We start from the raw sequence: 56,599 nt of genomic DNA, 5'->3' as shown, positions 1-56,599 counted from the left end.
TATTGAACTCCTGATAATCATCCGATAAGTCTACTTGAACATATTTTTGAACGAAACACGCCTTTATAAAAAAATATTCTCTCAGGTTTTAAACAAGACGTGAAAAAGAAAAAACAAATTTTTCGCTCCCCTATGAAAAAATTGTTTTTTTTAAAAAATATAAAATGTTATTATTTCTAAAGTAAGAAATGTCCTTATAGGATTATTCTTGCATGTTTATTCTCGAAAACCTTCGTTTTTGATAATGACAATATGTTATTTATCTTCTTTAATAGGAAACCTAATTTAATCACTTTTTCAAGACATCTGATGCGATCGGATGTCTTTTTTTTTGTCTCCTTAAAAACGAAGATTTTTGAGAAAACTTTGTGGGAATAAGCAACATGTTGCCTATTTTAAAATTTCTTGACGCACCAAAGACTGAAGAGAGGAGGATCTGATGAAATTACTTACATTGATTTCTGCAGTATTACTACTAAGCAGCACGGGTATCAACACGACGTTGATGTTCCATCAAGTTGCTTATGCAGAAACAGAGTCACTTTCTGAAGAGACGCAACAATCCTCAACTGAGGAAACCACCAATTCTGTTGCTGATCAATCGGAAAGCCAAGAAGCAACTGAGGGAAGCAAGGAAGAACAAACAACCGCATCGGAAGCCACGGATGATTCCACAACGGCTAGCCAAGAAGAGACAGAAGAGAGTGAAGCACTACCAGAAGCAGAAACGCCAGACACCTCAGAAGACGAAGAGGAACCAGAATCTGAGAACAAGCAAGTCGAAAGGTTTGATGCTGAAGCTTCAGTGGTCGCATTGACTGTAGCGAGTGAAGTACAATTGCGAGCAATTTTACTTGGAGAGTTGTTCACCGATGATGAAGGTATTGAATATCATTACGAAGAAATCGCAAATGATCAATCCTTGGTACTTACTTTTGACAGCAACTTGGCATTTACCGCCCCCATCAGTGGTATCCAACGGACAGACGTTACCTTGCGGAGTCAGGAGACACCTGTGATATTTTCACAGACGGCGGCAGAGAACCTGATGCAGTTTGTTGCTCCGGTTCAATTAACTTGGGAGAGGGTGCAGCAACAAGGAATCCAGTCAGCACAAGGACTTGCTCAAACAACTGGGGCATCAACGATTACTTTCGAAAATACTCAGATGGAGCTGACAAGTACCGCAGGACGTGTGGTGAATAGCAACCAAGCAAATCTTTACTTTAAAGGAACCAACATGGTGACGACGGCGACGTCCTCTATTCCAACGTTATTCACGGCTGAAGGACTCTTAATTGAAGGACAATTGACAATCAATCATCAATCATCAAATGCCACACCAATCTTTGAAATGAATCAAGTAGAAGTCGCTAGCCAAGCTGAAATTTCTGTTACACGAAGTACCAACAGTAACACAGGTACAGTCTTTCATATGACAGGGGCCGCAGCAAGCCTTGATTTTGGTCAAGGAAGTGTGACCACAATTCGTCAATCTGGCGCAATGGTTTCCCTGCCAAATGCCAATCAAGATAGTCAGTTGACTTTAGCAACCGGTGCAACACTAGACGTTGGAACAGGACAGGGGCTTTCCGGGAATTCCACTAGTACTCTAGGCGAAGTACGGTTACAAGCAGGTAGTCAGTTAAAACTATCTGAGTACGGAACGGTCAGTGCGACACCTGCTATCAATGTCGGACACCGCTTCATCATTGAAAATAGTACAGCAGATCAGCCTACAATTATTGAAGGGACCCGGACGGGAACAACGACGGGGGCCTTTATCCAACTCCGAAGTGCAAACTCTTCCATAGATTTTGGAGAAAATACACAAACGAGAATTTCGCAACAAGGACCGATGTTTACTGGGGTTGCTAGTTCAACAATAATGATTCAAGATCATGTGAAAATGAACAATAATCATAGTAATGGGTTTACTGGGAATGTAGCAGTAGACAGTATTGTGATTGGTGATCAGGTGGAAATATCCATAAGTGAACCTAGCAATGCCACGGTTGGTCAAGCGTATCGAACCTTTTTTGCAACATCTTCTGTCCAAATCGGAAGTCATACAGCCATTGATGTACCGAGAACACGAACGACCTCTTCAGCGAGTACATCAAATGTTGTCATCGGATTAGCATCTAGCAACGGAAAAATCTCAATCGGGGATTATTCCGAAATAGGGGTAAACCAGCGAGGGGCGTTTGTCAACGCAAGTTTGGCTCATGTGACTTTAGGAAAATACTCAAAACTAACAGGTGTGTTAGGGAATGGCTTCACCGCTGGGACGATGGTCGATCAATTTGAGTTGCTTGAAGGAGCTGAAATCTCTATTGCTGAGCATTCAACGAGCGCAGCAGCCAATGCTTTCTCCGTACAAAAACTCTTCTTTCTTGGAGAAAAAGCGTCAATCAATTATTCTCGTACGTCATCAGTAGCTAATCCTCTTATTGCATTAGGCTCATCGTCGACTGCTTCCCAATTTTTGTCAGAAGCAAATGCTAAAATCACGCTTAATCAAGTAGGACCTTTAGTTACTGGTCGAAGTACAACAGATATTTATATTGGTGAAGCCAATACAATCAACCTGCAAACCGCACAAGGATTTACCGGTGGAACCTCATCTGCTGCATCTTCAACCATTCGTCGGCTGAATGTGGGTGATTACTCTGAAATTAACGTTTTCGGACGTGATAATGCAAATGTCGATTTTTTCCGGTTTAGGGAAGAAATCAAATTAGGACGTGAAGCAGAGGTAATTGTCAATCATACTACTCGACAAGCTGCGCGAGCTGTTTTTCGTTTAACATTGGCGAACTCAAAATTTACGATGGAAGAAGCAAGTAAAGTTGAAGTGGATACTGGCGGACGATTTCTACAAGGAGTTGGAACGACGGATCTGCTATTTGGCGAAAATTCCTATACGAGAATAAATGCTGCTAGAGGAATGACAGGAAATACTACTATTCGCTCAGTAACGCTTTCGCAAAATGCGGAAGTACATTTGACAGAGCCGACTACTACAGCTATTCAAAATTCAGCAATAAGTCAAAATTATTCTAGAATACAAGTGTCGCAAAAAGTAGAGTTGCAAGATAATGCCACTATGACTTCTAGAAGAGATCGTACAACTTCAGATTCACGCTTTATTTGGCTTACTGCAAGTAATTCCGTTGTGCGGATTGGGAAAGGGGCTACGCTCGATGTGGATCAATCTGGAGGAGTATTTAGAGTAACTACATCCTCAAATTTCATTCTCAATGATGACGCAACATTTAAAGCTGTTGCTAGAGGGTTGAATACACAAGGGGGAGGGAATGCCTCAAGTAATCATTCGAATTCTTTTGCGAACATTGCAGTCGGTAAACGAGCGGAATTTACACTTACTGATAATCGTACGGGAATGGGAACGACGGCAGAATTTATAAACCGACCACTTGTAAATGTACGTCAATCATTTTCTGCTGAAGAAGATTCTAGTGTCAATTTAGAAACTACAAGAAATAAATCAGAAGTTCTTTATTTTAGATTGGCAAATGCACAATTGAATCTAAATAATGTGAATTTGTTTGAAATTAGTCACCCTACGACAAGAACTGGTCAAGCAAATGCACAATTGCAACGATTGATTCGCTCGGCGCAAAATACTGTTTCGAATGGTTTAAAAATTAATGTTACTAGTCAAAAAATGGCTTTTTGGGAAGATGCATCTATAGACGTTCCAACCGAAGAGTTTATCAATATTTCTGGAATGCTACGAATCAATCGAAATGGTGGTAATACCTTCCCTTACGGAGGTACAGGAAATGCAGAAGCACGTTCCAGATTACTGAGTGGTGAAGAATTAGATGGTTCCTTAGAAAGTCTGGAAAATCAAACGGACATTTATCAAGTGATTTCTAAGAATAACTACAATAAAATTCGTTTTTCAGAACCAGAAGGTCTGGTTGCACGAATCGATTCATTGAGTGATCAATCTACAGAAATCACTGGTTCTATGTATGAAGATACAGATGTCACAAGAATCACTTATACAAATATCAATGGGGAAATCGTTGAATTGGATAAAAACTCTGAACGGATTGAATGGGGCGATTATAGGGATGAAAATCAGCTGTATCGCAACTTCCGAATTCCATTAAGAGAAAATGAACGATTGGAAACAGAATCAGAAGTGTCGATTTTCTTATCAAAACCTTCTATTGAGACATATGTCGATGTGACAGCTCGTCAAACTGTGATCAAAGGGGTGAACTTTGAAGCGTACAATATTACCTTAGATCGTTATAAAATCAACGAGTTAAGTACGAAAGATGCGTTAGATGCTTTGATTCTGCAAGAAAGTCGAGCGCAAGCCGCAAATGTCTTAACGGAAGCTGATATGACGGATGACTTTCGCATCGTGGAAACGGATCTTACAAGAGAAGTGGATGAAGACGGTAGCTACTTTGCTGTTCTTGAGGTAGGAAATAAAGCCTATCAACTGACAGTCGGTATTGATGTTACGTCAAAATTGGAACATATGCGGGTAACGATTCCAACCAAAATGGTGTTTGAATCTTTGTACAACACGGCTGAATCGAATCGTAATTTTGAAAGCCAAGCTTATGAGATCCACAACCAATCCCCACTTGCTGTGGATACCTATATCAATCAAATGGCGATCGATAATAGCGACGGTATTGTTTTGTTAGAAGCTGGAGAAGATCCCCTTGATTACGCTGAAAGTGATGAGGAAGAACCAATTCTTACCAATGATGATATCTCGACACCTTTGTTGGAATTAAACTTAAAAACGGAAGAAACACAGATACAACTTTATGAAGCTATGGATGAACAACACTTGGTTCGTTTAAAAGAAAGAAGCCGTGTGCCGATTTCCTTAACAGGAAACTTCTACGGTGATTACCCGCAATGGGTCGTCGATACAGAAGCTGATCAGGGTGGTTATTATGAATCCTTATTAGTACCAAATTATCGTATCGTCTTACGATTTGTTCCACGAGACTGAGTAAAAAAATCGTACCAAACGTGAAGGAGGTGAATCCCTTGGAGCAAACGAATCAAACAGAGAAAAAAAAGCGATATAAATGGGTCTTTTGGTTGTTGTTATTGGCAGTACTTGCCGGTGGGATTGGGTACTATTTCTATCAATCAAAAGAAGCAGTTCCTTTGATCAGTGCAGATCTTTTACCTGAACCTGGAGATGCTACTGATCAGCGTGTATCTGAACGTGCGCAGGAAATTGCGGATGCGAATTATTTCACATTGCAGATCAATCCAGAAGCCATTTTTGAAGATGGTCAAAGCCCAGGATCCATCGAAATTGTCAATCCGGGCACAAATGTGTACCCGATTGCCGTGGATATCTCTTTGCTGTCCAGTGGGGAAGTGATCTATTCTTCCGGTGCGATCAATCCAAACCAATTTGTTGAAAATGTCGAATTGACGACACCGTTGGCAAAGGGCGAGTATCCTGCCAAAGCCACCATCAATATTTACGATCCTGAAAGTAAAGAAAAACAAGGGGTCACAGAAGCCGAATTAACGATTATCGTTAAGAATTAAAAAAAATCAAAAGTGAGGAAATAAAAATGAAAAAATTTGTAGCAACAATTCTAAGTACAGCAACGATCGCAGGAGTATTAGCAAGCGGCACAATCGCATTTGCGACACAAACCATTGATGGACGTGAAGGTGATACGTCAGGAGATGTCCAAGTAAATGGGATCATCGGAGAATTCGATAATACAACGCCTGGACCAAATCCTGAAGATTTGAACCAATGGATCAACGTGACGATTCCAACGACCGCTTTGTTCTATACGACGGAAGAGTCAAGTCACAAAGAAATCGTTTCACCTACGTACGCTGTGACTAATAACTCAGCTGTTGGTGTGATTGCTTCTGTTGCAGGTGTTGATACACCATTGGATATGTCTGAAGTAGACTTGTTAAACGTAAACGGTATTGAGTTGTTTGAAAATGGCACACCAACTGTGACAGAAACAGAATTGTTTACCCTTGAAGGCAATCAAGGAACGAATGAAGGAACATTTACTTTCACTGGTGAAGCAACCCCTGTCAATGCATCAGAAGAATCAAATCCAAGTTTCAAATTGGTCTTAAGCTTTGCGCCGGATGTAGAAGAAGACTAAAAAACTGGAATCCCAGTAAAGAAGGGATCTATCGTATGAAAAAACGAAAAAGAATCATTTTTTTCGGAGCTGTATTACTAGCTCTAACTGTCTGGGATCTATCGGAAACCATTGTCGGAGAGGCGACAACAGGGGAAGTCACTGTGACTGGTCGAATCGGTGAAACGGCGACACAAGAGGAAGAAACGGATGATGACCAAAAGAAAACGATCGTAGCAGATACATCTCAAATCGGACAAGGAAAACTACCGCAAACAGGTACTTCAAACACCAATAGTTTGATCATCCTTGGGTATGCACTCTTAGTACTATTTATTATCGTAGTGACAAGAAAAAAGAAACAGGATAAAAGAGTCTCTCGGTAACGATAGTAAACGCTAAAAGCGATGACAACGTTATTAACTATGTGTAGCAGCGTTACCTCCATTTAAGTTTATAAGACTAGTCAAATTGTCTACTGATGAGATTATTAAAAAAACGATGGGTAATTTTCTTGATTATGTACCTGATCAAAATTGGTTAGAAAAAATTCGTCCTAGCTTGATTGCTAAACAGATGAAAGAAGATGTTATATATGAAGTGGTAATAATTGATCGATATAAAGATGATGAATATTTCTAAAAAAATTGAGCTTACAAAGGAAAACGATAGGTGAGGTCACCATTAAAAAAACAACAAATCATGATATGATTGTTTTGCAGAAGAAGAACAAGTGAACACTGAAGCCCTAGAGTAGTAGGATACTCTAAGGCTTTTCTTTTTGGCTAATCTCGCCGTGTTTGTTTTACTTCTTGTAAGAATGTGGAATTAAGCATACACGAATACTTTTTCTTGCTTGTAAGACTATAGGATAGACAACTATTCATTTGTTTAAAATATTTTTTTAGATTTAGGCAAATGAATCAAAGTAAGTATATTTACGATTATGACATTAAAAATAACTTTTATGACATCAAAAGCTACGTTTATGAAATCCATATTTATAATGAAATAAAATATGTTTTTAGATGACAAAATTGTAAGTTAAAATAACGTTATTTTAATTAAAAAAATATAAATAATATGCTATCTTTTAAATAAGTACAATTATTTATTGTTCAAAAAATGAGAGAAGGTTTAAGTTTTGAAGAAATTAACATCAAAAGAAATGGCACAAGTAGTAGGTGGAAAATACTACGGTAATGGAGTCTCATGTAATAAAAAAGGGTGCAGTGTTGATTGGGGAAAAGCTATTGGCATTATTGGAAATAATTCTGCTGCGAATTTAGCTACTGGTGGAGCAGCTGGTTGGAAAAGTTAATTTGAGCCTTTTATTTTAGTATATTATATTTTTAGAATACTCATTCAAAAATTCTATGGATGAGTATTCTTATTTATAGGTGATTCTTTGAGACAAAAATTAATAAAACAGTATAATGAAGTTGATTGTGGTTTAGCCTGTATGCAGATGATTTTAAATAATTTTCATTCATGGATTTCAGTGGAAGTTTTAAGAGACTTAACTGAAACCGATTCTGAAGGTACCTGTGCATTAGGTATAGTTAACGGATTTGCTAAATTAGGAATAAATTGTGAAGCCTATAAAGCTAATAGTGATGTATGGAAAGAAAATGAGTTCAATTATCCCGTAATTGCTAATATAGTAACGAATAATCAATTTCTTCATTATTGTATTGTATATGGTGTGAAAAAAGAGAAATTGTTAATAGCTGACCCTGCGATTGGAAAATACAAAGAATCAATAGAAAAGTTCAACAACAAATGGACTGGTGTTATTTTAGTTGCTGAAAAGACTCCTGATTTCCAACCCATAAATAATACAAAAAAAAGTTTTTTTTCTTCAATAAGTTTATTAAAAGATCAATATAAAAAAATTTTATTGGTGATATTATCTTCATTAATAATAACAATTATAGGAATACTATCAAGTTACTATTTTAGAATTTTAATAGATTGGTTACTTCCTGAAAAAGACTTTTTAAATCTATTTATGATATCAATTAGCTATATCATAGGCATTTTTATAACAAGTATATTTGAAATTACAAGAAGATATAATTTAGAAAAGCTAGGACAAGATGTAGGTAGAAGCATTTTATTTAAATATTTAGAACATATTTTCATTTTACCAGCTTCCTTTTTTTCTAAAAGAAAAACTGGAGATATTGTCTCTAGATTTTCTGATGCTAATAAAATTATAGAAGCTTTAGCTAGCTTTACTATATCTATTTTTTTAGATTTAAGTTCAGTCATTGTTGTGGGGATTATATTGATCAATATTAATAAACAATTATTTTTAATAACGTTAAGTTCTATTCCATTTTATATACTAATTATATTAGGATCAAATAAAAAAATGAGTCGATTAAACGGAGAAGAGATGCAAACAAATTCAATAGTTGATTCTAATTTTATTGAAGGATTAAACGGAATATATACTATAAAAGCACTTTGTAGTGAGAATAAGATTGTAAATCAAATATATAGAAGTTTAAATAAATTTTTTGATGTATCACTAAAGAGAAATATGTATGATTCTATAATTCAAAATTTAAAAATTTTGGTTTCTCTTTTAACCTCGGCTTTTGTATTATGGTTTGGTTCGTATTATGTTATCAATGGAGAAATTACAATAGGAGAACTAATAACTTTCAATTCATTATCTATATTTTTTTCTACACCTCTACAAAATATAATAAATCTACAAGAAAAATTCCAAAAAGCACAAGTTGCAAATAATCGGCTTAACGATGTATTTTCTATAAATAATGAAAATAAAGACAAGTTTATTCATTTGGCTAAATTAACTGAAAAAGCAACGATTACATTTGAAAATGTATATTTTAGTTATTCTACTAAATATCCTAATGTGTTAGATAATATGAGTTTTTCTCTACCTGTGAGTAAAAATATAGGAATAAAAGGTGATAGTGGTGCTGGGAAATCAACTTTAGCACAACTTCTAGCTGGATTTTACTCTCCAGATAATGGAAGAATTTGTATAAATGAGCAAAATATTGAAAATATTAATAGAAAAGATTTACGTAAGTTGATTACCTATGTGCCTCAAGAATCTTTTATTATGAGTGGAACTATTAAAGACAATTTATTTTTAGGTTTAGAAAGTATTCCTGATGAACAAGAACTCGAAAAAGTACTGAAAGATACTTGTTTATGGAGTTATATTACTGCGCTTCCTCTAGGACTTGATACGTATCTAGAAGAAAATGGTGCGAATTTATCAGGTGGTCAAAAGCAAAGAATTGCTTTAGCAAGAGTTTTATTATTAGGAAGTAAAATTTTATTATTAGATGAAGCTACGAGTGCTTTAGATTCTAAAACTGAAATGCTGATTTTAGAAAAATTATTAAAGTACCCTAATAAGTCAATCATTATGATATCTCATAATGATAAATTAATAGACAAGTGTGACTTAATCATTGATTTAGACGAAAGGGATTCATAAAAAGGAATCAAGGAGGATGAATATATGAGTAATTTAAAGTGGTTTTCTGGTGGAGACGATCGACGTAAAAAAGCAGAAGTGATTATTACTGAATTATTAGATGATTTAGAGATAGATCTTGGAAATGAATCTCTTCGAAAAGTATTAGGCTCCTATCTTGAAAAGTTGAAAAATGAAGGAACTTCAGTTCCATTAGTTTTAAGTCGTATGAATATAGAGATATCTAATGCAATAAAAAAAGACGGTGTATCGTTAAATGAAAATCAATCTAAAAAATTAAAAGAACTCATATCTATATCTAATATTAGATATGGATATTAGCGATTTCTTTATTAAAGATATTAGAAAAAAGTAGATTTAAGGAAATTCAATTAGATAGAGTTCATTTTTACTATTGAGTCATAAAGTTAATAATTTTTATCGGTGTCTTTAAAAATACTTATAAATAGTTATTGGTTGTGGGACAATGTATAACGATTTTAATTGAATCCCTATTGTTAATTCTAAAATCCTGGATAAGTTACTAAAAGTTACAAACAAGTAAGACAATTAATAAAAGGGGTCAGAAGCTTTTAAGTTTTTGATCCTTTTTAACTTGCTTATATCATAATTCTTTCAGCTGTTCACTTAATTAGGTTCAGTAAGATATTTACCTAGAGTCCAACAGAGTATGCTCTTTTGTCCAACATATGTATAGTTATTAAAACTATAATTAAGAAAAGGTCATTAGAACTGAGCAGGTACAAAATAAAGCTAAAAATTTTTGTGTTTTTTGCTATATTTTGCTTTTGTTGTGATTATAATTCTTTATTTTTCTTATTATAAAATCACTTTAATTACAATTATGATTTCAAAAAGATATTTTATGAGTATTTCATCAAAAAAAACTTTTTTATGTTATATTTTTATATGGATTAAAATAGGAAATTACATACTAAAAAATTATTAAGTGAGTGATGTGAATATTGAATAAAATAGATTATGAAAAAAGAAATGAAGAGTTATACCAAAGAATGGATAGAATAAATGAATGGATAAAGTCTTGTGACAACAAAACGTCTATTTTACTTGCTACATTTGGGATATTTTCAAGTATTTTTATTTCTGATTTTTTCAGAAATAAATGTATAAGTATAGCAAGATATATGTTAGATAAAGTAGAGTTTGGTTCTATTCTTTACTTATTTACTTTTTCAATTTTTATAGTAAGTTTAGGTGTAGGATTATTTTATCTAGTTAAAGAGTTGAGTCCCAAGCTATCTTTTAAAAATATAAATTCGGGAAATTCATTAATATTCTTTGGGAGTATTGGTGATAAAACTTATGACCAATTTAAGCAACTTATAGATGAGGAAGAAGAAGAGAATACTTATAGAGATATAATTTACCAAATCTATATAAATTCAAAAATATGTGCTGATAAACATATGTATGCTAAAAAGGGATTATCTTTTCTTCAATAGGCGTTATTGGTATTTTTTTTATGTTTGTGGCTGGTTGGATAATTATATATGTAAATAAATAGAAGGGAATTTATATAGGCTATTAAAAGAGTTAGAGACTAAAAACTTATGATTTGTCCTCTTCTCTTCACTGCATTATTAATTTAAAGGAGACTGATACTTTTGACGTTCACTTATGATTATAAAGATAGAAAAATTAAATTAGAAGAAATTTTAGACAACATGGATAAAATCAATGAAGTAGAAATTTTGCCTAGAGATGAGAATTTTACTTATAAAAACGGATATAAGTCTTGGGTTAGTTCTATTTTTATTGATATTCGTAATTCAACAGAGTTAATAGAAAAAAATAGCGAGCTTAACGTAGCAAAAGTAATTCGTGGATTCACTTCAGAAATTATTGAAATATTAAGAAGGGATACGGATAAGCTGAAAGAAATTGGCATACGGGGTGATTGTGTTTATGCAATATATTCTTCACCAAAGCAAAAAGATATTTACGATCTTGCAGATAGAGCCTATTATATAAATACGTATTTAAAAATGCTTAATTCTTTACTTTCCAAAAGACACTTGCCCGAGATAACAGCAGGAATCGGATTAGCTACTTCTCAAACATTAGTAGTTAAGGCAGGTAGACATTCTTCAGGAATTAATAATTTAGTATGGATTGGAGAATCAGTTTCAATGGCTTGTAATTTAGCTAATATTGCTAATAAAGAAATAGATAATCCCATACTGCTTTCTAGCATGTTTTATCATAATTATTCTAAATATATAGAAGAACATGACCAAGAAAGAAAAGAGACATTGGGTTTTTATAAATCAGATAAACATGAACGCTATGGAACGTTTTATCATGCTAATATTGTTAAGACAGATTTTAATAAATGGATAGCAGACGACATGCCTATATAAATTAAATACTGAAGAATTTGTGATGTTCTTAAAACGAAAATATATTTATTCAGACAAGTACATGTCACATCAGCTCATTTTTTATTCTATAAACTGTTTGTCTGGTAACATTATAGTCCTTTGCAATCTTTGAAATAGCAATTCCCTTATTAAGATCTTCAACGATGCTTTTATAAACAAGGCGACGTTGGGGATCTTTTGTGTCTGCGCTGTATAACTTAGGACGTCCTTTATAAACGCCATTCGCTTTAGCAATCTTAATCCCTTGTGCCTGGCGTCGTTTAGATTCTGTACGTTCTTGTTCGGCAATCATTGCCAAGATCTGAATGATCAAATCTTTAATGAATTTATCCAGGAGAGGATTTCCGATTGCTTCAGCCATGATTGGTAAACTAGTGATGATTAGTTGCACATTTTTCTTTTTGAGATAATTGACTGAGTCAATGATTTCGTCATAATTTCTGCCTAATCGATCGATGGCTTCGACAATAAAAATATCTTGTTCTCGGACAAACTCTAAAGCTTCCTGGAAAATCGGTCGATGAGTAATCGTTGCGCCAGATTGTTTCTCAATGAAAATTTTTTCTACACCAAACTTTTTCATTTCTGCAATTTGTCGTTGTTCATTTTGATCAATCGATGACACTCGAATATAAGCAATTTTCAAAATTTTTACCTACTTTCTAGAACTATTTAAAATACACCCTAATCATACATTAGAAATTGAGATTTTTCAATGATCCGCTAGTGTCTATTTAGGGTACACTCTAAACGGACATGTTGATAGCAAATTCTACTTATTTCAATCGATGGTTTCTGTTTTAAGGCATACTCCATGAATTGAAACTTTCCCCACGCGCTGTTTTATTTCTAAATCCTGGATTTTAATGTTATCGGTAACATGTTTCTGCCTGTTTACTCTTGTTTTTGTAAGCGTTACAATTCTTTAAGAATAGGACAAAACAAATGGAGGAACATATGGAGAAAAAATGGTGGCACCAATCAGTGGTATATCAAGTCTATCCACGTAGCTTTCAAGATACGAATGGGGATGGAATCGGTGATTTAAGAGGGATTATTTCAAGATTAGATTATTTAACCTATCTAGGGATCGATACGATTTGGCTTTCTCCTGTCTATGAATCCCCAAATGATGATAATGGCTATGACATCAGCGATTATGAAGCAATCATGGCTGAATTTGGGACGATGGCTGAAATGGACGAACTGATTGAGGAAGCGAAGAAATCAGGCATCAAAATCATTTTGGATTTAGTCGTCAATCACACTTCTGATGAACATCCATGGTTTATCGAATCACGAAAAAGCAAAGACAATCCATATCGAGATTATTATATCTGGCGTGAGCCAGTCAATGGTGATGTGCCTAATACATTACGTTCGATTTTTAGTGGACCTGCTTGGGAATTTGATGATGCGACTGGTCAATATTATTTGCATCTATACAGCAAGAAACAACCCGATTTGAATTGGGAGAATGAGCTAGTCAGACAAGAAGTCTATGACATGATGAATTTTTGGATCGATAAAGGAATTGGCGGGTTCCGCATGGATGTCATCGATACGATCGGCAAACTACCCGATCAAGAAATCACCAATAATGGGCCACGGCTTCACGAATACCTACAAGAAATGAATCAAGCAACCTTTGGCGACAAAGATTTGATGACGGTAGGTGAAACTTGGGGCGCAACGACAGAAATCGCGAAGCTTTATTCAGACCCTAAAAGAAATGAACTATCCATGATCTTCCAATTTGAACATATGAGTTTGGACCAACAAGAAGGTAAGGATAAATGGGATCTAAAAGCTTTAGATGTTTCTGAACTGAAAAAAGTTTTGTCAAAATGGCAGACAGCGTTAGGTGATGAAGGTTGGAACAGTTTGTTTTGGAATAATCATGATTTACCGAGAATTGTTTCACGTTGGGGGAATGATCAGGAATATCGTGTAGAAAGTGCAAAAATGTTTGCTATTTTACTACACATGATGAAAGGGACTCCTTATATTTATCAAGGGGAAGAACTAGGCATGACAAATGCGCCAATCCGGGACATCTCAGAAGCAAAAGATATCGAAACGATCAATATGTATCACGAACGACTTGCAGCTGGCTATCATAAAGAAGATATCGTGCAGTCTATCAATGCCAAAGGACGTGACAATGCACGTACACCAATGCAGTGGGATGAAACAGCACATGGTGGATTTACGACAGGAATGCCCTGGCTATCCGTCAATCCAAACTACAAAACCATCAACGCGAAACAAGCAGTCGCAGATTCCTCTTCGATTTTCTATACGTACAAACGCTTGATCGAGTTACGCAAACACAATGAGATCATCGTTTGGGGAGAATATGAATTGTTGACAGAAACGCCAGTTGAGGTCTTTGCTTATTATCGTACACTAAATGAAGAACGTTGGTTGATCGTCTGTAACTTATCCGAGCAAACACATGAATGGACTATTCCGCAAGAAGCAACGGAACTAATCATTGCCAACTATGATCGAGAAGTACCTGTAGGAGAAATCGAATTACGTCCTTATGAAGCATTTGTAGTGAAAATTGGGTGATGGCAACAGTTAAACTTGATGGTTATCTAGAAAAAATTGAAAGAATCAGTATTCAAAAATAATTTTGAAACAGAGAATGCTAAGTTATCAAGCGCAATCGCTTTGATGAATGCCAGAGAAGTTGCCGGATTAACACAACGTGAATTAGCAGATTTGGCTTCTTTACCTCAATCGACAGTAGCGCGTATTGAGTGAGGAAACAATACAAGTTTCGATACGTTATCAAAACTTGCTCATGCTCTAGGAAAAGAGTTGAAAGTCGAGTTTGCATAGTGGATAGGTGATCTAAGCAGATCATCTATCCATTTTTTTAGGTGAAGGACTTCATTGGAAATAGTATCAAAGGTATGGTACAAAACGATCAATGTTCTCCTCTTTGACAAATCCACTAAATCATACTATGATATGTACGCTAACAGGAGGTGTAAAAATGGGGAAATCAATTGAACGTTCGTTAGAAGAATGTCTTTTTTTTAGTGTGAAGAAGCTCGATCGAGTATTGAACAAATTAGCGGATGAAGCCTTCAAGAAAACGGGACTTGCACCTACTTATGGGTTTATCTTACTGATTTTGAAAGAAAAAAACGGTATTCCTCAAAAAGATATCGCGCAGATGTTGTATTCAGCGCCTTCAACGATTGCACGTTTCGTAGAAAAGTTAGAATATAAAGGCTATGTCAAAACGGTCACAGAAGGACGGTTATCTTTGGTATTTTTAACTGATGAAGGTCGTGAATTTGTCAAAGAGATCGACAGTAGTTGGGATGAGCTGAACCACGCATATAAAGTTGTTTTAGGTGTTGCCGAGAGCGAGCGACTTTCTCAGGAGCTGAATGAGGCGACCAATAAATTACAAAAAAAATAAAATTTTTTAAACATAACAGTTGCATGTGCAACTAATCGTGTGGTTAAATAAATACGAGAAAAAATAAGTGACATTCGTCATATTGGAGGAAGAAGAATGGCAAAATTCAATGAATCAATCACATTTCCATCAGGTAGTGTGCTGAAAAATCGGTTGATGCTATCACCAATGACTACAGAACTTAGCTTTTTTAATGGGGTAATCACAAAAGACGAGATCGAATATTATGCACAACGATCAAAAGGATTAGGAGCAGTGATCACTGGTGCGGCAAATGTGCAAGACATCGGTAAAGGTTGGCCAGGGGAATTAAGTATTGCCCATGATGAAATGCTTCCTCGTCTAAGCGAGTTAGCACAAGCCATTCAAGGTGAAGGTGCTAAGGCAATCGTGCAGATCTTCCATGGCGGTCGTATGACAAGCCGTGCGACATTATCAGGAGAACAAACAGTATCTGCTAGTGCGATTCCGGCAGAACGTCCAGATGCTGAGACACCACGGGCATTAAGTGATGAAGAAGTCAGTGAAACGATCCAAGCATTTGGAGAAGCAACACGCAGAGCCATTGAAGCAGGATTTGACGGAGTAGAACTACATGGTGCGAATACTTACTTGATCCAACAATTCTTTTCTCCTCATTCTAACCGTAGAGGAGATCAATGGGGTGGCTCTTTAGAGAAACGTTATCATTTTATTGAAGAATTATTGAAATCTGTCTTCCAAGCAGTTGAAACACACGCAACTAAACCATTTATTGTTGGTTATCGTTTTTCACCAGAAGAATTTGAAACACCAGGTATCCGTTTTGAAGAAACGATTTGGTTGATGGAGCAATTACGTGAAACGAAATTAGACTATCTGCATGTTTCATTGAACACATATGATCGTGTGGCTCGTTCTGAAACCTACAACGAAAAATCAATTCTTGAATATGTCCACGAAACGATTCAAGGGAAAATCCCTTTAGTAGGTGTAGGAAATGTCCGTAACCGCAAAGATGTCGAGTCTGTGTTAGCTCATGCGGAACTTGTAGCAGTAGGTCAACAAATGTTGGTAGATCCAGAATGGGCGGTCAAGTTGTTAGAAGGTCGCGATGCTGAATTTGTGACGAAACCTTTTTCTGAAGCATACAAAGACTTGTATTTACCAAGTCCGTTGTATAATTTTCTTGATCAACGCTATGGATCAACCATCAATATCTAAGAAAGAAGCTGAAAAAATGAAAGTTTTGATTGTTTTGACAAATGTAGAAAAATACGACAATATCGAGCGTCCAACAGGTTTATGGTTAAGTGAATTGACTCATTTTTATGATGTATTAGTCAAAAACAAGATCGAAGCTGATTTTGTTAGCCCGAATGGCGGATACGTACCATTGGAACCAAAAAGTATAGTAGATATGGATCAAGTGGATTGGACCTATTACCAAGATGAAGACTTTCGTAATCGTGCGTTAGGCCAAACGTTACGTCCGGATGAAGTGGATCCAACAGAGTATACGGCGATTTATTATGCCGGTGGTCATGGAACGATGTGGGATTTCCCCGGATCAGAAAAATTAGCAGAGATTGGTTCTGCGATCTACAAAAATAATGGGATCGTATCAGCGGTTTGTCATGGTGTCGTAGGCTTATTACCTGTCGTTGATGAAAACGGACAGTCCATCTTAGCTGGACGTAAAGTGACTGGCTTTAGTAATGAAGAAGAGGAATTAAATGGAACAACGAATAACGTACCCTTCCTGACCGAAGATTCATTGAAGGAAAAAGGGGCCGATTATCAGGCAGGGAAAGCTTTTACTGAAGTTGTTCATGCAGATGGGCGTTTATTAACAGGACAAAACCCACAGTCTGCACATTTATTAGGAGAAAAAGTCGCTGCTGAATTGACGAAATAACGTGGAGTTTGGAGAGGAAATCAATGATGGAAACACGGACCTTGAACAACGGATTGACAATTCCTGTACTTGGATTTGGTGTCTTTCAAATCTGGGATCAAGAAGAATGTGAGCAAGTCGTATTAGAAGCGCTGAATGCTGGCTATCGCCTGATTGATACTGCGGCTGTTTATTACAATGAAGAAGCCGTTGGTCGGGCAATCAAAAAAAGTGGGATTCCAAGAGAAGAGATCACTATTACAACCAAGTTATGGGTCACTGATGCTTCTTACGAGGGCGCATACAAAGCGTATGAACGTTCTTTACAAAAATTAGGGGTAGACTACATTGATATTTTCTTGATCCATCAGCCTTACAATGATTATTATGGCGCATGGCGTGCCATGGAAGAACTTTATGATGCAGGCAAAGTAAAGGCAATCGGAGTCTCTAATTTTTCAACCGGTCGTTTGACTGATTTGATTTTGAATCATCGGATCAAGCCGGTGATCAACCAAATCGAACAACATCCATACCGTCAACAAAAACAACAAAGAGAAACAGCCACTCATTTTGATGTCGTGACTGAAGCGTGGAGTCCCTTCAACCAAGGAAAAGATGGGATTTTTGATGAACCCGTTTTAAAGGAATTAGCTGAAAAATACCAAAAAACTGTCCCACAAATCATTTTACGTTGGCAAACACAACTAGGGATTATCACAATTCCTAAGTCTGTCCATGTGGATCGTATAAAGCAAAATATCGCCATTTTTGATTTCCGATTATCAGAAGAAGAAGTGACTTTGATCGAACAGCTCGATCAAGCACCAGAGTCAACTGGACCTCGTGAACATCGAACATTAGTTGAAAACCTGCATAATATCTCCATCAATCAAGCGAATCAATAACCAATGTACTGATGTGTAAAAAAAGAGAGCATAGAAGTTTGTAGTGTTTCTAAAAAGTAGTTCTTTAATACTTAGTGCTGGTAGAAAACAGTCTTGTTTTCTACCAGCACTTTTTTGTTGAAATACTTAGAAAACTAGGATCATATCATTCTCCAAACAATTGGATAGGATCGAAGTATCAATCAAGATAGATTGGTGTGTGTTTTAAAGTATATGGGTGGTACATTTAGTTTTTTTTCTAATCAACCAGCTTTTCTAGCTATCTAATTGACTTGCATGACGATGACTTTGGTGGCAATAAAGGTATCGCCAACTTGTTGACTATTCAGCCTTTTTTCTCTGGTTTTACGGAAGCTTCGACTAGAAGTATGCCAATCGATAATGAATTGTTAAAAATAAAAAATACGATGAACCGAAATGAAACCCTCCTAAAGGAAGAAACTCAACGAACAAAGGACTTAATCACTTATTTGGCTCACGACTTGAAGACACCTTTAGCCTCCGTGATCGGCTACCTCAACCTATTATTGGATACAAAAAATTTAACGAACGAACAAATGACTCAGTCTCTGACTATCGCTCTTGAAAAGTCTGAGCGGTTGGAAACACTGATGAATGAATTTTTCGATATTACTCGATTCAATCTTCAAGATATCCAATTGTTTAAACGAGAACTTGACTTTGTGTTCTTATTAAAACAAATCCAGGAAGAATTTTACCCGTTGCTGAAAGAAAAAGGACAAGAGGTTCGTTATATCGGACCGGAAAGCTTGAAAATTGAAGCTTATAGTGAACAGTTAGCCAGAGTATTGAATAATCTGTTGAAAAACGCGATCGCCTACGCACCTGAACATACAATGATCACAATGGAACTATCGGTTTCTGAGCATCAAGCAACCTTTATTCTTGCCAATCAAAGTGAGCCTATCGAACAAGAGCAGCTAGAAGCATTATTTGAAAAGTTTTATCGCCTTGATCAAGCCCGTTCAACAAAAACCGGCGGTGCGGGTCTAGGTCTAGCGATTGCCAAAGAAATCATTCTGGCTCATCAAGGAACGATTCAAGCTGCCAACAAAGATAATGAGATCCAGATGCTTGTTACTTTGCCTTTGGGTAATACAAAAATGAAGGTATCAGAAAGCAACTAAGTTGAAAAGGACGGTCGATACGATTGGAAAAAATACTTTTAGTTGAAGATGAAAAAGAAATTTCAGACCTAATTGTCTTTTATTTGCAGAACGAGAATTTTTTAATAACGACTTGCTCTGATGGGAAATCTGCTCAAGCACAAATTGAACAAAATACATTTTCACTGGCAATTCTTGACGTGATGCTACCGGACATCTCTGGGGTCGAACTTTGTAAAGAAATCCGAAAAAATCATAAATATCCGATCATCATGTTGACCGCAAAAACCGAGGAAATCGATAAGATCACAGGATTGACGATTGGCGCAGACGATTATATTACGAAGCCCTTTCGCCCATTAGAAGTAATTGCCCGAGTGAAGGCCCAGATTCGGCGATCCACTCAGTACAATGGATTTGATAAACACAAATTGATCGTTAAAGATTTGGTATTAGATGTTGATAAACGAAAATGTTTTTTACAGGAAGAGGAGCTTTTTCTAACACCAATCGAATTTTCCATCTTAAAATTATTGATGGAACGACAGGGACAAGTCATTAGCTCTGAAGAAATGTTTCATGAAATTTGGGGCGAAAAATATTATACTTCCTCCAATAATACCATTATGGTCCACATTCGAAATTTAAGAGAAAAAATGCATGACACGCACAAGCAGTCTTCCTATATTAAAACTGTTTGGGGCATTGGCTATAAAATCTAAAGCTAAGATCAGAAAGCGTGGCATAAGTCAGGTAGGCTATACGCACAAAAACACAAGGGACATTCGAAAACCAACAAATTTCGAGTGCTCCTTGTGTTTTTATCTTCGATGTTTTAACTAATTTTTTTCGTTCGTCTAGCTCAATAGCGTGGCTTAGTGAACGGGATTATCTGCTTATTTACAGCGGGCGTCTACCACGATACCCTTTACTGATTGAAACGTTTTCTAAGAAATGATACTCTAAGGATAACAGATGAAAAAGAGGGGAATAACATATGAGGATCGTAATCGTCGGTGGCTCATTTGCGGGCATTCAGACAGCTATTTCTTTGCGCAACGACTGTCCAGAAAGTGAGATAATCATTATTGAGAAGCAAGCGCGGATAGGCTTTATCCCAAATAGTATCAATTTGATCTTAAAAGGGCAATTTCATGAAGAAGCCCATCATTATTGGATGACTAAAGAGCAATTGACTCAAGAACATCAGATAGCAGTACGTGTAGAAACAGAAGTGACTGCGCTAAACAGCGATAAAAAACAAATCCAATTAAATGATGGGGAAATATTGTCTTTCGATTTTCTTGTGATTGCGACAGGCTCACAACAACGCTTCCGTTTTAGTACACAAGAAAACGACACGATTTGGAAAATCAAAGATCCTAAAACTTCGCAACAATTCCACCAACGTATTGGAAGTGCAAAAAAAATCGCAGTGATCGGTGCAGGGCAAGTTGGCTTGGAACTCATCGAAGGATTAGCGAACCTGGGAAAAGAACTTCATCTGTATGAAAGCCAATCGACAGTTTTATTCCGCTATTTTGATCCAGAGATGATCAAGCCGTTGTATCGCGAGCTGAACAATCGAGGTATTCGATATTTCTTAAATGAACAAGTACAAGAAATCATTGAAGCAGAACAAACAAAGATCTTCACGGAAAAAAGAAGTGAGACGTATGATTTAGTCTTGTTAGCAAATTATACTCGACCAGATAATCAATTATGGGAAGAATCTTTGCAATTGAATGATGATGGGACAATCTGGGTAAATGACTACTTGCAAACATCCCAAGAAAATATTTATGCGATCGGCGATGCCATCCAAGTAACCTATCGACCAACGCAAGAAAAGATGTACGTGTCTTTAGTTAACAATGCGATTCGAACGGCGAAGATCGCCAGTAAAAATATCAGTGGGCAACAAAAGAAGGATTTAGGTACGTATCGTCCAATTGGTAATCACTGGTTCGGACATTATTTTGGGAGTGTCGGTTTAACAGCAAGCGAAAGTATCTTTTATGCTGGGGAAATCAACACACAATATTTAACGACCAGAGCTTCTGCTGCGAATCAGGAGTTAATCCAAATAAAAGTGCTATTGACAGAAGAAGGAAAACTGATTGGTGCGCAATGTCATAGCCAATCAGTGATTTTCTATCTTTTAGACCGACTGACTTTAGCAGTTGAGGAAGGATGGACACTCGCAGACCTGGAAGCGCGTGAATTCTTCTTTCAACCAGAGTATCGAGCGCCAACAGCTCTTGTAAAGGTGGTTGATTCTTTCGATGAAGATTGAAGAATTTTTAGAAAAAAAAGAGCAAATCCAAATTGAGATTTTACGAATGCTTGTATTAGAAGGTGGTTCCGCTTCAATCAATGAGTTGCGATCCTCTGTGAAACTATCAAAATCTGCCTTCGACCAATATATCGAAGACCTTGAATTGATCGGTCGTATGATGAAAAAAAAGATTTCTGTCCGAAAAAATGAATTTCAAGTCGTCCTTGAATTAGATGAGCATACGAGTTTAGAAAAAATCATGCTTTTTTTGGTACAACAAAGCGTGAAATATCAGATCTTGACGTATCTTCTTGAACATCAACAAGCTTCAAGTGTTCGTTTGGCAACAGCTTTTACGATCAGTGAATCCTCTGTCTTTAGAAAAACCAAAGAATTAAATCAGTTATTGAAAGAGTTCTCTCTACAAATAAAGAATGGACAAATCCAAGGAGAAGAGCTCCAGATCCGTTATTTTTATTATTCCTTATTTCAATTTTTCCCAGAGTCACAAAGACCACAGTATTTACAAGATACTCCAGATAAGCGTCCGTTGATAGTAGGATTGGCGCATGTGTTGAATACAACTTTTTCCCCACAATCATCGACAAAAATTGCGACATGGATCGGTATTACACGGAAAAGGTTACTGTCAGATAAGATGAAGGTTTCTGGTACAAAAGAGAAAAAAGAACTATATCAAGAAGATCAACTGTACCAGACCATCCATCCGGTGATTTCTTTATATCTTAGTCGAACAGCAGCTGATGTTACGGCGTATGAGTCGATGCTGTTTTATAGTTTTCTCGTTACTTTCTCGGTACTGGAGGAAGAGATATTTTATCAATACGAGTTGACTCGTAGCAAAAAGTTACCTACAGCGGTGTTGGATACGTATATTCGAGAAACCATGCTGTGGCATTATCGACCAAGGCGTCTAAAAATCAAGGAAGAGAAAACAATTGGGTATCACTTGGCACAAATCAATAATGAGTTATACTTTTTTTCTGGCTATTTAACAATCTATGATCCACCACACTTACTCATCCAACAACAACGCATGTTGGGTGATTCGTTGACTCAATTACTTGAACGATTGAAAAAAACGACAGTCGAACAGCTCCCTATGAAAAAATTGACCCATCAAGTTTTGGATAATCTGATGAGTCAATACGCGAATATTTTGATGATGATCGATTTCTATATTGAAAAATCTGTAGTTATTGGCATCGATCTACAATCCTTACCAATCTATCGGGTTGCTTTCCAACAGTTCTTGATTCGAGAGTTAAAGGGGATTAGCGGAATCGTGATCGAAGAAGTCCAACCAGAAAAAAGTTATGATTTTGTGATCACCTTCAATCAAGATAAAAAAGGTCAAGAGTACTATTATCTATCTGAGTTTGCTTCAAGTTATGATATTTTAAGGTTAAAGCAAAAAATCGAGCAAGAGAAAAAAGCCAAAAATTAAAAAACTGTCAAAAAAAAAGTGAATTGCTATTTTTTTGGCAGTTTCTACTCCTTAAATAGGTGTACCATAAAAGTAGTTAAAGAAAGCGTTTGCAAAAATGGAGGAGATCATAATGACAGAATCAACTTATATCATGGCGATTGACCAAGGGACAACAAGCTCACGAGCGATTATCTTTGATAAAAAAGGAAGACACATCGGTAGTTCGCAAAAGGAATTCACGCAATATTTTCCCCGGGAAAGCTGGGTAGAACATGATGCGAATGAAATCTGGAACTCCGTACAATCAGTTATCGCAGGTGCGTTTATTGAATCTGGTATCAAGCCAACACAAATCGCTGGTATTGGTATCACGAATCAACGTGAAACAACAGTGATCTGGGAAAAAGATACAGGACGTCCGATTTATCATGCTGTAGTTTGGCAATCGCGTCAATCAGCTGGTATTGCTAATAAATTAAAAGAAGACGGACACCAAGAGTTTTTCCATGAAAAAACTGGTTTAGTCATTGATGCGTATTTCTCTGCTACTAAGATTCGCTGGATCTTAGACCATGTAGAAGGTGCACAAGAGCGAGCAGAAAAAGGCGAGTTGATGTTTGGAACGATCGATTCTTGGCTTGTTTGGAAGTTGACAGATGGACAAGCGCATGTAACCGATTACTCGAATGCGAGTCGTACAATGTTGTTCAATATCCATGAATTGGATTGGGATCAAGAAATCTTAGATCTACTGAATATTCCGCGAGTGATGTTACCGAAAGTAACCTCAAATTCAGAGGTTTACGGTTATACACAAGGGTATCACTTCTATGGTAGTGAAGCACCGATTTCTGGTATGGCAGGAGACCAACAAGCAGCCTTATTCGGTCAAATGGCTTTTGAGCCAGGAATGGTCAAAAATACGTATGGTACAGGTTCATTTATTGTGATGAACACAGGTGAAAAACCACAATTATCTAAAAACAATCTGTTGACGACGATTGGTTACGGGATAAATGGAAAGGTTTATTATGCGCTAGAAGGGAGTATCTTCGTTGCCGGTTCTTCCATCCAATGGTTGCGTGACGGTCTGCAAATGCTACAAAAAGCGAGTGATTCAGAAGACGCAGCGAAGCGTTCGACTAGTGATGACGAAGTTTACGTCGTACCTGCTTTTGTTGGACTTGGCGCTCCTTACTGGGATCAAGCAGCACGTGGCTCGATGTTTGGTCTTACTCGAGGAACAACGAAAGAGGATATCATTAAGGCGACATTACAATCCATTGCCTACCAAGTTCGAGATATCATCGATACGATGCAAGATGATACAGGCATCCAGATTCCTGTGTTAAAAGTTGATGGAGGTGCAGCCAATAATGAATACTTGATGCAGTTCCAAACAGATATCTTGAATGTACCGATCCAACGTGCCGGTAACTTGGAGACCACTGCATTAGGTGCTGCCTTTCTTGCAGGATTAGCGGTTGGTTATTGGAAAGATACGGATGAAATTCGTGAGTTTTATGAAGCTGGTAAAATCTTCGAGGCGGAAATGCCAGAAGAGCGTAGAGAAAAACTTTATACTGGTTGGAAAAAAGCAGTGAAAGCAACTCAAGCATTTGAGTAAAGGGAGGAACACAAGATGTTTTCAAAAAAAACAAGACAAGATAACATTGACCACATGAAACAAGAAGAATTAGATCTTTTGATTATTGGAGGCGGAATCACTGGTGCAGGTGTCGCAATCCAAGCAGCAGCTTCTGGTATTAAAACCGGTTTGATCGAAATGCAGGATTTTGCAGAAGGAACTTCTTCACGCTCAACCAAGTTAGTTCATGGGGGGATTCGTTACCTAAAAACGTTTGATGTTGAAGTGGTAGCAGATACAGTAGGCGAACGTGCAGTGGTACAACAAGTGGCACCGCATATCCCTAAACCAGATCCGATGTTATTGCCGATTTATGAAGGAGAAGGCGCAACGACATTCAATATGTTTTCTGTAAAAGTAGCGATGGATCTTTATGATAAATTAGCAAAAGTAACTGGAACGAAGTATGAAAACTATACGTTGACACCTGAAGAAGTTCTTGAACGTGAGCCGTTTCTTAAAAAAGATGGGTTAACAGGTGCAGGGGTTTACTTGGATTTCCGGAACAATGATTCCCGTTTAGTGATCGATAATATCAAAAAAGCGGCAGAAGACGGAGCATATCTGGTCAGTAAAATGAAAGCTACCGGTTTTATCTATGAAGGCGACCAGATTATCGGAGTCAAAGCGCGTGATTTGTTAAGTGATGAAGTCATTGAGATCCGAGCAAAAGTAGTGATCAACACAAGTGGACCATGGGTGGACAAGATCCGTAACCTGAACTTCAAGCGTGCAATCTCACCAAAAATGCGTCCGACAAAAGGCGTCCATTTAGTGGTAGACGCGAAGAAACTGCCTGTGCCACAGCCTACTTATTTCGATACAGGAAAACAAGATGGTCGGATGGTCTTTGCGATTCCTCGTGAAAATAAAACGTATTTTGGGACAACAGATACCGATTACCAAGGCGATTTTACAGATCCTCAGGTAACACAGGAAGATGTGGATTATTTACTAGATGTGATCAATCATCGTTATCCAGAAGCAAATATCACTTTGGCTGATATCGAATCAAGTTGGGCAGGATTACGTCCGTTATTGATCGGCAATGCTGGTTCTGACTACAACGGTGGTGACAACGGTTCGATCTCTGATAAAAGTTTCCGTAAAGTCGTTGATACGGTGACGGATTACAAAGAAAGCAAGGTATCACGTGTAGAAGTCGAAGATGTGTTGAATCATTTAGAAAGTAGTCGTGATGAAAAAGCACCATCAACTGTTTCTCGCGGTAGTTCATTAGAACGTGAACCAGATGGACTAGTTACTTTATCTGGTGGTAAAATCACTGATTATCGCAAAATGGCAGAAGGCGCGATGAAATTGATCCGTCAACTGTTACAAGAAGAGTATAGTGTAACTGTAAAAGAGATTGATTCCAAGACTTATTCGATCTCAGGCGGCGATTTTGATCCGACGAAACAAGAAGAAATGGTCGAAGAATATACAAAAATCGGTGTGGAAGCAGGTCTTGATGAAAAAGATGCTGCATATATCGCAGATTTCTATGGCACAAATGCGAAACACATCTTTGAATTAGCGAAAGAAATGAGTCCTTATCCAGGATTGACTTTGGCAGAATCTGCGCGTTTGCGTTACGGCTTAGAAAACGAAATGGTTTTAGTTCCAGGTGACTATTTGATTCGCCGTACCAACCATCTACTTTTTGAAAGAGATCAGTTAGATACCATCAAACAACCGATCATTGATGCGATTGCTGCATACTTTGAATGGACAGACGAAGAAAAAGAACGTGAAACGCAACATTTAGAGCAACTGATCGCTGAGTCAGACTTACGTGACCTGAAAGGAGAAAAATAAAATGAATGCAGACATGACCCAAATCATGGGGGAATTTATTGGAACGATGATTTTGATCCTTTTAGGGGACGGCGTATGTGCAGCAGTGAATTTAAACAAAAGTAAAGCGCAAGCCTCTGGTTGGATCGTCATTGCATTTGGTTGGGCAATGGCAGTAACAATGGCAGTCTTTATTTCAGGCTTCATGGGACCTGCTCATTTAAATCCGGCGGTAACACTCGGAATGGCAATGACAGGCGCAATCGGTTGGAACTTAGTTTTCCCATTCATCATTGCGCAATTATTAGGTGCGATCGTTGGTGCGGTACTTGTTTGGTTATCTTATTTGCCACATTGGTCAGCAACAAAGGATCAAGGGGCAATCTTAGGAACCTTTGCGACTGGACCAGCCATCCGCAACTATCCTGCTAACTTTATTACGGAGTTGATTGGTACGTTCGTTTTAGTCTTAGGACTATTGGCATTTGGCCAAACAGAATTTGCTGGTGGAACAAATGTATTTGCTGTTGGAGGATTGATTTTAGCTATCGGGTTATCACTAGGTGGTTCAACAGGCTATGCGATCAATCCAGCTCGTGATCTAGGTCCACGTATCGCTCATGCGATTTTACCAATCGCTAATAAAGGTGGTTCCGACTGGGGTTATTCATGGGTACCGATTGCAGGACCAATGGTTGGTGCAATCGTCGCAGTAGGCATGTACACGTTGATGGTTTAATGAAACAAATTTTCTATATCAAAATAAATGGTTCTCTTGGTCGTTATTCACAAACCAAGAGAACCATTTTTTATTGATCAGCCAAGTCATAATAACAATTAACAAGAGAGACGGTAAATTTACATCAAGCTTTGATAGATGTCGATGATCTCTGACACGTTCGTTTCTCTTGGATTTCCTGGAGTACAGACATCATGGAACGCGTCTTCAGCAATTTTTGCAATATCCGCTTCTTTGACACCTAGTTCGGAAATCGTCGCAGGAATACCAACTTTTTTCGACAAAGCATCAATCGCTTCGCAAGCGGCATCACGAATATCCTCGATGGAACGAGATTCTGCGTCTTTGATGTTCAATGCCTTCGCGATTTCTCGATATTTATTGTCTGTAAACTCTTTGTTGTATTTCATGACCGTTGGTAATAAGACAGCGCAAGCGACGCCGTGGGGGACATCATACCATGCGGATAAAGGATGCGCCATGCCATGCACAAGACCTAAACCAACATTTGAAAAACCCATTCCTGCAAGGTACTGTCCTAAAGCCATATCTTCTCGGCCTTTTGGATCACCATTCACGGAATCGGCTAAACTACGACCGATGATCTCAATGGCTTTGAGATGGAACATATCACTCATTTCCCATGCACCTTTCGTGATCAATCCCTCGATAGCATGAGTCATCGCATCCATCCCAGTTGCCGCACACAAGACTTTCGGCATGCCCATCATCAAATCACTGTCAACAAAGGCAACGATTGGAATATCATGAGGATCAACACATACAAATTTACGAGAACGCTCTTTGTCAGTGATCACATAGTTGATCGTGACTTCAGCGGCCGTACCAGAAGTAGTCGGAACAACTAAGATCGGCAAGCTTGGATGTTTTGTATCTGCCACGCCTTCTAGACTACGGACATCAGAAAATTCTGGATTTGTTACGATGATTCCAATGGCTTTGGCTGTGTCGATCGGCGAACCTCCGCCAATTGCCAGAATCACATCCGCTTTCGCTTCTTGAACGAAAGCCACACCCTCTTTGACATTCTCGATCGTTGGATTAGGTACGATACCGTCGTAGATTTCATAAGCAATCTCTGCCTCATCTAATAAGGTGGTGACTTTTGCTACGACACCGATTTTATGCAGCTCTTTATCGGTGATCACAACTGCTTTTTTGAAATTTCTTGCATGAAATTCCGTTGGGATAGCTGCAATAGCCCCTTTTCCATGATAGGATGTTTCATTTAAAATCATTCGATTTGCCATTTGATTTACTCTCCTTTAGGTAGGTCGGTTTCAGAAATTATATATTCTGATGGATAACGCAGTTTTTTGAAATAATAGGTGCGATCCTTTTTATTGAATGTTCGCACCACATGACAAGGATTTCCTACTGCTAAAGAATTAGCTGGGATATCCTTCGTGACGACACTTCCAGCTCCAATCACTACATGATCACCGATTGTCACCCCAGGCAGTATGGATGTATTTGCACCGATCCAGACGTTGTCGCCGATCGTAACAGGCGCCCCAAATTCTGCTTGGTACTCTTGACGTAAAACAGGATCTAAGGCATAGCCGGCTGTGTAGATCCCCACATTTGGAGCAAGCAAGACGTCTCTACCAATCGTGATCGGAGCAACATCAAGCAAGGTGCAATTATTATTTGCTAAAAAGTTTTCTCCAACGGTGATGTTGATTCCATAGTCGCAATGAAAGGGTTGTTCAACAAAGAGTTTGTCCCCAGTTTGCTTGAACATTTTTTTGATTAATTGCTGACGTTCCGCTAATTTTCGGGGATGGATATGATTGAATTCATAAAGGAGATCTCTCGTGACCAAACGAAGTTGCAATAATTCTTCATCTTGATGATAGACCTCACCAACAATCATTTTTTCGATATTGGATTTCATTTTGCACCTCACGATTGTTAATCGTTCAAATAGCCAGCACGTGGGACAACTCCAAACGCATCAGCCAGTAATTTCAAATTGCCATCTTCTAACGTTTGTTTGATGCCACCTTGAGCCATGACAATCGTATAGACTTGAGCAGCTTTTTCAGCTGTTTCAATCAAACCAAATGTTTCATCCATATCTTTTCCAGAACCATAGATCCCATGTTGTGGCCAAACGACTAAACGGGTTTCTTTCATTTTTGCAGCAGTTGCTTCGCCGATTTCATTCGAACCGGGAACTAACCATGGAATGACCGAGATGCCTTCTGGGAAGACAACTAAGCACTCGGTACACATTTGCCATAATGTACGAGTAAATGCTCGTTCAGAAAGTGGATGGCTAAAAGTCATGGCTAACAAGTGTGTTGCGTGACAATGCATGACGATGCGGTTATCTGGATCGACACTTAATCGAGCAATATGGCTCATGAAATGACTTGGTAACTCAGAAGTTGGAACAGCATCAGGGATTAATCCCCATAAAATATCGATTGCGTGACCATCTGCGGTCACACGGATCAAGCCAAGATTTTCTTCTGGTGCTTCCTGTACATTTTTAAAATATTTTCCAGACCCTGTCACTAAGAAATATCTTCCGGCTAATTGTTGGGCATCAAATAGCAACGGCAGTGTTCGTAAAACTTTCGTAGGGTCGATAAAAGGTAAGACTTGTGCTTCTTCTAATAAATAGGTGATATTCCCACCATTACGTTCATCCCATCCTAGGCGGTACATATTGGTTGTTGCTTGAATCATCTCTTGTACAAATGGAGCAGTGAGCATCGCTAATTTTTTCACGAGTGAGACCTCTTTTCTTTTTCTGATGAATAGAAGGAACATGTAGTATAGTTATTTTGTAAATCAACAGAAAGAACCTCAAAATCAGTTAGACGGATTCTCGAAGGCTTCTGTTGATCGGCGAGGGGCTTTTTTACAACTTGATAGATAGTGTTCATGAAGCAACACTTCGGTCATAAGCCAGAAAAATCAAAAATGAACCAGCCATTTTCGATTTTCAGTCTTATGCCTTAGTGCAGATTGCTTCTTTCACGACCTAATAAATGGTGTTCGAAAGCCAACTCCTTCAATATTAAATCAAAAATTGAAAAAAGATGAGAAACTATTTTCTCGATTTCCGTCTTAATACTCGGAGCTGAACGGCTTTCTCACGACCTATGATAAACGGTGTTCAAGAAGCTGACCTTCAACATTAAGCTAAAAAATCATAAAATATGAGGAGCTATTTTTTGATTTTCTATCTTACTGCTCAGGCCAGAACGCTTCTTTCACAACCTCTTACTTTGTACGTCTTTTTCGTACTGTAGGACTTCTTGGTACCAGTCCATGCCTACTGGGACGTTGTTGATTTCACAGAAGTAATTCCAAACGTCAGCGTATGGGAAATCTTTTAATTCTTCAGTGAAGGCTAAGCGTTTGGTGAAGTCGAAGTTTAGTTCGGCTTCTTTTAATTCTTCGATTGGTTCAAGCATGGCTTTTAACAATGCTTTTTGCGTATTTCTTGTGCCGATTGCCCATGCGGCGATCCGGTTGATGGTTGCATCAAAGAAATCGAGACCGATCGCTGTTTTTTCAAGTAAATGATTGCGGACTAATTCTTTGCCGATTTCTTGTAATTCATCATCCATGATCACCACATGGTCTGAATCCCAACGCACAGGACGAGAGACGTGAAGCATGATCCCTTTTGAGAATAAGGCTAAAGACGAAAGTTTGTTGGAGATGACTTCAGTTGGATGGAAGTGTCCTGCGTCTAGGCAGATCAATTTGTTACGTGTCAATCCATAGCCCATATAAAATTCGTGTGAACCTACTGTGTAAGCTTCGGCACCAAGTCCGAATAGTTTGGATTCCACGGCATCTTGTGTATATTCTTCGTTGAGTTCTTCTGAGAAAATCTCATCTAAAGATTCCATCAACCGTTGGCGTGGAGATAGGCGGTCGATTGGATTGTCTTTCATTCCATCAGGCATCCAAAAATTATCGATACACGTTTGTCCGATTTCTTTTCCCATATACTCGGCGATTTTACGAGCGCGTTTCCCATGTTCGATCCAGTAATCCCGTACTTCTTTGTCTGGATGAGCAAGTGTCAAGCCATCTTTCATCATTGGGTGAGAGAAGAAGGTTGGGTTGAAATCAAGACCGATCCCTTGTTTTTTTGCCCATGCGACCCATTTCTCGAAATGTTTTGGTTCGATCTCATTTAAATCGACCGGTTCATCTGTATCTAGATACATGGCATGTAAGTTCAATTTATGATTCCCAGGAATCAATGAGAAAGCTTTTTCTAAATCTTGGCGTAATTGGTCCGGCGTATGTGCGGCTCCAGGATAGTTTCCTGTAGCCATGATGCCGCCAGTCAGTTCTCCATCTGGCGTCAAAAATCCTTTGACATCATCGCCTTGCCAACAATGCATCGAAATTTTTACTTCTGCGAGTTTCTGCAAGACCTCTTCAGTATCGACACCGATACTCGCATATTTTGCTTTGGCTTCTTCATAACGTTCTTTGACATTCATCATATTGAATCTCTCCTTTTATATTAAAAATTCTTTATATCTAGCAAGTGCTTGTGTCATTTCCTCGGTATGTCGAGGGTGAAAAGTGGTTAATGAAACAGAATCTCTGATCGCTTTACGCGCCAGTTGCAACGTACCGTAGCCGTTCGTTGCAATCATTTGGACCATTAGATTGCCAATCGCGGTCGCTTCGTCTGGTCCAGCTTCGACTTCGATATTGCAAATATCGGCTGTCAGCTGATTGAGGAAAGTATTATTTGAACCCCCACCGACAATGTGTAGTTTATGAAATTCATTTCCGGTGATCCGCGCTAAGTTCTCTAGTTCGAGGGCATAGCACAAAGCTAAGTTGTCATAGATACAACGAGCCAGTTGACCAGGGGTTTGAGGGATAGATTGGTTTGTTTCTTTACAATAATCTTGTAATTCTTGAATCATATTTTGGGGATTCAAGAAACGTGGGTCGTTGACATTGATCAATTGTTGGAAAGGCGCTTCCTGTTCTGCCAGTTCTGCCAATTCAGCAAAACTATAGGCACCATCTTGCAAACGAGCAACTTCTTGGATTAACCACATACCCATGATGTTTTTTAAGAAGCGAATGGTTCCTTGCACACCCCATTCATTTGTAAAGTTAGCTTCAAATGCTTCTTTTGTTGAAATGCCTTCAGGAATCTCTACACCCATCAACGACCAAGTGCCTGAACTGATGTATGCCCAATCTTTGCCTGTTGCCGGTGTGCCGACGACTGCTGAAGCTGTGTCGTGAGATGCAATTGTGATAAATGTTGCTTTTGGTAAATCATATTTAGGAAATTGGTCTGTTTGCAATTCGCCTAGGATCTGTCCTGGATCTGTAATCCGTGGGAAAAGCGTATCATCAATACCTAAAACGGCTAAAATATCGGGGTCCCATTTCCGCGTTTTTAAGTTCAGAAGCTGCATGGTGGAAGCATTTGTTTTTTCAGTGACAGCTTTTCCTGTGAAAAGATAGCCGAGTAAATCGGGCATCAATAATAAGTGATGGGCATTTGCTAACGTTTCATTTTTTTCAACAAGTAATTGGAATACTGTATTGAATGGCTGTAGTTGGATACCTGTTTTTTGATAAAGTTTGTCTAGTGGTAACTTTTGATCAAAGTGCGAGATTGCTTCTTTCGTACGATCATCCCGATAGCTGGTTGGGTCATCGAGCAAATTGCCATCAGCATCAAGCAAGCCATAATCAACGCCCCAAGTATCGATGCCCACATAACATTCGGTGATTCCTTGTCGTTTAGCTTTCTCGAATCCTTTTAAGATTTCTGTGATTAAATGTGTCAATGGCCATTTTGCGACACCATCGACTTTTTCGAAGCCATTCTTGAAGCGATGGACTTCCTGTAATTTAAAAATGCCTAATTCGTTCAGATTGGCATGGATCAAACGGCCACTAGATGCGCCAATATCGATTGCAAGATAATTCATCAACATTCCTCCAATTTGTTTTTGCTTGAATCAATGAAAACTAGACTTCATTTGGGAGTGGCTTCTTTTTAAAAGTAAGGAGAAGAAAAAGAATACCTAAAACAGTCATCAAAATACAGCCATTGATAAAAATATTTTGTAAAGCATCCGAACCGATACCGAATGTCTCCAATAATTGATGCCCATATGGTGAAACAAAATTACCGATATTGGCTAAGACGAGAATAAAAGAAGTGGTACTTGCTTTGGCTGACTGTGGAACTAAACGAGTGGCATCGTTGAAGATGTAAGGAACAAATAAAGCAAATGCGATACCATTGAGTGCTGCCCCTATACCGATCATAAATAAATGATTGGCTGTCAAGATGAGGAACAAGCTTGCTGCCATGATGAAAAAAGAAATAGGCAACGTCCATCGTTTCAATCCTTTGTAAATCAACCCGAATAAGAAACCAGCAACCATGTTAGCAATCTGCATAAAAGAAAGAAGCGTTCCGGCATCTGATTCTGTTCCTAGATTTTCAGTCACGATGAAGGTTGAAAGCTTAACGACAACGATCATGTAGAAAATACAGAGAAAGAAGATCAAAATGCCATACATGATCGTGGTAGGACGGAGTGCCCCTTTTGCTGATAGTTCTTTTTTGGAAGTGGGGTTTTCTTTTTTTATTGGTGGTTCGGGGACGAAAGCCATAAATAAGAAGATGATCGGAATGGTGATCAAGTAAACTAAGAATACTTTTTGCCAGCCAAAAGTAAGTGAGGAGACGTCCGGCAGTGAAGGTCATGACTGCCGCTCCTAACCCTTGAAAGGCGGATTGGAAGCCAATCAATGTGGCAGCTTCTTCGCCTTCAAAAAATTCACTGATCATACTGACCGCCAACGAATTGAAGAGACCAAAGCCAGCACCTAATGATGCGCGAGAGATCATCAATAAATAGAAGTTGGCAGTGAAGACAGGTAACACGCCAGCAACTCCAGCAAGCAACAACCCAAGTAAGACAGTTTGTTTCTGTCCGATGGCTTTTGCAATCAAACTACTCAAAGCAATAAAAATCACAACAGTTAGTTGAGGAATGGTCATCAGTAGTTCGACGGATGAAGCCGATTGATCATTGAAGTAGCCTAACATCATCGGTAAAGCAGATGCGATAGCAGTATTCGACGTTAAAACTAAGGAAATGGATAACAGTGACAGTTTCATCAACCAAGTCTTTCTCATAGCTTGTTCCTCCAGATGAAGATGTATTTGTTGCACTCATCATATCTTGTAACCCTTTTCACAACAATGTCAGTATGTTACTATATTGGTGTCAAATTTATATATCAAGGGGGAGGAAAACCATGAATCCTTTTGTACAAAAGATCTTTCTGCCGTATACACCCGAAGAGATAGAACAGCAAAAGACAAGGCAATGGATCAAGGAATTTGAAGGAGAAAACTTAGATGAACAGGACAAACAATTCAAATTAGACGATCATCATCTTTTTCAAGAAAATAATATTTTGATTCGCCAACATCGACGCTTTGCGCATTATCCACTACATTCCCACCATTTTTTAGAATTCAATTATATGTATTGCGGTACTTCAGAACAGATCGTCAACGGTCTGCCAATCACTTTGAAAGAAGGACAATTATTACTTTTAGATACAAATAGTCGCCATGAACTGATGCCTTTGGGTGAACATGATATTTTGCTGAATTTCTTATTCAAAACGAATGATATCAACATCGATCTTCTGAAAAAAATCGATAATCGCAGTGGGGGATTGACCTATAATTTTTTAATGAATGCCATTTTAGAACCCGGCTATAATGAAACACATCTTTTGTTACACTTAGCAAAAGAACCAGAGATCCAAGTCACCTTGGATCAAATGATCCTCGAATATTTTTCAAAAAAACATCTAGGAAATGAAATCATGAACGCTTTTTCACAAGTGTTATTTTTACAGCTTTCTAGGGTGTATCATTCGCAATTAGCAAAGATATATAAAAAAGATGGACAAAGTAATTTGATGATCAAAATCCTGCAACGGATCGAAAGTGACTATCGAACATTGAACCTAAAAAGATTGGCAGAGGAGTTAGGGTATAATCCGAATTATTTATCTAATTTGATAAAACAACAGACAGGTAAATCCTTCAAACAGTTGATGACAAACCAACGCTTACATGAAGCGCAGGATCTAATTAGATCTACCCGTTTTTCGATTGAGGAGATTGCGGCTAGTGTAGGTTTTTCCAATAAAACACATTTTTACAAAAAATATCGAGAATATTTTGGGGATACGCCGATCGCCATTCGTAAACGACGTTGAGGACGTGGGCGATACATAAAAAAACAACTGCGAAACGCTGTTAAAGCGTAGATCGCAGTTGTTTTTTTATTAATACAACATAGTTAAAACATTTTTTGGTACTTGCTTTTCATTAATCGTTGTTGGTCCAGAGGTTACTCGTTTTTGGCTGACCTCTGCTTTGACAAAACTATTTGGTTCTAATGGTGTTGGATTTTCTGAGGCGATTGTATAAGGCAATTTGACCGTTTTGCCATCTTTAGTGACAAAGGTCAATTCATAGTCATATGCTTTCCAATTCCACATTTTCTCTCCGCTAGAACTCAACGCATCAGTTAATGGTGGTACTGTTTCTGGTACTTTTGCATAGGCAACCTGGCTGTTGTAGGTTTGATCATAATATTGATAACCTTTGTAACCACCAAATAACAACAATAAGAGAGCAATTGTTCCAATCAATTTTTTCATCATATCCATCCTTTTATGATTCTTGATATATCCAATTATCGCCGATTGATAAAGTGTTTGAAAATCGAAAAACGTGACAATTTTGAAATATTATTAAAATAATGCCATTCAGACTCGTTCAGTATCTGTTTGACATTCTGACAACCGCTTGCTATAGTAAAAAGGAAAAATAAATAAAACCTAGATGAACGAGGTATTTTGATGAGTGTAGTAGGTATCTAATCGAGTAAGTTGAATAACCAATAAAGCAGTAGGCTTATTTGGTGTGCTTATAGATCGTACCTGTCTGAAACATTTCTTGTAATCAAATCAAGGGGAGGACATGTCTTATTTTAGCTGTGTCCTGCCCTTTTATTCTATTTTAGTTTAGGTCTTTATTTATTTTGGGGACAGGTATCTCTTCAAGAAAAGGAGAGAATATGAATCATACAATCAAACAATTACAATTTGAACAAATTAGAAAAGAAGTGGTTGCCCGAGCAATCGGAGATCACACGAAAGAACGTCTGGCAGAAATGTCAATCCCGACAAATCTTCAGACCGTAGAAACAAGACAAACAGAAACGAAAGAAGCCCGTACGATTTTAGAAAGTAGCCAGCACGTGCCCTTTATGGGGCTGACACGAATTGTGGCATTAACTGACCAAGTGAAAAAAGGTTTGATATTAAGCCCCGCTGAATTGATTGAATACGCCGATTTTTTAAGAAGCAGTCGAATGATCACTCGCTTTTTTGAAAAAAACCAATATCAAACGCCATTACTGTATGCGTACAGTAAAAATCTACCGGATCTTCAATCGATAGAGGACTTAGTTTATGAACAAATCAAGAACCAACAAGTCGCAGATGAAGCATCGAGAAATCTACGTAAAGTACGCAAACAAATCCAAACGGTAGAAAAAGAAATCCAAGATCGTTTGTTAAAATTTTTGCGACATCCTGGGAATAAAGAAATGATCCAAGAAGCGATGATCGTCCAAAAAGGGGAACACGCAACGATCCCAATCAAAGCGAGTTATAAAAATAAAGTAGCCGGAACGATCATTGAACAGTCGAATAAAGGCACGACGGTATTTATCGAACCAACAGTAGTCGCTAAAGCAAGCGTACAACATCAATTATTGAAAGCAGAAGAAATTGCTGAAGAATATCAAATTCTAGCTAGCTTGACTGGCGCATTAGCTGAAAATGAACAGGCAATCGATCAAATCATCGAGACGGTCACCGTTTTTGATATTATTTTCGCACGTGGAAAATACAGTAGAGAGATCAATGGCATCACACCTATCATCAATAAATCAGAACGCATCCATCTGAAACAAGCGAGACATCCACTGTTATCAGAAAAAGCTGTTCCCTTAGATTTTGATTTGGGTGCAGAATATCGTGGTTTAGTGATCACAGGTGCAAATGCTGGTGGGAAAACAGTTGTTTTGAAAACAGTCGGATTGCTGACGTTGATGGCAATGTTTGGTCTGCAAGTACCAGCAAAAGATGGAACAGAGCTTGCCGTATTCGACGAAGTCTTTGTCGATGTCGGCGACCAACAAGATTTAGCGAATGCATTGAGTACTTTTTCTGGACATATGCAAAATATCGCACAGATTTTGAATAAAGTGGGTAGGAATACCCTAGTTTTACTTGATGAGATCGGTAGTGGAACAGAACCAACGGAAGGGGCAGCTTTAGCAATCGCGATCATGTCTGCGATTTACGAGAAAGGTGCGCTGATGGTTGCAACGACCCATTACGGCGAAATCAAAGAGTTTGCGGAACGACATGAAGATTTTGTGCCGGCAGCAATGGCTTTTGACCGAGAAGCCTTACAACCAAAGTATCAATTACAGGTAGGGAAAACAGGGGAAAGCCAAGCATTGTGGATCGCTAAAAAAATGCAAATGTCAGAGGACTTGATCCAACAAGCTCAGCAGTATCTTTCTACGAAAGACTATTCAAGGGAAAAACGCCTATTCAAACAACAGGTGAAGAAGCAAGAAGTCAAGAACGAAGAAAAGGTTTTATTTTCAAAAGGGGATCGGGTATATGCCACCCAATACAAAAAAGAAGCATTAGTCTTTGAAGATACTGGCGAAGAAACGATCGTGATTTTTGTCGATAACCACAAAGAAACGGTCCTTCGCCAGCGTCTCCTTTTAAAAATGAGAGCAGAAGAACTTTATCCTGTAGGCTATGAGATCGATCATCTATTTACAGATTTTAAAACGAGAAAATGGGAGCGAGATATCGAACGTGGTTCAAAAAAAGCCCACAAAAAATTATTAAAAGAAACCCGTCAGCGTTAGGCTGCGCGAAATGAAAACTCCGAAAAAAAATAATAACAGATTCACAATGGCATACGAAGGATTGGAAGAGCTCGCAATAAAAAACCGACAATTAATTGGTTACACGTGGAAAGTACGGTAAAATAGATGAAATGACATTTTGGGAGTTGTTAAGTAATGAATGGAGCATCTGATTGGCGAAAAGAAATTCGCACGATTCCGAATCTACTATCGATTATAAGAATTCTTTTATTGCCTTTTTATTTGTATTTTATGAGTAAGCAAGCTTTCTATCTGGCTGGATCGATCATCCTCTTTTCAGGAGTCACAGACTTTTTAGATGGATACATCGCCCGAAGATTCAATCAGATCACAGAACTTGGAAAAGTTCTTGATCCAATCGGTGATAAGTTGACCCAATTGGTCTTGATCATCTCCATGGCATGGGAACGTCCGTATATCTGGCTCGTTTTAGTTTTATTTATTGTGAAAGAAGCATTTATGCTGATTGCTGGGATCGTTGCTTTGCGTAAACAGGTCAAATTAGATGGAGCAAAGTGGTATGGTAAATGGGCGACAGCTGTGATTTATGTAGGGATGATCTTGCTGTTACTTTTCCCGGCGATTCCTGAAGGATGGGTCATGGTCATATTTGCAATCATTACCTACAGTTTGGCTCAGTCCTTTGTTTTATATGCTTTGGAGTATCATAAACTACTAAAGCGCTAGGTAGTTTGGTGTATCTTATTGTTGTAACAGCGAATGAGAAGAGCACCGTGGCAATTTAAGTGAAGAATTTATCGAAAATCAATCGAAGTCAAAACTGGCTGAGATTGATTTTTTTTAGTTTAAGAATAAAATCAACTTAATGAAAAAAATAGCTGGTAATATGCCGAAGCATAGACGTAGTAATGATTCAAGAGTAAATATTTCAAGGAGTTAGGCAATATGTGAAGTTGAAATTACACAGAGAAGCCTATATGATTTTATTATAATCTATTCGAGAAGCAGATAGTTCACAAAAAAAATAAGGTCGATTCAATCAGTCGCAAGTACATATTTTAGGTTTTACTATCAATCATCAGAAGGAGAGGTAATTTATGAATCTATCAAATATTCAATCTAGTGAAGAATACTTAAAACATTATGGAGAATTCATGGAAAACTGTTTTTCCATCAACTATCCACTTTTAGCTTCTTTTTACAAAGAACTTCATCATCGTTTTTTAGAGGTCGTCTCTCAAAAGGACGGTCCTGTGTTTGAGCAATTACAAGAGCTGTTAGGGATCGATGCACAGCTACAGATACTTTACGAAATGGCGGAATGTATCGAATCGTTGAAATTAGAAATGAATGAAGAGAAAATCATTGAAATGATCAAGAGAGATAGCTTCTCTTTTTATAGAGAACGGATAGGGTTAACGAAGAAAGATCCTATTCCACGCGGATTGATCTATCTGAGTGAAAAATAGCCAGTCAAGTTTACAGCTATTTTTCTATCAAGGGAAAAGATTCGACATAGTTTTTAATACACATGATCAGCGACTGTTTATCTAGTAGAACATCTCTTTTGTCCTATTCTTGTGACAATTATCATGTATTCTATAATGGATTGGATTTTAATATACAAAAAAAGCTGTGACCTAAGTGTTCAGCTCTGAGAAATAAGCGTGAAACCCAGAAAATTTCTCTTGGAATTTTTGAGGTCTCACGCTTATTTCTCCAGGAGCTACTTCACATTAGCGCCAAATAATTACTGGATCTTCTGCTTGCACGATCCTGTCAGTCTGGGATAAGAGAAAATCTACTGCGGAGGCGCCGATTTTTTTAGGGGAGAAATCAATAGTTGAAAAGGCTAATATCTCACTATATGGTAGATTTCCTTCACCTATGATGGTGAAATCTTTTTTATGAATGAATCCTGCCTGTTTCATTCCTGAAATTACACCGGCTGCTGTATCATCGCCATTGACATAGATTAACTCTGGAATAGAGGCGTGAGTTGTAATCTCTATTGCGAACGCATAGCCATCTGCATAGGTTTCGATACCAGTGAAATAGTTTTTTCCTTCAATCGCTTTTCCAAAATACGTTTCATAAGCAGTTAATTTGTTTTTGGTAGTCTGGCTTTGTGAAGCACTGCGTTTAGTAGTAAAGATGACCCTGGAAATCCCACGGGTATGCAGGGTAAGAAACAATTGATCATACGCTTTTTTTCGATCTGGATAAATCATGGCAAGGTCGTCATTGTCCATCTTTTCAGTTGAGACGATTTTTCCTTTGAAGCGAAGAGGTTCAAGTAGTTCATCATTTTTTGTTCGTGACGTCAGAATAAGACCGTCGATCATTTTTTGCTCTAGTAGTGTGTAATAGTGCCTCTCCGTCTCCTTTTCGTAATAAGTAGGGAGTAATAATACTTGATACCCTTTACTTTTTGCCTGATACAAGATACTATCCACCAATTGATTATAACAAGAACTGTTGTTAGGCAAGGTCACACCTAAAGTATAGGTTTCTCCTTTACTCAATTTTACAGCATTGCCGTTCACCACATAGTTCGTCTCTTCAATAACGGATTGGACTTTTCTTCGTAAATCATCGGACACGTAACGGTCGTTATTTATCACTCTGGAAACGGTAGATTTGGATACTCCTGACATTTTTGCGATTTCTCGAATCGTAACGATGGGATTTCCCTCCTTTTCTCTTGACTTGGGACGCGTCCCAGTAGGTATACTTTTTCTGAAAGGTGGTAATGGAATGACAATCAAAATGATCGCTGTAGATATGGATGGTACATTTTTGAATGATCAAAAGAAATACAATGAAGAACGTTTTAAGAAACTTTTTGACTTACTACAGGAAAAAGAAATAAAGTTTGTTGTAGCAAGTGGAAATCAATATTTCCAGTTGCGTTCATTCTTCCCGGATCTTTATAAAAGTATAGCATTCGTAGCAGAAAATGGGGCAAATATTTTAATTGGCGAAGACCATGTGTACAATGCAGAATTACCTCCTGAAAAAATCGTTCAGACATTAGATGTATTGGAAGAGTTAGCGCCAATGAACTTGATCTTATGTGGGAAACAGAGTGCCTATCTCTCTAACACGGTTTCTAAGGAGTTGTTTGAACGTGCAAGTTTTTACTACCCTAAGCTTGAAAAGGTAGAAGATCTATATACGTTAGCTAAGGGAGAAGATACGATTTTCAAGTTTGCTTTATCCTTCGATGAGCAAGAAGCAGTAGAAAAACTAACTGCCTTAAAGAATTCTTTAGGGGAGGGATTGATACCGGTCTCTAGTGGTCATGGAGATATCGATTTGATCATCCCTGGTGTCCACAAACTAAACGGATTACGCTTATTAGGCAAAAAATGGGGAATCAACGAGGACGAGATTGCTACGTTTGGCGATAGCGGGAATGACTTTGAAATGATCCAACAGATCAAGCACAGTTTTGCTATGGAAAATGGACAGCCCAAGATCAAAGAAGCAGCTACGACGATTATAGGATCAAATAATACAGAGGCTGTACTCGATACGATCCAAGCAATTGTAGAAGGGAAATATACGTAACTTAGTGATAGCGATTAACAAAATATTGAGCTATAAGAAATAAGGCGTCATCCACGGAAATTGTTTTTTTAATTTTTGTGGATGACGCCTTATTTTTTGAAGAGGTTACTTTTGTTCCTGCCGTTGATTCGGTTTTAGTCGGTGCAAGAGGGTTACTGTTCCAGAAACTTGTGGTACTGATTTTTTAAGTTCTGTGTTTATTTTTTGATGATCATATTGATGGCTTGTTCCATTTTTTTTGCTTGTTCCTCCACACTGTTCTCTGGATGCTCCAAGCAGTTTTTTAAATTTTCGGCAACGATCATCCCCATGACACGATCAATACTCGAACGAACAGCGCTTAATTGTGTAATGATATCCATGCACTCTTTTTCCTCGTCAATCATTTTTTGGATACCACGAATTTGTCCTTCTGTACGTCTCAAGCGATTTAGAATTGTTTTGTTGTCAATAGTCATCGTAGAACCTCCCACTCTTTTTTTGCAAATAATACCCTATAAAGGTATTATTTGCAAATGAAAACTGCAACTTTCTGAAATTAAAAGTTTTAATGGTTGACATAATCGTATTTATCGTGTTGAATATACCCAAGTAGGTATATTTTTTAAAAAAAGAGGAGAGAATGAAAATGGGATTATTTCAACTTAGTCAATCAATAACAGTAAAGGATTTGCAAGATAAATTAAAAGAAAACATCCAATTGATCGATGTTAGAACACCGACTGAATACCGAGGTGGGCATATTAAGCAAGCGGAAAATATTCCTTTACACCGTATTAGTACTTATAATGGAGATAAACAAGCACCAGTATACGTTATTTGTCAGTCAGGAATGCGTAGTAAGCAAGCGACGAAAGAATTAAAAAATCTTGGTTATCAGGCAATCAATATTCGTGGCGGGATGAATCAATGGTTTGGGGAAAAGATTGGAGGAAGATAAAAAATGAAATTTGTGATAATTGGCGGTGTTGCTGGAGGGATGTCCGCGGCCACTCGTTTAAGACGACTCCAAGAAGATGCAGAAATCGTTGTTTTTGAAAAAGGGCCCAATGTTTCTTTTGCTAATTGTGGCCTTCCTTACTATCTTTCTGGTGAAATCGATGAAAGAGAAAAGCTCTTGATCCAAACACCTGAAAGTTTAGCTGCACGCTTTCGTTTGGACGTTCGAGTGGAGCATGAAGTCACAGCGATTTTTCCAGAAACAAAAGAAGTGGAAGTTTCTCATGGAGGGGGATCCCACAAAGAATCGTATGATGCCCTTTTGCTTTCTCCAGGAGCTACACCATTTATACCTGAGATCACAGGCTTGTCTGAGGCGAAAAATGTATTTACTGTGAGAAATGTTCCAGATGTTGATGCTATCATGGAAAAATTAGAGGAACAACCTCGTAAAGCAGTAGTTATTGGCGCAGGTTTTATTGGTATCGAAGTAGCAGAAAATCTAAAAAAACGTGGACTGGATGTAACGATCGTCGAACGGACTCCGCAAGTCGTACCGACGTTGGATGAAGAGATGGCTTCTTTTGTACAAAAAGAATTAGAAAAAAATGATGTTCAAGTTTTAACAAATTGTGCCGTTACTAGTTTTGAAGAACAAGGAAACATGCTTCTTCTAGAAAATGGCGAAATGTTAGAGTCAGATTTGACGATTCTTTCGGTGGGGGTCCAACCAGATAGTCGCTTAGCTGAGATGGCAGATTTAACGTTGGGATTACGTGGCGGCATCGTTGTGGATGAGCATTATCAAACGAGTGATCCGGCAATCTTTGCAGTAGGAGATGCGATTGTCGTGAAACATCAAATCACGAAGGAACCTGCATTGATTTCTTTAGCTTCGCCTGCGAATCGACAAGGACGACAAGCTGCTGATAATATGGCCGGGCGACCACGTCTGAATCAAGGCAGCCTTGGAACGGCGATTGTTCGAGCATTTGGTCAGACAGCTGCCTCCACAGGTATCACTGAACGACAAGCAAAAAAAGCAGGTTTATCTTTTCAAGTCCTCCATGCTTCAGGTAAAGATCATGCTGGTTATTACCCTGGTGCAACGGACGTGTTGTTGAAATTGATCTTCCATCCGGAAACTGGGGAAATCTATGGAGCTCAAGGAATCGGTAAAAAAGGGATAGATAAACGAATCGATATTCTTGCGACAGCCATTAAAGGGCATTTGACAGTCTTCGACCTTCCAGAGTTAGAATTGACTTATGCACCGCCTTTTGGTTCAGCGAAAGATCCAGTAAATATGCTAGGCTATATTGCGATGAATGTCATCGAAGGATTGAGTGAGATGATATAGTGGCATGAATTGCCAGAAGAATTAGCACAAGGGAGACAATTGCTTGATGTTCGGAATAAGGAAGAATTGCAAAAAGGTTATTTCCCAAAAGCTAGCCATATCCCTTTATCTGAATTACGTCAGCGATTGGGTGAATTGGATAAAGAGCAAGAATATATCGTCAGTTGTCATAGTGGATTACGTAGCTACTTAGCAGAAAGAATCTTAAAACAAGCGGGATTCACTGTGAAAAATTTAGATGGCGCTTTTTCTCTGTACCAAGCCGTCAGACCAGATGAATTATGCTATCCTCAAGGGTAGAACTTGAGGGTATAACCGATGAGCTTTGTAAGGGAAGTAGTAAGCTTGGATGATTGTTTTTCTATTTTTAGAACTTGGGGCGCTTTTTTAGGCTATTTTTTTGAAGGATAGGAGCTGACGAATGACAACACTCCAACCTTTCATCGATACAACTAGACAGAATACGTCAATTGTTTATAGGCGATTCCTTAGTTTTTTTCTATAATGAACAACTAGTGAAAATGAAAGGGGATGGCAGAGATGCACAAAATGAAAAAAGTACTTTTTGCTGCACTGATCGCCAGCAGTTTCTTTCTTTGTCAGACAGTTCGGGCAGATTCAAGTCAGCCAGCATCAGAAACCAGTGAGTCACAGATTCAGGAGAGTCAGGAGCCGCTAAAGTCGTCACATACACCTTTTAACGAAACTGATCCATCAGATTCGACTCGCTGGGAGAAGTTGGAGCAACAACGTAAAGAAGTGGAAGATACGTTGGAACAAGCGAAACAACAACTTATCGAAAAACAAAGGGGAATCGATCAAACAGTGAACGATTTAGCAAATCAAGTAGCGAGTGATCGCGATGAGTTAGCTGATAAAGTAGCTGAAGAGCGAGAAAAAGCCGAATTAGCCAAACAAAAAATAGCATCTGCAACCCAACGGGCAACCGAAGTACAAACGGAATTGCAAGATTTAGCAACGTCTACGGTTGCGTCAGTGGATCAGACACAAGCAGATATTCAAGCAGCTCGTACGGAGATCCATGAAAAAGCAGCAGAAGCTCAAGCGGCAATGGCCGATTTCGAAGCAAGGAAAGCAGATTTGTCTGCCAGTATCGAAAGAATCAAGGCGACCTTACATTCCGCCGGAAAACAGTCGGTAGAAGCGGGGACAGTTACTGAAACAGAAACAAAAGTAGTGGAAGAACAACCCGCGAAGACATTACCAAAAACGGACGATCGTCGGTCAATTTATTTGTCAGTGATCGGTAGCTTGTGCTTGCTGGTTGTTTTTGTCGGTGCTGTGTATCAAAAAAGAGTTTGAGAGTGATATCTCAAACTCTTTTTTGTTGTTTGAAAACAATGGATTGACTATTGGTCTATATTTATTTTTTGGAAAAAATAATCGGATAATAGATTTTTCCGTTCTTTTTCGTTGTTTTTGCTGGTTTTTCAAATATATTTAATCAACACTTCCTCTTTTTTTGAATAAATGGTATACTCGTTTTATTGTTTTTAGATATTTTCTAGAAAATTTACAAAAATAACGATAAACGCTCTTTCACGAGCGGAGAGAAAATAGGAGTGGAAAGAATGAAAGCATATATGCAACGAATGGGTCGCTCATTGATGTTGCCAGTAGCAGTCTTACCAGCGGCTTCATTACTGGTTGGTCTTGCGAATTGGTTCGTAGGAGTAGGCATCAGTAATGCGGGGACGACCTTCTTAATGAATGCGGGGCTAGCGATTCTTAACCATCTTGCCCTATTGTTTGCGGTGGGTTTGGCATTGGGAATGTCAAAAGACAAAGATGGAGCAGCTGCTTTGGCAGGACTGGTCGCTTACTTGATCCCTCAAACTGTTTTATCTGCTGATTCAGTACAAGGATTATTGCATCTGGGAGATCTCACTGAAGTTAATCCAGCTTTCAATACAATGGATAACAATGTATTTGTTGGAATTGTGGCAGGATTAGTCGCTGCTGCGATGTATAATCGGTTTAGCCAAGTGAAATTACCTATGGCCTTATCCTTTTTTAGTGGGAAACGCTTAGTTCCAATCATGTCTGCCTTGAGCATGTTGGTTATTTCTGCGATATTATTATTTATTTGGCCAACTGTTTATGATGTACTGGTTTCCTTTGGGAAGGGGATTTCTCAATTAGGGTTTGTCGGTGCAGGACTATACGGTTTCTTCAATCGTTTATTGATTCCAACAGGCTTACATCATGCATTGAATTCTGTTTTTTGGTTCGATGTGGCAGGTATCAATGATATTGGGAACTTTTTAGCTGGACAACAAGCGTTAGATAGTGGAAAAGCAATGATTGGACAAACCGGTATGTATCAAGCTGGATTTTTCCCAGTCATGATGTTCGGTTTACCTGCTGGGGCCTTTGCTATTTATCAAAGTGCACGTCCAGAAAAGAAAAAACAAGTCGCTTCCTTGATGCTAGCAGCTGGTTTTGCTGCGTTCTTTACCGGTGTGACTGAACCATTAGAATTTTCATTTATGTTTGTGGCGTGGCCGTTGTATGTCATCCATGCCGTTTTTACAGGAATTTCATTAGCAATCAGTGCCTTTTTCCATTGGACAGCTGGTTTTGCTTTTAGCGCTGGTTTTGTGGATTACTTTTTGTCGTTGCAAAATCCAGTCGCCAATCAACCATTGATGTTGCTTGTTCAAGGAGTATTTTTTGCAGCTATCTATTATTTTGGCTTTCGCTTTGCCATCAACAAGTTCAATTTGATGACGCCAGGAAGAGAAACAGAAATGGGCGAAGAGACACCTGATATTGCTACGGGAACTAATGAATTTAGTCAACTAGCTGCGGTGATCTATGATGCACTAGGTGGAAAAGAAAATGTAAAAGCAATTGATAATTGTACGACACGTTTGCGCCTACAGGTAAAGGACACAGCAAAAGTAAATCAAGAAGCGATTAAACAAACTGGCGTCCCAGGGGTAAAAGTAATTGATCAAACAAATATCCAAGTCATTGTAGGTACACAGGTCCAATTTGTGGTAGACGAAATGACGAAACTCCAACAAGGTAGTAAGGTAGAGAAAGAGACTGCTACGTCCATTTCTCGCCAAGATAAGCCAGTTTCCGTTGCTAAAAATAGTAATCAAATAGTTGAACTTTATGCACCGGCGCTCGGTAAAATCATTCCGATCACTGAAGTCAGTGATCCTGTTTTTGCAGAAAAAATGATGGGTGATGGCTATGCAGTTTTGCCGGAAGCAAAGGAAATATTTACACCAATCAGTGGAACGATCACTAGTATATTTCCAACAAAACATGCGCTGGGGATCGAAACAGACAATGGGCTTGAAGTGTTGGTGCATATGGGAATCAACACCGTTGATCTACAAGGAGAACCCTTCACTCTTTATGTCAAACAAGCACAACGAGTGGAACGAGGTCAATTATTGGCAGTTGTTGACTTAGCGATGCTAGAAAAAGCAGGCAAACAAACAGATATGATCGTTGTATTTACAAATAGTGAGAAAGTTGAAAGTCTAACCATTGAAAAAAGAGCGATGGTTGAGGCAAATGAGGTGATTGGACAAGTCCAGTCATTGTGAAGCGTATGTGAGTGAAAAAAACAAGTGGAGACCCAAATTTGGCGGGTCTTCACTCGTTTTTTTTGTTTCGTTTTTGTTAAATCAATCGAACAGCTGTCCCGCTACAAGTGACCATCAACATCCCGTTATCTGAACCTAAGACTTCATAATCCATCTTCATCCCGATGATTGCGTTTGCGCCAAGTGCTTCTGCGCGTTGTGCCATTTCAGCTAATGCTTCTTCTCTTGCTGTCAATAATTCCCCTTCGTAACTTTTTGAGCGTCCGCCAAAAACGTTACGAATCCCTGCACCCAAATCTTTTAAGACGTTGATTCCCGTAATGACTTCACCAAAAACAATTCCCTCATAAGACTCAATGACTTGATGTTCTACGCTATTGGTTGTTGTAATGATCATTTTGATCACTCCTTTCTTTAAGGAAAGTATAGCAAATATCTCTTTTTCGTCCTATCTTTATCTTCATGTAAATAAAAAACTATCGTTCATTATATCGCATTATTTCCATTACCCATAGGAGTTGATATATACTTAATATAGCGCTAAGAAAACCCTTACAAAAAAGGGGGATGAACTGAAGGAGGAGAATTCGTTGAAGAAAAGTATCTTATTGCTTTCTCATAGTAAGAAGGTCACAGACGGCATCAAAGAGATGATTGAACAAATGCAACAAACTGATGACGTAGAAGTATTATCACTTGGCGGAATCGAAGAGGGAGAACTGGGTTCTGATCCGATGAAGATCGTTGATGCTGTCAATCAATCAGCCGATTCATCTGCTTATTTTGTCTTTGCTGATCTTGGTAGCGCAGTGATGAATTCAGAAATGGCAAAAGATTTATTGGAGGAATCTCAACAAAAAAACTACTACTTGGTGGATGCCCCCTTAGTAGAAGGAGCCTTTGCGGCTGCTATTACAGCAGGAACAACCGACAATATCGAACAAATCATAGAAGAAGCACGACAAGCAGGGAAGAAAGGGTGGATGTAAATTGAAAAAAATCATGAATGAACCTGGGGATATCGTAGAAGAAATGCTAGAAGGGATCGTAAAGAGTTATCCAGAACTAGTACATCGTGTAGAAGCTTCTCGTGTAATTGCGAAAAATCAGTTGAACGAACAAGTTGGGTTAGTTTCTGGAGGTGGTAGTGGACATGAACCAGCTCACGCAGGTTTTGTCGGAGATGGTATGTTAAGTGCAGCAGTCTTGGGGGATGTTTTTACCTCACCGACACCTGATCAAATCCAACTAGCGATCAAAGAAGCAGATCAAGGTCAAGGTGTGTTATTGATCGTCAAAAACTATACTGGAGATATATTGAATTTTGAAATGGCAAAAGAGTTAGCTGCTATGGATGGGATTGACGTCGAAGAAGTAGTGGTCGATGATGATATCGCGGTAGAAAATAGCACGTATACGGCAGGGAAGCGTGGCGTAGCGGGGACTATTCTTGTTCATAAGATTTTAGGAGATGCTGCCAAAAATGGCGCGAGCTTGACTCAACTGAAGGAATTAGGAGAGCAAGTAGTTGCTGCGACCAAAACAATTGGTGTCGCATTACGGGCTGCGACTGTCCCAGAAGTAGGAAAGCCTGGTTTTGACCTAAATGAAGATGAGATCGAATACGGCGTAGGGATTCATGGCGAACCAGGTTATCGTCGAGAAAAACTGCAACCCTCTAAATTATTAGCGAAAGAGTTAGTCATGAAAATTTTGAGTGAGTATACTGAAACACCCAAAGAAGTCGGTGTCTTAGTGAATGGGATGGGTGGTACACCATTGATGGAACAATTTGTATTCATGAATGATGTGTTGGCGTTATTGAGTGAAGAACAGGTGGATGTTACTTTCCATAAAGTCGGTGATTTGATGACTTCATTGGATATGCAAGGACTATCATTAACAATGGTTGACTTAACAGAAACCACTTGGAAAGCTGCTTTAACAAGTCACGTAAAAACGATAGCATGGTAAAGGATGATGAAAATGAAGTTGACGGTAAAAGAGATCCAAGCATGGCTTAACCGCTTTGCTGAAGAGATCAAAGAGAAAAAAGCGTATCTAAGTGATTTAGATACCCCCATTGGCGATGGGGATCATGGGAATAATATGGGAAGAGGTGTGACAGCCTATGAAGTAGCTTTTCAACAGGGGGCACCTGACACTATTAGTGATACGTTCAAGATGTTCTCTATGGCGATGATTTCTAAAGTGGGAGGCGCTTCGGGTCCTCTTTACGGTTCTGCGTTTATGAACTTGATGAAAGCGACAAAAGGAGTAGAGCAGATCGATTCACAGGAACAATTAGGTGAGATCATCCGTGAAGGAGCGAACGGCATCCAAGCAAGAGGAAAAGCGGAACAAGAAGATAAAACCATGTTAGATGTTTGGTTCCCTGTAGCTGAAGCACTAACCGCAGGCAATCTGACGAAAGAAGTAATTGAGCAAGCAAAAGAACACACAGCAGAATTAGTCGCGAAAAAAGGACGTGCTTCTTATTTAGGTGAACGTTCAATCGGACATATTGATCCTGGTGCGGCATCTAGTGCCATCTTGTTTACTACGTTATTAGAAATAATCGACGAAATATAAAAGGTGGGTGAAAAAAGTTTCTAACCTAGGGAAAAGGAGGTTATGACAGAAGTATCTAGCTCCGAGAAATAAGTCGAGAGACTCGAAAATTGTTCGTCAAATTTTTGAGATTCTTGGCTTATTTCTGAAGGGATTGCTTCTGGAACACTGTTTACAAGAGGTTGTGAAAGGCGCGATCAGCACAGAGGCATAAGAAAGAAAAATAGAAAATGGTTCTTTCATTTTTTATTTTTTATTCCTTCTTTCTAAAATAATTTTTAATACCTATAACAATATAACAGCTGTTTGAATTATTAACGTAACGACAATTATGTAATTAAAATAATGGTACATGCAAGATGCGTGCAATAAGAAAAACATTTTCAACAAATCGAGCGGTAAATGCCCCTATATTCTAGCGATGGAATCAATAAAGGCTTCTTCAATTCAATCAATTTCCGCCTATTTCAAGATTAAAAAGCGACGTTATTTTTTGTCGTTCGAATGATCAAGAAAAATTTTTTTGTTGACAAAAAAAACAGTGCGTTCTAAGATAGGAGATAGATGAATAAGGAATTAGACGATGAATAAAACGAAGTAGTGGGTAAAGCCAATGTTTCAGAAAGCTAGTGGTTGCTGTGAACTAGTACATGCTTTAGCGCGAATTACATTTTAGGAGTCTATGGCATGAAGCCACGCGACAGCGTTAAATGTTAGAGAGATATGTTTGGGAAACAAGCATATAATTTGGGTGGTACCGCGAATTTTCGTCCCTTGACTTGATTGTCAAGGGATTTTTTTGTTGTCTGCCCGTTAATAAATGACATGCTGGCAGGGACCTGCTTTCATAAAAAAGATATGGAGGGAAATGTTATGAATATTATTGATGAATTAACTTGGCGTGATGCCATTAACCAACAAACCAACGAAGAAAGACTTCGCGAGCTTGTTGAAGAAAAGAGTATCTCGCTTTACTGTGGTGTCGATCCAACAGGAGATTCGATGCATATTGGGCATTTGATCCCGTTTATGATGATGAAAAGATTCCAATTAGCAGGGCATCATCCATACATCTTGATTGGTGGAGGAACTGGAACGATCGGTGACCCAAGTGGACGTACAAGTGAACGTGTTTTACAAACGATGGAACAAGTCCAACATAATGTGGATGCACTAACGAACCAAATGCGTAAACTGTTTGGGAAAGGTGCCAACATCACATTCGTGAACAACTATGACTGGTTATCAAATATTTCTTTATTAGAATTTTTAAGAGACTACGGAAAGAATTTCAACATCAATACGATGTTAGCAAAAGATATCGTGGCAAGTCGTTTGGAAGTCGGAATTTCATTTACCGAATTTACTTACCAAATCTTGCAATCGATCGACTTCTTGCACTTACACAGAACATACGATGTGCAATTACAGATCGGTGGAGCTGACCAATGGGGAAACATCACTGCTGGTTTAGATCTGATTCGTAAATTGGAAGGACCAGAAGCGGAAGCCTTTGGGTTGACGATTCCATTGATGCTAAAAGCAGATGGAACAAAGTTCGGAAAAACTGCCGGTGGGGCAATCTGGCTAGATCCTGAAAAAACATCCCCTTACGAATTCTACCAATTCTGGTTGAATCAAGATGATCGGGATGTTGTGAAATACTTGAAATTCTTTACTTTCTTATCACAAGAAGAAATCAATGAATTAGCGAAAAAAGTGGAGACAGAACCTGAAAAACGTGAAGCACAACGCCGTTTAGCAGAAGAAGTGACACGTTTTGTCCACAGCGAAGAAGACTTACAAGAAGCGCAAAAAATCACAGCTGCATTGTTCTCTGGAAATATCAAAGAACTAAATGCGTCAGAAATCGAACAAGGCTTTGGAAACATGCCGAATGTAGAGATTTCAAGTACCCCTGAAAATATCGTGGAACTACTTGTTTCCACAAAAATCGAGCCATCAAAACGTCAAGCGCGTGAAGATGTGTCGAACGGAGCTATAAGTATTAACGGTGATCGCGTAACCGATTTAAATTTTGTCATTGATCCAGCTACAGAATTTGATGGTAAATTCGTAGTGATCAGAAAAGGGAAAAAACGCTACTTTTTGGCCAAAGTAGTTGATTAGAATTTAGTAATTTTTTACCTTGTAAAAGGTCTATTCCATTACAAAATTCCAATTTTTGAAACTTATCCTAATAGTTACGTCGGTTGTCGTTAATACAATCATGAGGAGGGAATTTACATTTGTAAATTCCCTCCTTTTTTTAATTTTTATTAATTGTACCAACAATTCAAACAATTAAAAACATTAAAATGAAATGAGAAAAATAGAAAAAGTGATATTTACAGAAATAAAAAACAGGTGTAATCTAAGCCTCGACAAAATTTAAAAAATTATTTTAGGAGGGTTTCTAAATGGAATCAAAGGTAAATGATTTAAATTTAAATGCACTATTCATTGGAGACAAAGCAGAGAATGGCCAAATCTATAAAGCTTTGTTAAATGAATTAGTGGACGAACACTTAGGATGGCGTCAAAATTATATGCCACAAGATATGCCGATCATTACGCCGGAAGAAAAAAGCAGTGAAAGCTTTGCGCACACGATCAATAAAACAAAAGATGTGTTAGCTGAAATCTCTACGCGGATGCGCACACACTCTGTCCCATGGCATAATGCAGGTCGTTATTGGGGTCATATGAACTCTGAAACATTGATGCCATCGTTATTAGCCTATAATTTTGCGATGTTATGGAATGGAAATAACGTCGCATATGAATCTTCTCCAGCAACAAGTCAAATGGAAGAAGAAGTCGGAATGGAATTTGCTACATTGATGGGGTACAAAAATGGCTGGGGCCATATCGTGGCAGATGGCTCGTTAGCAAATTTAGAAGGTCTTTGGTATGCCCGTAACATCAAATCTTTACCCCTTGCGATGAAAGAAGTGACACCTGAATTGGTTTCAGGTCAAACAGATTGGGAATTAATGAATCTTTCAACTCGGGAAATCATCGATCTGTTAGATCAAGTGCCAGAAAAAATCGATGAGATCAAAGCACATTCTGCACGCAGTGGAAAACATCTTCAACAATTAGGTAAATGGTTAGTCCCACAAACAAAACACTATTCTTGGTTGAAGGCAGCAGATATTATTGGTGTCGGTCTAGATCAAGTCATCCCAGTACCTGTTGATCATAATTATCGCATGGATATCAATGAACTTGAAGCAATCATCCGTGAGTTGGCTGCTGAACAAATCCCAGTATTAGGCGTTGTAGGAGTTGTTGGTTCTACCGAAGAAGGAGCAATTGATGAAATCGACAAAATCGTTGCATTACGTCGGGAGCTAGAAAAAGAAGGCATTTACTTCTATCTACACGTCGACGCTGCTTACGGTGGTTACGGACGTGCGATCTTCCTTGATGAAAACAATGAATTCATCCCATTTGACCAATTGAAAGAAGTACACGCAAAACATCATGTCTTCACAGAAAATAAAGATTATCTTTTAGAAGAAGTACATCGCGCGTATCAAGCAATTGAAGAAGCAGAATCAGTAACGATCGATCCACATAAAATGGGCTATGTTCCTTACTCTGCTGGGGGAATTGTAATCAAAGACATTCGTATGCGTGATGTGATCTCTTACTTTGCAACGTACGTATTTGAAAAAGGTGCAGATATCCCAGCATTGCTTGGTGCTTATATCCTAGAAGGATCAAAAGCTGGAGCAACTGCCGCAAGTGTTTGGGCAGCACATCATGTACTACCGCTTAATGTGACTGGTTATGGCAAATTGATGGGCGCATCAATTGAAGGCGCACATCGTTTCTTCCACTTCTTGAACAATTTAACCTTCAAAGTAGGGGATAAAGAAATCGAAGTGCATCCATTGACTTATCCGGATTTCAATATGGTCGATTACGTATTCAAAGAAAAAGGCAATAATGATCTGGTAGCAATGAACCAATTGAATCATGATGTATATGATTATTCTTCTTATGTCAAAGGAAGCATCTATGGCAATGAATTCTTGACATCCCATACAGACTTTGCAATTCCAGATTATGGCAACAGCCCATTACAATTTGTAAAACAATTAGGATTTACAGAAGAAGAATGGGAACGTGCTGGAAAAGTCACAGTCTTGCGTGCCAGTGTCATGACGCCTTATATGAATAAAGCAGAACATTTTGAAGAATATGCAGAAAAAATCAAAGCAGCGCTTCAAAGCAAACTAGAAAAAATCTATGCAGATCAGTTAGTGGCAAACGAAACAAAATAAATGTAAATCTTTTTATGAACGAAGAGAAAGTAAGTAGAATGGGCGCTCATTTCTCGTTCAAAACGAATAATGAGCCTCCTTTCTCTTATTGAATAATTCATGTTGACGTGCCTTTGAAGCTTGATGATCCAAGCAAAGAATACTCAAAGCACAAGTTGGCCATACGTTTGCTTTTAGTTGCTGTTAATGAAAAGTTTCAAAGACACGCCTATTTATTTATGAATAAGGAGAGTGTCAAAATTGAGTAAAGCTCAAGTTAGTAAAATGGGGCTAGGAACATTCATTGGGTTGACCATGGCGTTATGTGCCACTGTTCGTAGTATCCCAACATTGTCAGCTGTTGGTTGGACATTGATTTTTTACACGATTTTTGCCGTCTTGTTTTTTGCTGGACCCCTTTCAATGATTTCTGGGGAATTATCAACGATGCTGCCACAAGAAGGAGGCCCACAACTTTGGGTCAAAACAGCTCTAGGTAGTAAATGGGGATTTGTCGTTGCATGGTTACTTTGGGTGCAAATGTTCCCAGGAATGGTCATGGTCGCTTCTACCTTAGGTCCATTATTAGGGAATACGTTTGGGAACGCCGCTCTTGGCAACAATCACTATTTCGTTTTAGGGTGTATCTTAGTCATTTACTGGATCATCACCTTGCTCAACTTGAAGTTTGACATGGCGAAAGTTGGCGGGAATATTGGTGTTTGGTTGGGCGTTTATATTCCTGTGGTGATCATGTTTATTTTGGGGATCTTAGCGTTTTTCAAAGTGGGACTTGTTTCAAATGGCTATCTGGGGGATTTTTCATGGTCGAAAGCATTGCCTGATCTACAACACAGTGATTCATTGAAATATTTAGCAGGGATCACATTTATTTTTGTGGGAATCGAAATGAGCTCAGTGTATATGCCTCGTTTGAAAGATGCAACGAAGAACTATACTAAAGGGGTCTTTATTGCATTGATCGGACTAGTGTTATTGAATGTCATCAATGCCTTGTTTGTTGCAAATGTCGTCCCAGAAGGAACAATGGAATTGGCAAACATCACACAACCAGTATTGATCTATTGTGATATTTTAGGATTACCAACGTTCATCGGTAATATCTTCAGCTTTATGGTCTTTATTGGTGTGTTACTACAATTGTCTGCTTGGGTAACTGGACCTTCTAAAACGATCATCCAAGTAGCACGTGAAGGATTCTTACCACCAAAATTTGGCTTCCATAAAGAAAATGAATATGGTGTTTCAAGAAATGTGGTATTGACGCAATCAGTAGTTATTTCCCTCTTTGCGTTACTTTATGGCGTCATGGATGATGTAAGTGCGGTCTTTCTTACATTGACGAATGCAACCACTGTGATTTATTGTATCGTCTATCTGTTGATTGCTATATCTTTAGTGAAAATGAGAACTAGCCATCCAGAATTGCCTCGTCCTTATCGAATCGGTAAAAAAGGAAATGGCTTTGCGTGGCTGGTTAGCTGTATGCTGATGTTGGCAATTATCGCCGTTGTTGTTTCAACGTTAGGAACTTCAACGTTAGCGGATGCATTGCTTGTTGCGGTCATCGCGATCGTGATGTTTGTTATTCCGCTGATCATCAATCACGTGAAGAAAACAACCTGGTTGACTGAGGTTGAAGCAGACTTAAAAGAATAGTGGGGGAAACTCCCTCTTAGAGGATATAAAACAACACCTATGAAGAACTATTTTCTTCGTAGGTGTTGTTTTTCTTAAAAAATCAAGAGCAAAAAAATAGAGCCGTCTCAACTTTTGGCCAAGTAGACGTGCTCTAAAGCTCCTATCGATGCCATCCGCTTTGAACGGACTACAGGGGGCATGTTAACGCATACCTATTTACCCACGTTATAAGGGATTTTTAGAAAAAATGGAAGAGATTTCATTTTTTTGATTATTTCTAATTAACTACAAATTTGGACTTATCGTTAGTGG

Annotated in this window: 47 protein-coding genes, 2 pseudogenes and 1 other annotated feature; of the genes and pseudogenes, 37 read left to right on the top strand and 12 right to left on the bottom strand. The window is 38.4% G+C overall.

The genetic code is table 11. The features are described from left to right. Window positions 1-439: 439 nt before the first annotated feature. The 9 genes from P3R27_RS10975 to P3R27_RS10935 all read left to right on the top strand — a co-directional run bounded on the left by P3R27_RS10975 (window position 440) and on the right by P3R27_RS10935 (window position 12,008). Window positions 440-5,014, top strand: coding sequence for a hypothetical protein (locus tag P3R27_RS10975; protein WP_235186413.1), 4,575 nt, complete (start codon window positions 440-442; stop codon window positions 5,012-5,014). 38 nt (window positions 5,015-5,052) lie between these two features. Continuing rightward, the gene (locus P3R27_RS10970) at window positions 5,053-5,571 is read left to right on the top strand and encodes a hypothetical protein (RefSeq protein ID WP_034690489.1); all 519 of its coding nucleotides are present in this window, start codon (window positions 5,053-5,055) and stop codon (window positions 5,569-5,571) included. Window positions 5,572-5,597: 26 nt separating this feature from the next. Then, window positions 5,598-6,161, top strand: coding sequence for a hypothetical protein (locus tag P3R27_RS10965; RefSeq protein WP_034690488.1), 564 nt, complete (start codon window positions 5,598-5,600; stop codon window positions 6,159-6,161). Between the two features lie 35 nt (window positions 6,162-6,196). Continuing rightward, window positions 6,197-6,526, top strand: a complete 330-nt coding sequence (locus P3R27_RS10960; protein WP_034690487.1) for an LPXTG cell wall anchor domain-containing protein — start codon at window positions 6,197-6,199, stop codon at window positions 6,524-6,526. A gap of 758 nt (window positions 6,527-7,284) precedes the next feature. After that, the gene (locus tag P3R27_RS10955; RefSeq protein WP_034690485.1) at window positions 7,285-7,461 is read left to right on the top strand and encodes a leucocin A/sakacin P family class II bacteriocin; all 177 of its coding nucleotides are present in this window, start codon (window positions 7,285-7,287) and stop codon (window positions 7,459-7,461) included. A gap of 87 nt (window positions 7,462-7,548) precedes the next feature. Next, window positions 7,549-9,627, top strand: coding sequence for a peptidase domain-containing ABC transporter (locus tag P3R27_RS10950; protein ID WP_271523010.1), 2,079 nt, complete (start codon window positions 7,549-7,551; stop codon window positions 9,625-9,627). Between the two features lie 24 nt (window positions 9,628-9,651). After that, the gene (locus tag P3R27_RS10945; protein WP_034690484.1) at window positions 9,652-9,948 is read left to right on the top strand and encodes a bacteriocin immunity protein; all 297 of its coding nucleotides are present in this window, start codon (window positions 9,652-9,654) and stop codon (window positions 9,946-9,948) included. A 644-nt stretch (window positions 9,949-10,592) separates the two neighbouring features. Next, window positions 10,593-11,090, top strand: coding sequence for a Pycsar system effector family protein (locus P3R27_RS10940; protein ID WP_301390137.1), 498 nt, complete (start codon window positions 10,593-10,595; stop codon window positions 11,088-11,090). Window positions 11,091-11,252: 162 nt separating this feature from the next. Then, complete coding sequence (locus tag P3R27_RS10935; RefSeq protein WP_271523007.1) at window positions 11,253-12,008, top strand: adenylate/guanylate cyclase domain-containing protein; 756 nt, start codon at window positions 11,253-11,255, stop codon at window positions 12,006-12,008. 64 nt (window positions 12,009-12,072) lie between these two features. Here the strand turns inward: P3R27_RS10935 and P3R27_RS10930 are convergent, their stop codons facing one another. After that, a complete protein-coding gene (locus P3R27_RS10930) occupies window positions 12,073-12,675 on the bottom strand; it encodes a recombinase family protein (protein WP_034690574.1) in 603 nt (200 codons plus the stop codon). Window positions 12,676-12,986: 311 nt separating this feature from the next. On the opposite strand from P3R27_RS10930, the gene P3R27_RS10925 reads away from it, so the two are divergent. The 13 genes and pseudogenes from P3R27_RS10925 to P3R27_RS10865 all read left to right on the top strand — a co-directional run bounded on the left by P3R27_RS10925 (window position 12,987) and on the right by P3R27_RS10865 (window position 27,294). Further along, complete coding sequence (locus P3R27_RS10925) at window positions 12,987-14,606, top strand: glycoside hydrolase family 13 protein (protein WP_034690576.1); 1,620 nt, start codon at window positions 12,987-12,989, stop codon at window positions 14,604-14,606. Continuing rightward, window positions 14,606-14,879 (top strand): annotated as a pseudogene (locus tag P3R27_RS10920) (helix-turn-helix domain-containing protein). The gene P3R27_RS10925 and the pseudogene P3R27_RS10920 overlap by 1 nt, the downstream one beginning before the upstream one ends. Window positions 14,880-15,036: 157 nt before the next feature. After that, entirely contained in the window at window positions 15,037-15,471 is a 435-nt protein-coding gene (locus P3R27_RS10915) for a MarR family winged helix-turn-helix transcriptional regulator (protein WP_301356830.1), read from the top strand. Window positions 15,472-15,567: 96 nt separating this feature from the next. After that, entirely contained in the window at window positions 15,568-16,674 is a 1,107-nt protein-coding gene (locus P3R27_RS10910; RefSeq protein ID WP_034690580.1) for an NADH-dependent flavin oxidoreductase, read from the top strand. A gap of 16 nt (window positions 16,675-16,690) precedes the next feature. After that, a complete protein-coding gene (locus P3R27_RS10905) occupies window positions 16,691-17,368 on the top strand; it encodes a type 1 glutamine amidotransferase domain-containing protein (protein WP_126133867.1) in 678 nt (225 codons plus the stop codon). A 26-nt stretch (window positions 17,369-17,394) separates the two neighbouring features. Beyond that, entirely contained in the window at window positions 17,395-18,255 is an 861-nt protein-coding gene (locus tag P3R27_RS10900; RefSeq protein WP_034690602.1) for an aldo/keto reductase, read from the top strand. 272 nt (window positions 18,256-18,527) lie between these two features. Then, on the top strand, window positions 18,528-19,403 hold the full coding sequence (locus P3R27_RS10895; protein WP_051536313.1) for a sensor histidine kinase: 876 nt from the start codon (window positions 18,528-18,530) through the stop codon (window positions 19,401-19,403). Window positions 19,404-19,426: 23 nt separating this feature from the next. Then, complete coding sequence (locus P3R27_RS10890) at window positions 19,427-20,104, top strand: response regulator transcription factor (RefSeq protein ID WP_034690584.1); 678 nt, start codon at window positions 19,427-19,429, stop codon at window positions 20,102-20,104. A 275-nt stretch (window positions 20,105-20,379) separates the two neighbouring features. Next, window positions 20,380-21,678, top strand: a complete 1,299-nt coding sequence (locus tag P3R27_RS10885; RefSeq protein WP_034690586.1) for an NAD(P)/FAD-dependent oxidoreductase — start codon at window positions 20,380-20,382, stop codon at window positions 21,676-21,678. Further along, window positions 21,668-23,128: a helix-turn-helix domain-containing protein gene (locus tag P3R27_RS10880; RefSeq protein WP_034690588.1), complete on the top strand. Its 1,461-nt coding sequence runs from the start codon at window positions 21,668-21,670 to the stop codon at window positions 23,126-23,128. Before P3R27_RS10885 ends, P3R27_RS10880 begins: the two co-directional genes overlap by 11 nt. A 112-nt stretch (window positions 23,129-23,240) precedes the next feature. Further along, entirely contained in the window at window positions 23,241-24,737 is a 1,497-nt protein-coding gene (glpK, locus tag P3R27_RS10875; RefSeq protein ID WP_034690589.1) for a glycerol kinase GlpK, read from the top strand. Window positions 24,738-24,752: 15 nt separating this feature from the next. Beyond that, window positions 24,753-26,576: a type 1 glycerol-3-phosphate oxidase gene (glpO, locus tag P3R27_RS10870; RefSeq protein ID WP_271522990.1), complete on the top strand. Its 1,824-nt coding sequence runs from the start codon at window positions 24,753-24,755 to the stop codon at window positions 26,574-26,576. 1 nt (window position 26,577) lies between these two features. Continuing rightward, window positions 26,578-27,294, top strand: a complete 717-nt coding sequence (locus P3R27_RS10865; protein WP_010736418.1) for an MIP/aquaporin family protein — start codon at window positions 26,578-26,580, stop codon at window positions 27,292-27,294. Between the two features lie 119 nt (window positions 27,295-27,413). On the opposite strand, the gene fucO is transcribed toward P3R27_RS10865, so the two are convergent. The 7 genes from fucO to P3R27_RS10830 all read right to left on the bottom strand — a co-directional run bounded on the left by fucO (window position 27,414) and on the right by P3R27_RS10830 (window position 34,486). Then, entirely contained in the window at window positions 27,414-28,565 is a 1,152-nt protein-coding gene (fucO, locus tag P3R27_RS10860) for a lactaldehyde reductase (RefSeq protein WP_034690591.1), read from the bottom strand. A 5-nt stretch (window positions 28,566-28,570) separates the two neighbouring features. Beyond that, window positions 28,571-29,212: a sugar O-acetyltransferase gene (locus P3R27_RS10855; protein ID WP_126133868.1), complete on the bottom strand. Its 642-nt coding sequence runs from the start codon at window positions 29,210-29,212 to the stop codon at window positions 28,571-28,573. Between the two features lie 17 nt (window positions 29,213-29,229). Next, window positions 29,230-30,054: a rhamnulose-1-phosphate aldolase gene (rhaD, locus tag P3R27_RS10850; protein ID WP_034690595.1), complete on the bottom strand. Its 825-nt coding sequence runs from the start codon at window positions 30,052-30,054 to the stop codon at window positions 29,230-29,232. A 488-nt stretch (window positions 30,055-30,542) separates the two neighbouring features. Next, window positions 30,543-31,799, bottom strand: a complete 1,257-nt coding sequence (gene rhaA, locus P3R27_RS10845) for an L-rhamnose isomerase (protein WP_126133869.1) — start codon at window positions 31,797-31,799, stop codon at window positions 30,543-30,545. A 15-nt stretch (window positions 31,800-31,814) separates the two neighbouring features. After that, a complete protein-coding gene (gene rhaB, locus P3R27_RS10840; protein WP_034690600.1) occupies window positions 31,815-33,263 on the bottom strand; it encodes a rhamnulokinase in 1,449 nt (482 codons plus the stop codon). A 40-nt stretch (window positions 33,264-33,303) separates the two neighbouring features. Continuing rightward, window positions 33,304-33,825 carry an MFS transporter gene (locus P3R27_RS10835; protein WP_301356834.1) on the bottom strand — a complete coding sequence of 174 codons (522 nt, stop codon included), beginning with the start codon at window positions 33,823-33,825 and terminating at the stop codon, window positions 33,304-33,306. Then, window positions 33,809-34,486 (bottom strand): MFS transporter, encoded by a 678-nt coding sequence (locus P3R27_RS10830; protein ID WP_301356835.1) that lies wholly within the window; start codon window positions 34,484-34,486, stop codon window positions 33,809-33,811. The genes P3R27_RS10835 and P3R27_RS10830 overlap by 17 nt, the downstream gene beginning before the upstream one ends. 122 nt (window positions 34,487-34,608) lie before the next feature. On the opposite strand from P3R27_RS10830, the gene P3R27_RS10825 reads away from it, so the two are divergent. After that, window positions 34,609-35,589, top strand: a complete 981-nt coding sequence (locus P3R27_RS10825; protein ID WP_034690601.1) for an AraC family transcriptional regulator — start codon at window positions 34,609-34,611, stop codon at window positions 35,587-35,589. A gap of 69 nt (window positions 35,590-35,658) precedes the next feature. Here the strand turns inward: P3R27_RS10825 and P3R27_RS10820 are convergent, their stop codons facing one another. Continuing rightward, window positions 35,659-36,036 (bottom strand): DUF1093 domain-containing protein, encoded by a 378-nt coding sequence (locus P3R27_RS10820; RefSeq protein ID WP_034690118.1) that lies wholly within the window; start codon window positions 36,034-36,036, stop codon window positions 35,659-35,661. Window positions 36,037-36,455: 419 nt separating this feature from the next. Here P3R27_RS10820 and P3R27_RS10815 point away from each other — a divergent pair, with 419 nt between their 5' ends. The 3 genes from P3R27_RS10815 (at window position 36,456) to P3R27_RS10805 (ending at window position 39,790) form a co-directional block, all read left to right on the top strand. Beyond that, window positions 36,456-38,339 carry an endonuclease MutS2 gene (locus P3R27_RS10815; protein ID WP_126133870.1) on the top strand — a complete coding sequence of 628 codons (1,884 nt, stop codon included), beginning with the start codon at window positions 36,456-36,458 and terminating at the stop codon, window positions 38,337-38,339. A gap of 156 nt (window positions 38,340-38,495) precedes the next feature. After that, window positions 38,496-39,047 carry a CDP-alcohol phosphatidyltransferase family protein gene (locus P3R27_RS10810; RefSeq protein WP_034690115.1) on the top strand — a complete coding sequence of 184 codons (552 nt, stop codon included), beginning with the start codon at window positions 38,496-38,498 and terminating at the stop codon, window positions 39,045-39,047. A 371-nt stretch (window positions 39,048-39,418) separates the two neighbouring features. Beyond that, a complete protein-coding gene (locus P3R27_RS10805; RefSeq protein ID WP_126133871.1) occupies window positions 39,419-39,790 on the top strand; it encodes a DUF7006 family protein in 372 nt (123 codons plus the stop codon). A gap of 267 nt (window positions 39,791-40,057) precedes the next feature. On the opposite strand, the gene P3R27_RS10800 is transcribed toward P3R27_RS10805, so the two are convergent. Then, window positions 40,058-41,005 carry a LacI family DNA-binding transcriptional regulator gene (locus P3R27_RS10800; RefSeq protein WP_034690119.1) on the bottom strand — a complete coding sequence of 316 codons (948 nt, stop codon included), beginning with the start codon at window positions 41,003-41,005 and terminating at the stop codon, window positions 40,058-40,060. A 73-nt stretch (window positions 41,006-41,078) separates the two neighbouring features. Between P3R27_RS10800 and P3R27_RS10795 the strand changes: the two genes are divergently transcribed. Beyond that, window positions 41,079-41,894, top strand: coding sequence for a Cof-type HAD-IIB family hydrolase (locus P3R27_RS10795; RefSeq protein ID WP_034690111.1), 816 nt, complete (start codon window positions 41,079-41,081; stop codon window positions 41,892-41,894). Window positions 41,895-42,091: 197 nt separating this feature from the next. Here P3R27_RS10795 and P3R27_RS10790 read toward each other — a convergent pair whose 3' ends face one another. Beyond that, on the bottom strand, window positions 42,092-42,352 hold the full coding sequence (locus P3R27_RS10790; RefSeq protein WP_010736403.1) for a metal-sensitive transcriptional regulator: 261 nt from the start codon (window positions 42,350-42,352) through the stop codon (window positions 42,092-42,094). Window positions 42,353-42,522: 170 nt separating this feature from the next. Between P3R27_RS10790 and P3R27_RS10785 the strand changes: the two genes are divergently transcribed. From P3R27_RS10785 to nagE, 4 genes and pseudogenes are all read left to right on the top strand, one after another. Next, window positions 42,523-42,834, top strand: a complete 312-nt coding sequence (locus P3R27_RS10785) for a rhodanese-like domain-containing protein (RefSeq protein WP_034690109.1) — start codon at window positions 42,523-42,525, stop codon at window positions 42,832-42,834. 3 nt (window positions 42,835-42,837) lie between these two features. After that, window positions 42,838-44,493 (top strand): annotated as a pseudogene (locus P3R27_RS10780) (FAD-dependent oxidoreductase). Between the two features lie 240 nt (window positions 44,494-44,733). Next, entirely contained in the window at window positions 44,734-45,516 is a 783-nt protein-coding gene (locus P3R27_RS10775) for a hypothetical protein (RefSeq protein ID WP_126133872.1), read from the top strand. A gap of 269 nt (window positions 45,517-45,785) precedes the next feature. After that, window positions 45,786-47,780, top strand: a complete 1,995-nt coding sequence (gene nagE / locus P3R27_RS10770; RefSeq protein ID WP_126133873.1) for an N-acetylglucosamine-specific PTS transporter subunit IIBC — start codon at window positions 45,786-45,788, stop codon at window positions 47,778-47,780. Window positions 47,781-47,856: 76 nt separating this feature from the next. Here the strand turns inward: nagE and P3R27_RS10765 are convergent, their stop codons facing one another. Continuing rightward, a complete protein-coding gene (locus tag P3R27_RS10765; RefSeq protein WP_019722737.1) occupies window positions 47,857-48,177 on the bottom strand; it encodes a heavy metal-binding domain-containing protein in 321 nt (106 codons plus the stop codon). 193 nt (window positions 48,178-48,370) lie between these two features. Here P3R27_RS10765 and dhaM point away from each other — a divergent pair, with 193 nt between their 5' ends. From dhaM to tyrP, 6 genes are all read left to right on the top strand, one after another. Then, on the top strand, window positions 48,371-48,769 hold the full coding sequence (gene dhaM / locus P3R27_RS10760) for a dihydroxyacetone kinase phosphoryl donor subunit DhaM (RefSeq protein WP_301356836.1): 399 nt from the start codon (window positions 48,371-48,373) through the stop codon (window positions 48,767-48,769). Window position 48,770: 1 nt separating this feature from the next. After that, window positions 48,771-49,754: a dihydroxyacetone kinase subunit DhaK gene (gene dhaK, locus P3R27_RS10755; protein ID WP_034690104.1), complete on the top strand. Its 984-nt coding sequence runs from the start codon at window positions 48,771-48,773 to the stop codon at window positions 49,752-49,754. A gap of 12 nt (window positions 49,755-49,766) precedes the next feature. After that, the gene (dhaL, locus tag P3R27_RS10750) at window positions 49,767-50,372 is read left to right on the top strand and encodes a dihydroxyacetone kinase subunit DhaL (RefSeq protein ID WP_034690103.1); all 606 of its coding nucleotides are present in this window, start codon (window positions 49,767-49,769) and stop codon (window positions 50,370-50,372) included. Window positions 50,373-50,925: 553 nt separating this feature from the next. Beyond that, window positions 50,926-51,129, top strand: a binding site (T-box leader). Window positions 51,130-51,224: 95 nt separating this feature from the next. Beyond that, window positions 51,225-52,481, top strand: coding sequence for a tyrosine--tRNA ligase (gene tyrS, locus P3R27_RS10745; protein ID WP_301356837.1), 1,257 nt, complete (start codon window positions 51,225-51,227; stop codon window positions 52,479-52,481). 290 nt (window positions 52,482-52,771) lie between these two features. Then, window positions 52,772-54,646, top strand: a complete 1,875-nt coding sequence (gene tdc / locus P3R27_RS10740) for a tyrosine decarboxylase (RefSeq protein WP_034690099.1) — start codon at window positions 52,772-52,774, stop codon at window positions 54,644-54,646. 240 nt (window positions 54,647-54,886) lie between these two features. Then, window positions 54,887-56,305 carry a tyrosine-tyramine antiporter gene (tyrP, locus tag P3R27_RS10735; protein WP_034690097.1) on the top strand — a complete coding sequence of 473 codons (1,419 nt, stop codon included), beginning with the start codon at window positions 54,887-54,889 and terminating at the stop codon, window positions 56,303-56,305. The last annotated feature ends 294 nt before the right edge of the window (window positions 56,306-56,599 follow it).

Source organism: Enterococcus spodopteracolus (assembly GCF_030441955.1).
Classification (GTDB): domain Bacteria; phylum Bacillota; class Bacilli; order Lactobacillales; family Enterococcaceae; genus Enterococcus_B; species Enterococcus_B spodopteracolus.
Note: the sequence above shows the minus strand (reverse complement) of the source record. Positions and strands in the feature narration are given on the sequence as shown.

What these genes read in the sequence shown, in the direction of transcription:
- P3R27_RS10975 (WP_235186413.1), top strand. Translation starts at nt 440, where the DNA reads ATGAAATTACTTACATTGATTTCTGCAGTATTACTACTAAGCAGCACG.
- P3R27_RS10965 (WP_034690488.1), top strand. Translation starts at nt 5,598, where the DNA reads ATGAAAAAATTTGTAGCAACAATTCTAAGTACAGCAACGATCGCAGGA.
- P3R27_RS10960 (WP_034690487.1), top strand. Translation starts at nt 6,197, where the DNA reads ATGAAAAAACGAAAAAGAATCATTTTTTTCGGAGCTGTATTACTAGCT.
- P3R27_RS10945 (WP_034690484.1), top strand. Translation starts at nt 9,652, where the DNA reads ATGAGTAATTTAAAGTGGTTTTCTGGTGGAGACGATCGACGTAAAAAA.
- P3R27_RS10925 (WP_034690576.1), top strand. Translation starts at nt 12,987, where the DNA reads ATGGAGAAAAAATGGTGGCACCAATCAGTGGTATATCAAGTCTATCCA.
- P3R27_RS10915 (WP_301356830.1), top strand. Translation starts at nt 15,037, where the DNA reads ATGGGGAAATCAATTGAACGTTCGTTAGAAGAATGTCTTTTTTTTAGT.
- P3R27_RS10910 (WP_034690580.1), top strand. Translation starts at nt 15,568, where the DNA reads ATGGCAAAATTCAATGAATCAATCACATTTCCATCAGGTAGTGTGCTG.
- P3R27_RS10905 (WP_126133867.1), top strand. Translation starts at nt 16,691, where the DNA reads ATGAAAGTTTTGATTGTTTTGACAAATGTAGAAAAATACGACAATATC.
- P3R27_RS10900 (WP_034690602.1), top strand. Translation starts at nt 17,395, where the DNA reads ATGGAAACACGGACCTTGAACAACGGATTGACAATTCCTGTACTTGGA.
- P3R27_RS10885 (WP_034690586.1), top strand. Translation starts at nt 20,380, where the DNA reads ATGAGGATCGTAATCGTCGGTGGCTCATTTGCGGGCATTCAGACAGCT.
- P3R27_RS10880 (WP_034690588.1), top strand. Translation starts at nt 21,668, where the DNA reads ATGAAGATTGAAGAATTTTTAGAAAAAAAAGAGCAAATCCAAATTGAG.
- glpK (WP_034690589.1), top strand. Translation starts at nt 23,241, where the DNA reads ATGACAGAATCAACTTATATCATGGCGATTGACCAAGGGACAACAAGC.
- glpO (WP_271522990.1), top strand. Translation starts at nt 24,753, where the DNA reads ATGTTTTCAAAAAAAACAAGACAAGATAACATTGACCACATGAAACAA.
- P3R27_RS10865 (WP_010736418.1), top strand. Translation starts at nt 26,578, where the DNA reads ATGAATGCAGACATGACCCAAATCATGGGGGAATTTATTGGAACGATG.
- fucO (WP_034690591.1), bottom strand. Translation starts at nt 28,565, where the DNA reads ATGGCAAATCGAATGATTTTAAATGAAACATCCTATCATGGAAAAGGG.
- P3R27_RS10855 (WP_126133868.1), bottom strand. Translation starts at nt 29,212, where the DNA reads ATGAAATCCAATATCGAAAAAATGATTGTTGGTGAGGTCTATCATCAA.
- rhaA (WP_126133869.1), bottom strand. Translation starts at nt 31,799, where the DNA reads ATGATGAATGTCAAAGAACGTTATGAAGAAGCCAAAGCAAAATATGCG.
- rhaB (WP_034690600.1), bottom strand. Translation starts at nt 33,263, where the DNA reads ATGAATTATCTTGCAATCGATATTGGCGCATCTAGTGGCCGTTTGATC.
- P3R27_RS10835 (WP_301356834.1), bottom strand. Translation starts at nt 33,825, where the DNA reads ATGATCGTTGTCGTTAAGCTTTCAACCTTCATCGTGACTGAAAATCTA.
- P3R27_RS10830 (WP_301356835.1), bottom strand. Translation starts at nt 34,486, where the DNA reads ATGAGAAAGACTTGGTTGATGAAACTGTCACTGTTATCCATTTCCTTA.
- P3R27_RS10825 (WP_034690601.1), top strand. Translation starts at nt 34,609, where the DNA reads ATGAATCCTTTTGTACAAAAGATCTTTCTGCCGTATACACCCGAAGAG.
- P3R27_RS10820 (WP_034690118.1), bottom strand. Translation starts at nt 36,036, where the DNA reads ATGAAAAAATTGATTGGAACAATTGCTCTCTTATTGTTGTTATTTGGT.
- P3R27_RS10815 (WP_126133870.1), top strand. Translation starts at nt 36,456, where the DNA reads ATGAATCATACAATCAAACAATTACAATTTGAACAAATTAGAAAAGAA.
- P3R27_RS10810 (WP_034690115.1), top strand. Translation starts at nt 38,496, where the DNA reads ATGAATGGAGCATCTGATTGGCGAAAAGAAATTCGCACGATTCCGAAT.
- P3R27_RS10805 (WP_126133871.1), top strand. Translation starts at nt 39,419, where the DNA reads ATGAATCTATCAAATATTCAATCTAGTGAAGAATACTTAAAACATTAT.
- P3R27_RS10795 (WP_034690111.1), top strand. Translation starts at nt 41,079, where the DNA reads ATGACAATCAAAATGATCGCTGTAGATATGGATGGTACATTTTTGAAT.
- P3R27_RS10790 (WP_010736403.1), bottom strand. Translation starts at nt 42,352, where the DNA reads ATGACTATTGACAACAAAACAATTCTAAATCGCTTGAGACGTACAGAA.
- P3R27_RS10785 (WP_034690109.1), top strand. Translation starts at nt 42,523, where the DNA reads ATGGGATTATTTCAACTTAGTCAATCAATAACAGTAAAGGATTTGCAA.
- P3R27_RS10775 (WP_126133872.1), top strand. Translation starts at nt 44,734, where the DNA reads ATGCACAAAATGAAAAAAGTACTTTTTGCTGCACTGATCGCCAGCAGT.
- nagE (WP_126133873.1), top strand. Translation starts at nt 45,786, where the DNA reads ATGAAAGCATATATGCAACGAATGGGTCGCTCATTGATGTTGCCAGTA.
- P3R27_RS10765 (WP_019722737.1), bottom strand. Translation starts at nt 48,177, where the DNA reads ATGATCATTACAACAACCAATAGCGTAGAACATCAAGTCATTGAGTCT.
- dhaL (WP_034690103.1), top strand. Translation starts at nt 49,767, where the DNA reads ATGAAGTTGACGGTAAAAGAGATCCAAGCATGGCTTAACCGCTTTGCT.
- tyrS (WP_301356837.1), top strand. Translation starts at nt 51,225, where the DNA reads ATGAATATTATTGATGAATTAACTTGGCGTGATGCCATTAACCAACAA.
- tdc (WP_034690099.1), top strand. Translation starts at nt 52,772, where the DNA reads ATGGAATCAAAGGTAAATGATTTAAATTTAAATGCACTATTCATTGGA.